This window comes from Streptomyces luteoverticillatus, assembly GCF_003970715.1.
Lineage (GTDB): Bacteria > Actinomycetota > Actinomycetes > Streptomycetales > Streptomycetaceae > Streptomyces > Streptomyces abikoensis.
In genome coordinates, this window is the sequence record NZ_CP034587.1 from 4,306,774 (window position 1) to 4,363,182 (window position 56,409).

The 56,409-nt window shown below is 73.0% G+C and carries 49 protein-coding genes, 1 tRNA gene and 1 pseudogene (2 of these 51 cut by a window edge); 28 read left to right on the forward strand and 23 right to left on the reverse strand.

Annotated features, from left to right (window positions below; all coding sequences use genetic code 11):
* Positions 1-259: the end of a phosphoserine transaminase gene (gene serC, locus EKH77_RS19145; protein ID WP_126915565.1), read on the forward strand. Its footprint begins 863 nt before the window's first position; only the last 259 of its 1,122 coding nucleotides appear in the window; its start codon lies beyond the left edge, outside the window; its stop codon occupies positions 257-259.
* 90 nt (positions 260-349) lie between these two features.
* On the opposite strand, the gene EKH77_RS19150 is transcribed toward serC, so the two are convergent.
* Positions 350-1,402, reverse strand: a complete 1,053-nt coding sequence (locus EKH77_RS19150; RefSeq protein ID WP_126915566.1) for a hypothetical protein — start codon at positions 1,400-1,402, stop codon at positions 350-352.
* Positions 1,403-1,457: 55 nt separating this feature from the next.
* Complete coding sequence (locus EKH77_RS19155) at positions 1,458-2,168, reverse strand: TetR/AcrR family transcriptional regulator C-terminal domain-containing protein (protein WP_126915567.1); 711 nt, start codon at positions 2,166-2,168, stop codon at positions 1,458-1,460.
* Between the two features lie 92 nt (positions 2,169-2,260).
* Here EKH77_RS19155 and EKH77_RS19160 point away from each other — a divergent pair, with 92 nt between their 5' ends.
* Positions 2,261-2,710, forward strand: a complete 450-nt coding sequence (locus EKH77_RS19160; RefSeq protein ID WP_126915568.1) for an ester cyclase — start codon at positions 2,261-2,263, stop codon at positions 2,708-2,710.
* A 106-nt stretch (positions 2,711-2,816) separates the two neighbouring features.
* Positions 2,817-3,620 carry a VOC family protein gene (locus EKH77_RS19165; protein WP_126915569.1) on the forward strand — a complete coding sequence of 268 codons (804 nt, stop codon included), beginning with the start codon at positions 2,817-2,819 and terminating at the stop codon, positions 3,618-3,620.
* Positions 3,621-3,683: 63 nt separating this feature from the next.
* Here EKH77_RS19165 and EKH77_RS19170 read toward each other — a convergent pair whose 3' ends face one another.
* The 3 genes from EKH77_RS19170 to EKH77_RS19180 form a co-directional block, all read right to left on the reverse strand.
* Positions 3,684-5,105 carry an FAD-dependent monooxygenase gene (locus EKH77_RS19170; RefSeq protein ID WP_126915570.1) on the reverse strand — a complete coding sequence of 474 codons (1,422 nt, stop codon included), beginning with the start codon at positions 5,103-5,105 and terminating at the stop codon, positions 3,684-3,686.
* Positions 5,106-5,221: 116 nt separating this feature from the next.
* Complete coding sequence (locus tag EKH77_RS19175) at positions 5,222-6,118, reverse strand: alpha/beta fold hydrolase (RefSeq protein ID WP_126918155.1); 897 nt, start codon at positions 6,116-6,118, stop codon at positions 5,222-5,224.
* Between the two features lie 528 nt (positions 6,119-6,646).
* Complete coding sequence (locus EKH77_RS19180) at positions 6,647-7,339, reverse strand: metal-dependent transcriptional regulator (RefSeq protein ID WP_126915571.1); 693 nt, start codon at positions 7,337-7,339, stop codon at positions 6,647-6,649.
* 269 nt (positions 7,340-7,608) lie between these two features.
* Between EKH77_RS19180 and EKH77_RS19185 the strand changes: the two genes are divergently transcribed.
* Positions 7,609-8,367, forward strand: coding sequence for an SIS domain-containing protein (locus EKH77_RS19185; RefSeq protein ID WP_126915572.1), 759 nt, complete (start codon positions 7,609-7,611; stop codon positions 8,365-8,367).
* Between the two features lie 177 nt (positions 8,368-8,544).
* On the opposite strand, the gene EKH77_RS19190 is transcribed toward EKH77_RS19185, so the two are convergent.
* Positions 8,545-9,912, reverse strand: a complete 1,368-nt coding sequence (locus tag EKH77_RS19190) for a PAS domain-containing protein (protein WP_397612947.1) — start codon at positions 9,910-9,912, stop codon at positions 8,545-8,547.
* A gap of 390 nt (positions 9,913-10,302) precedes the next feature.
* A complete protein-coding gene (gene pdxH, locus EKH77_RS19195) occupies positions 10,303-11,058 on the reverse strand; it encodes a pyridoxamine 5'-phosphate oxidase (protein ID WP_276319229.1) in 756 nt (251 codons plus the stop codon).
* A 504-nt stretch (positions 11,059-11,562) separates the two neighbouring features.
* On the opposite strand from pdxH, the gene EKH77_RS19200 reads away from it, so the two are divergent.
* Positions 11,563-12,663, forward strand: coding sequence for a citrate synthase 2 (locus EKH77_RS19200; RefSeq protein WP_126915573.1), 1,101 nt, complete (start codon positions 11,563-11,565; stop codon positions 12,661-12,663).
* Between the two features lie 72 nt (positions 12,664-12,735).
* Here the strand turns inward: EKH77_RS19200 and EKH77_RS19205 are convergent, their stop codons facing one another.
* The 3 genes from EKH77_RS19205 to EKH77_RS19215 form a co-directional block, all read right to left on the reverse strand.
* A complete protein-coding gene (locus tag EKH77_RS19205; RefSeq protein WP_126915574.1) occupies positions 12,736-14,364 on the reverse strand; it encodes a transporter in 1,629 nt (542 codons plus the stop codon).
* Positions 14,361-15,167: an ABC transporter ATP-binding protein gene (locus EKH77_RS19210; protein WP_240667420.1), complete on the reverse strand. Its 807-nt coding sequence runs from the start codon at positions 15,165-15,167 to the stop codon at positions 14,361-14,363. The genes EKH77_RS19205 and EKH77_RS19210 overlap by 4 nt, the downstream gene beginning before the upstream one ends.
* 203 nt (positions 15,168-15,370) lie before the next feature.
* Positions 15,371-16,039, reverse strand: coding sequence for a bifunctional DNA primase/polymerase (locus EKH77_RS19215; RefSeq protein ID WP_126915575.1), 669 nt, complete (start codon positions 16,037-16,039; stop codon positions 15,371-15,373).
* Positions 16,040-16,407: 368 nt separating this feature from the next.
* Here EKH77_RS19215 and EKH77_RS19220 point away from each other — a divergent pair, with 368 nt between their 5' ends.
* From EKH77_RS19220 to purU, 4 genes are all read left to right on the forward strand, one after another.
* Positions 16,408-17,796, forward strand: a complete 1,389-nt coding sequence (locus EKH77_RS19220; protein ID WP_126915576.1) for a transcriptional regulator — start codon at positions 16,408-16,410, stop codon at positions 17,794-17,796.
* A gap of 472 nt (positions 17,797-18,268) precedes the next feature.
* Positions 18,269-19,765 carry a hypothetical protein gene (locus EKH77_RS19225; protein WP_126915577.1) on the forward strand — a complete coding sequence of 499 codons (1,497 nt, stop codon included), beginning with the start codon at positions 18,269-18,271 and terminating at the stop codon, positions 19,763-19,765.
* A gap of 166 nt (positions 19,766-19,931) precedes the next feature.
* A complete protein-coding gene (locus EKH77_RS19230) occupies positions 19,932-20,375 on the forward strand; it encodes an SCO4402 family protein (protein WP_126918159.1) in 444 nt (147 codons plus the stop codon).
* Positions 20,376-20,456: 81 nt separating this feature from the next.
* Positions 20,457-21,320 carry a formyltetrahydrofolate deformylase gene (gene purU / locus EKH77_RS19235; protein WP_126915578.1) on the forward strand — a complete coding sequence of 288 codons (864 nt, stop codon included), beginning with the start codon at positions 20,457-20,459 and terminating at the stop codon, positions 21,318-21,320.
* An 86-nt stretch (positions 21,321-21,406) separates the two neighbouring features.
* On the opposite strand, the gene EKH77_RS19240 is transcribed toward purU, so the two are convergent.
* Both EKH77_RS19240 and EKH77_RS19245 read right to left on the reverse strand, forming a co-directional pair.
* Positions 21,407-22,612, reverse strand: coding sequence for a maleylpyruvate isomerase N-terminal domain-containing protein (locus EKH77_RS19240; RefSeq protein ID WP_126915579.1), 1,206 nt, complete (start codon positions 22,610-22,612; stop codon positions 21,407-21,409).
* Complete coding sequence (locus EKH77_RS19245) at positions 22,609-23,175, reverse strand: sigma-70 family RNA polymerase sigma factor (protein WP_126915580.1); 567 nt, start codon at positions 23,173-23,175, stop codon at positions 22,609-22,611. The genes EKH77_RS19240 and EKH77_RS19245 overlap by 4 nt, the downstream gene beginning before the upstream one ends.
* Positions 23,176-23,572: 397 nt before the next feature.
* On the opposite strand from EKH77_RS19245, the gene EKH77_RS19250 reads away from it, so the two are divergent.
* Positions 23,573-23,947 (forward strand): STAS domain-containing protein, encoded by a 375-nt coding sequence (locus EKH77_RS19250; RefSeq protein ID WP_126915581.1) that lies wholly within the window; start codon positions 23,573-23,575, stop codon positions 23,945-23,947.
* Positions 23,948-24,119: 172 nt separating this feature from the next.
* On the opposite strand, the gene EKH77_RS19255 is transcribed toward EKH77_RS19250, so the two are convergent.
* From EKH77_RS19255 to EKH77_RS19265, 3 genes are all read right to left on the reverse strand, one after another.
* Complete coding sequence (locus tag EKH77_RS19255) at positions 24,120-25,271, reverse strand: sensor histidine kinase (RefSeq protein WP_417922832.1); 1,152 nt, start codon at positions 25,269-25,271, stop codon at positions 24,120-24,122.
* On the reverse strand, positions 25,268-25,978 hold the full coding sequence (locus tag EKH77_RS19260; RefSeq protein ID WP_126915582.1) for a response regulator: 711 nt from the start codon (positions 25,976-25,978) through the stop codon (positions 25,268-25,270). Before EKH77_RS19260 ends, EKH77_RS19255 begins: the two co-directional genes overlap by 4 nt.
* A gap of 271 nt (positions 25,979-26,249) precedes the next feature.
* A complete protein-coding gene (locus EKH77_RS19265; protein WP_240667421.1) occupies positions 26,250-27,638 on the reverse strand; it encodes a helix-turn-helix domain-containing protein in 1,389 nt (462 codons plus the stop codon).
* Between the two features lie 186 nt (positions 27,639-27,824).
* Here EKH77_RS19265 and EKH77_RS19270 point away from each other — a divergent pair, with 186 nt between their 5' ends.
* Both EKH77_RS19270 and EKH77_RS19275 read left to right on the forward strand, forming a co-directional pair.
* Entirely contained in the window at positions 27,825-29,087 is a 1,263-nt protein-coding gene (locus EKH77_RS19270) for an alpha/beta fold hydrolase (RefSeq protein WP_126918162.1), read from the forward strand.
* A gap of 138 nt (positions 29,088-29,225) precedes the next feature.
* Complete coding sequence (locus EKH77_RS19275; RefSeq protein ID WP_126915583.1) at positions 29,226-30,548, forward strand: M64 family metallopeptidase; 1,323 nt, start codon at positions 29,226-29,228, stop codon at positions 30,546-30,548.
* Between the two features lie 11 nt (positions 30,549-30,559).
* On the opposite strand, the gene EKH77_RS33385 is transcribed toward EKH77_RS19275, so the two are convergent.
* On the reverse strand, positions 30,560-31,240 hold the full coding sequence (locus tag EKH77_RS33385) for a TetR/AcrR family transcriptional regulator (RefSeq protein ID WP_206279885.1): 681 nt from the start codon (positions 31,238-31,240) through the stop codon (positions 30,560-30,562).
* Positions 31,241-31,360: 120 nt separating this feature from the next.
* On the opposite strand from EKH77_RS33385, the gene EKH77_RS19290 reads away from it, so the two are divergent.
* Entirely contained in the window at positions 31,361-32,836 is a 1,476-nt protein-coding gene (locus tag EKH77_RS19290; protein ID WP_126915584.1) for an MFS transporter, read from the forward strand.
* 39 nt (positions 32,837-32,875) lie between these two features.
* Positions 32,876-33,307, forward strand: coding sequence for a VOC family protein (locus EKH77_RS19295; RefSeq protein ID WP_126915585.1), 432 nt, complete (start codon positions 32,876-32,878; stop codon positions 33,305-33,307).
* 57 nt (positions 33,308-33,364) lie between these two features.
* On the opposite strand, the gene EKH77_RS19300 is transcribed toward EKH77_RS19295, so the two are convergent.
* The gene (locus tag EKH77_RS19300) at positions 33,365-34,531 is read right to left on the reverse strand and encodes a winged helix DNA-binding domain-containing protein (protein ID WP_126915586.1); all 1,167 of its coding nucleotides are present in this window, start codon (positions 34,529-34,531) and stop codon (positions 33,365-33,367) included.
* A gap of 105 nt (positions 34,532-34,636) precedes the next feature.
* Between EKH77_RS19300 and EKH77_RS19305 the strand changes: the two genes are divergently transcribed.
* Positions 34,637-35,140: a GNAT family N-acetyltransferase gene (locus EKH77_RS19305; protein WP_126915587.1), complete on the forward strand. Its 504-nt coding sequence runs from the start codon at positions 34,637-34,639 to the stop codon at positions 35,138-35,140.
* On the opposite strand, the gene EKH77_RS19310 is transcribed toward EKH77_RS19305, so the two are convergent.
* Positions 35,106-35,178: transfer RNA gene (locus EKH77_RS19310), tRNA-Arg, on the reverse strand. The genes EKH77_RS19305 and EKH77_RS19310 overlap by 35 nt on opposite strands.
* A 121-nt stretch (positions 35,179-35,299) precedes the next feature.
* Positions 35,300-36,424 (reverse strand): hypothetical protein, encoded by a 1,125-nt coding sequence (locus EKH77_RS19315; RefSeq protein WP_126915588.1) that lies wholly within the window; start codon positions 36,422-36,424, stop codon positions 35,300-35,302.
* A 298-nt stretch (positions 36,425-36,722) separates the two neighbouring features.
* Between EKH77_RS19315 and EKH77_RS19320 the strand changes: the two genes are divergently transcribed.
* The 3 genes from EKH77_RS19320 (at position 36,723) to EKH77_RS19330 (ending at position 41,846) form a co-directional block, all read left to right on the forward strand.
* The gene (locus tag EKH77_RS19320; protein WP_126915589.1) at positions 36,723-38,315 is read left to right on the forward strand and encodes a serine/threonine-protein kinase; all 1,593 of its coding nucleotides are present in this window, start codon (positions 36,723-36,725) and stop codon (positions 38,313-38,315) included.
* Between the two features lie 81 nt (positions 38,316-38,396).
* Positions 38,397-40,052: a succinic semialdehyde dehydrogenase gene (locus EKH77_RS19325; RefSeq protein ID WP_126915590.1), complete on the forward strand. Its 1,656-nt coding sequence runs from the start codon at positions 38,397-38,399 to the stop codon at positions 40,050-40,052.
* Between the two features lie 9 nt (positions 40,053-40,061).
* Positions 40,062-41,846: a GMC oxidoreductase gene (locus EKH77_RS19330; protein ID WP_397612959.1), complete on the forward strand. Its 1,785-nt coding sequence runs from the start codon at positions 40,062-40,064 to the stop codon at positions 41,844-41,846.
* 586 nt (positions 41,847-42,432) lie between these two features.
* Here the strand turns inward: EKH77_RS19330 and EKH77_RS19335 are convergent.
* Positions 42,433-42,762 (reverse strand): chorismate mutase, encoded by a 330-nt coding sequence (locus tag EKH77_RS19335; protein WP_126918164.1) that lies wholly within the window; start codon positions 42,760-42,762, stop codon positions 42,433-42,435.
* A 331-nt stretch (positions 42,763-43,093) separates the two neighbouring features.
* On the opposite strand from EKH77_RS19335, the gene guaA reads away from it, so the two are divergent.
* The 6 genes and pseudogenes from guaA to EKH77_RS19365 all read left to right on the forward strand — a co-directional run bounded on the left by guaA (position 43,094) and on the right by EKH77_RS19365 (position 48,967).
* The gene (gene guaA / locus EKH77_RS19340; RefSeq protein WP_126915591.1) at positions 43,094-44,698 is read left to right on the forward strand and encodes a glutamine-hydrolyzing GMP synthase; all 1,605 of its coding nucleotides are present in this window, start codon (positions 43,094-43,096) and stop codon (positions 44,696-44,698) included.
* A gap of 133 nt (positions 44,699-44,831) precedes the next feature.
* Positions 44,832-45,386, forward strand: a complete 555-nt coding sequence (locus EKH77_RS19345; RefSeq protein WP_126915592.1) for a carboxymuconolactone decarboxylase family protein — start codon at positions 44,832-44,834, stop codon at positions 45,384-45,386.
* 109 nt (positions 45,387-45,495) lie between these two features.
* A complete protein-coding gene (locus EKH77_RS19350; protein WP_240667422.1) occupies positions 45,496-46,113 on the forward strand; it encodes a Uma2 family endonuclease in 618 nt (205 codons plus the stop codon).
* Between the two features lie 166 nt (positions 46,114-46,279).
* A pseudogene (locus EKH77_RS19355) lies at positions 46,280-47,011 on the forward strand (class II aldolase/adducin family protein); the annotation flags it as partial.
* A 176-nt stretch (positions 47,012-47,187) separates the two neighbouring features.
* Positions 47,188-48,216, forward strand: a complete 1,029-nt coding sequence (locus EKH77_RS19360) for a L,D-transpeptidase (RefSeq protein WP_126915594.1) — start codon at positions 47,188-47,190, stop codon at positions 48,214-48,216.
* A gap of 214 nt (positions 48,217-48,430) precedes the next feature.
* The gene (locus tag EKH77_RS19365) at positions 48,431-48,967 is read left to right on the forward strand and encodes a DoxX family protein (RefSeq protein ID WP_126915595.1); all 537 of its coding nucleotides are present in this window, start codon (positions 48,431-48,433) and stop codon (positions 48,965-48,967) included.
* Here EKH77_RS19365 and EKH77_RS19370 read toward each other — a convergent pair.
* Positions 48,930-49,166, reverse strand: coding sequence for a hypothetical protein (locus EKH77_RS19370; RefSeq protein WP_126915596.1), 237 nt, complete (start codon positions 49,164-49,166; stop codon positions 48,930-48,932). The two genes, EKH77_RS19365 and EKH77_RS19370, sit on opposite strands and share 38 nt — an antisense overlap.
* Positions 49,153-50,655 carry a PspC domain-containing protein gene (locus EKH77_RS19375; RefSeq protein ID WP_126915597.1) on the reverse strand — a complete coding sequence of 501 codons (1,503 nt, stop codon included), beginning with the start codon at positions 50,653-50,655 and terminating at the stop codon, positions 49,153-49,155. The genes EKH77_RS19370 and EKH77_RS19375 overlap by 14 nt, the downstream gene beginning before the upstream one ends.
* 132 nt (positions 50,656-50,787) lie before the next feature.
* Between EKH77_RS19375 and EKH77_RS19380 the strand changes: the two genes are divergently transcribed.
* The 4 genes from EKH77_RS19380 to EKH77_RS19395 all read left to right on the forward strand — a co-directional run bounded on the left by EKH77_RS19380 (position 50,788) and on the right by EKH77_RS19395 (position 55,816).
* Positions 50,788-52,512 (forward strand): serine/threonine-protein kinase, encoded by a 1,725-nt coding sequence (locus tag EKH77_RS19380; RefSeq protein ID WP_276319230.1) that lies wholly within the window; start codon positions 50,788-50,790, stop codon positions 52,510-52,512.
* 107 nt (positions 52,513-52,619) lie between these two features.
* Positions 52,620-53,894 (forward strand): ATP-binding protein, encoded by a 1,275-nt coding sequence (locus EKH77_RS19385; protein WP_240667424.1) that lies wholly within the window; start codon positions 52,620-52,622, stop codon positions 53,892-53,894.
* Complete coding sequence (locus EKH77_RS19390) at positions 53,891-54,586, forward strand: LuxR C-terminal-related transcriptional regulator (RefSeq protein ID WP_126915600.1); 696 nt, start codon at positions 53,891-53,893, stop codon at positions 54,584-54,586. Before EKH77_RS19385 ends, EKH77_RS19390 begins: the two co-directional genes overlap by 4 nt.
* Positions 54,587-54,700: 114 nt before the next feature.
* Entirely contained in the window at positions 54,701-55,816 is a 1,116-nt protein-coding gene (locus EKH77_RS19395; RefSeq protein ID WP_126915601.1) for an alpha/beta hydrolase, read from the forward strand.
* Positions 55,817-55,882: 66 nt separating this feature from the next.
* Here EKH77_RS19395 and EKH77_RS19400 read toward each other — a convergent pair whose 3' ends face one another.
* On the reverse strand, positions 55,883-56,409 hold the final stretch of the coding sequence (locus tag EKH77_RS19400) for a C40 family peptidase (RefSeq protein WP_126915602.1). It continues 550 nt past the right edge of the window; the window shows 527 of its 1,077 coding nt (coding positions 551-1,077); its start codon lies beyond the right edge, outside the window; it ends in the stop codon at positions 55,883-55,885.

Genomic DNA, 56,409 nt, shown 5'->3' on the forward strand with positions numbered 1-56,409 from the left:
GGAGGCGTCCAAGTACGCGTCCCCGTTCGTCGCGGACCCGGCGAAGCGGTCGGCGGTCATCGGCACGATCGACTTCTCGGACGACGTGGACGCGGCGGCCGTCGCCAAGGCCCTGCGGGCCAACGGCGTCGTGGACACCGAGCCGTACCGCAAGCTGGGCCGCAACCAGCTGCGGGTGGCGATGTTCCCGGCGATCGCCCCGGCGGACGTCGAGGCGCTGACGGCGTGCGTGGACTATGTGATCGAGCGGCTGGGCTGAGACGGGGGCCGCGCCCCGAAGGGGCGCGGGGAACTGCGCGACCAGCCACGACGCACCCGCGGATGACTCGCCGGGCTTCCAGCGGAGCGCTTAGGCGGTACGGCGCCGGAACAGCCACCGGAGGCCGAGGGCCAGGGCGGCCACGACGGCGAGGGCACCGGCTCCGAGGGTCAGAGTGTGGCCGCTGCCGTCCGAGCCCACGTCGGCGGCCTGCCCGGCGCCGGCCTTGTCCTCCCCTTTTCGCCTCGGGGCGCTGTCCGGCAGGAGATCGTCGCCGAGCTCGATCGGGACGACCTTGCTGTGGGCGCCCTCCGAGCCGTACATCAGCGTGCGGCCGTCGGGGGCGAACGTCACCGACTCGCCCTGGCGTTGCAGGGGCACGACGGGGCGGCCGAGCTCCTTCACCGGGCGGCCGTTCTCCCAGCGGTAGACGCGGGCGTCGAAGTAGCCGCGGACGACGAGCCGGGTGCCGTCGGGGGAGAACGCCGCGTCCGTGGCCCACACGTCGATGTCGGCGACGCGGCGGAACGTGTTCACGCCGGACGCGGAGAGCGGCTCCGGGGCCTCGTAGAGGGCCCCCTTCCCCGACTGCTTCTTGCTGACGATGTAGACCCGGCCGGTGCGGGGGTGGACCATCAGTGACTCGGCGTCGCGCGGCCCGTCCTCGTAGCGGACGGTGTAGGTGGTGGGGGTGACGGTGATGTCGCCCGTGAGCTCCTTCGGCTCGGGGAAGCGGTGGACGCGGACGTCGGGCCAGGTGCCGCCGAGGTTGTCGCCGATGTCGCCGAGGTAGATGCTCCCGTCGGGGCCGATGGAGATCGCCTCGGCGTCCCGGGCGTCGACGCCGTCGAGCGTCACGCGGGCGACCGTGCGCCCGGTCCGGCTGTCCACGGCGTAGACGTACGGGCCGTCGCCGCTGTCGTTGTGCGTCCAGTAGACGCCGGGGTGGGCGCGGCTGGCGGCCAGGCCGCTGGACTCCTTGATGCGCGAATCCTCGATGGTGAAGCCGGAGGGCGCCTCGCGGCCGCTCCCGTCGGCGCGCGCGGGCGTGCTGCCCGGGGGGAGGACGCCCGACGGGAGGAGCAGGGCCGATGCGGTGATTCCCAGGACGGCGGCGGCGAGGGCTGGACGGAAGGGACGCATGCGCCAAGCCTGCCATTGCCGCGTGGCGCGTCCCGGACCGGCGCGGCCGCCGCGCCTACGCGAGCCCGGCGGCCGCGCCGAAGCCGGTGAGCATGGCGTCGACGGCGAAGCCGAACCGCTCGGCGTCGTCCGTGCCCGCTCCGGTGCCGGCCGCTTCGACGACCAGGGGGTAGCGCTCGCAGTCGAGTTCGGCGAGCCAGGCGGTGGTGCCGGGGGCGGCGACGGATGGTGCGGTACGGGCGGGGTGGGCGTGGCGGGCATCGGCTTCGGCGGCGGTGTGACCCACGACGAAGAGGGAGAGGGCGTTGAGGGTGTCGACGGCCGGGCCCAGGGCGAAGCCCGCCGAGGTGAGGGTGCGCAGCCCGCGCTCGACGGCGTCGAGGGTCGCGGGGGTGACGGCGGGGCGGCCGGTGACCAGGGGGAGGACGCCGGGGTGGCGGAGCAGGGCCGTGCGCAGGGAGCCGGCGTAGGCGCGCAGGAACGCACGCCAGTCCGTGGCCTCGCCGTCATCGCTGTCGCTGTCGCTGTCGCCGGCCGCGGGAAGGGGTAGGGCCTCGGCGAAGACCCGTTCCACGAGGCCGTCGAGCAGGGCGTCCTTGTTGGGCACGTGGTGGTAGAGGGTCATGGCCTCGACGCCGAGCTCGGCGCCGAGCCGGCGCATCGTCAGGGCTGCGCGCCCCTCGCGGTCGATGAGCCCCAGGGCGGCGTCGAGGACGATTTCCCTGGTCAGGCCCGCGCGTTCGCCTCGGGTGCGCTTGGTCGTCATGAATCGGCCTTCGCTCGGCGTTGACTTTCTTACATCGTAAGGGCAGAGTGGTCGGCGACGAACTCTTACGACGTAAGAATGGGTGGGGCAGGATGAGTGCGGAGCGGGCCAACTGTGCGGAGCGGACCAACAAGGAAGTCGTCATGGACTTCTTCCAGGCGGTGAACGAGCGGCGGATCGCCGACTTCCCGCGCTACATGGCGGCCGATGTCATCGACCACAACAAGATCATTTACGGTGAGCCGGACGAGCCGGGCGCGGCCTTCGACGGCTTCCGGCAGCAGCTGGAGGCGTTCGGTGCGGGCAGGATGGCTCCTCGGCAGCTCGTCGCCGAAGGCGACACGGTGGTGGCCCGGCTGCTCGTCAGCGGCACGCACACGGGCCGGCATCCCCGGATGCCGGAGCCGACGCACCGCTCGTTCGAGGTGGAGCAGATCTGGATGTTCACGCTGAGGGACGGCCTGATCTCCGAGATACGTGCGGTGAGCGACCGCCTGGGCATGTTCCTGCAACTGGGCTGGGACTGGCCGACGGCGGACTGACCCGGGCGAGTCGATCCGGACGAGCCGACCCGGGCGAGTCGGGGCCTCCGGGTGGGCATGCTCAGGGGGTTGGCGTGAGGGAGTTGCCGAGGACGAGGAGTTCGTCATGCTCACAGCGACGCAGGTACCAGGCGGGCCCAACTGGCTCGGCCTCACGACCCCGGACGCCGCCGCGTCCGCCGCCTTCTACGGCGACGTCTTCGGCTGGCGGTACGAGCCCGTGCAGCCGGAGGAACGGGAGTTCGGGCTCTTCCGCCTGGCCGGGAGGACCGTGGCGAGCTGCGGCCCAGTGGCGGAGCCCGGCACGGCCGCCGAGTGGCAGATCTACTTCCGCACCGTGGACGCCGACGCCACGGCCAAGGCCGTGGAGCAGGCGGGCGGCACGGTCCGCTTCCCGGCCCACGACGTCCTGATGGCCGGCCGCGCGGCCGGCTTCACCGACCCGACCGGCGCCCGCTTCGCCGTCTGGCAGCCGCGCGAGGTCGACTCCCTGGACGCGATCAACACCGCCGGCGCGCTCTGCTGGACCGAGCTCTACACCACGGACGCGGCCGCCTCCAAGGCCTTCTACGGCGCGGTCCTCCCCTGGGACACCGGCTGGGAGATCGAGGTCGGCACCCACGTCCTCGCCATCATCTCCCCCTCCGGCTCCGGCCGGGAGGCCCAGCACGGCGCCATCATGCAACTGCTCCCCGAAAACCTGGCAGCGGGCTCACGCTCCGAATGGCACCCCTACTTCGCGACCCGCGACTGCGACGGCGTGGCGACGGCAGCCACGGAACGTGGCGCCGAGACGCTCATCCCCCCGATCGACGTACCGGGCGTGGCCCGCGTGGCCATGCTCCGCGACCCGTTCGGGGCGACGTTCGGGGTATTGCAGGCGACCACTGCGCCGACGACCACCGAGTGACCCACCGGCCGGGGTGCCGTGCGGGCGCCCCGACCGGCAGCCACCCGAGGGCGGGCCCCGGTCTCAGCCCTCCGACGCGGACTCCACGTAGCCGTCCGGGCGGACGAGGAGGGTTGTGCGCTGGGCGTCCGCGCGGATCACCGTCAGGATTCCGGGCTCGGCCTTCGCGTTGGCCTTCCGTGGCACCACCCGTACGTACGTGCCCGCCCGGAGTGCCTCGTACAGCCGTGAGGGGTGGCCGTCCAGCTCCGCCAGGGGCAGGTCCGGGGCTCGGCGGCCCGTCAGGGGGTGGGAGCCGGGCGGGGCCGGGTAGTGGATGCCGATGCCGGAGACGTAGAGGGCCGCCCGTCGTACCGCGAACGGCGCGAGGCGGGCCACGGTGCCCACCGCGTTGCGCACCCCCCGCGTGAGGGGTGTGGACGCCAGGGCGGCGCGGACGAGGGCGCCGCTGATGCGCAGGACCATCGCGCCGACCGGGTGCCGTTCGTCGTGGTAGCTGTCGAGGAGGGCCTCGCCGCCCCGGCCCGCGAGGGCGGCGGCGAGCTTCCAGCCGAGGTTGGCGGCGTCCTGGACGCCCGCGTTGAGGCCCAGGCCGCCGGCCGGCGAGTGGACGTGCGCGGCGTCGCCCGCGAGGAAGGCCCGGCCGTCCCGGTAGCGCGGCACCTGGCGTTCGTCGCTGTGGAAGCGCGAGGTCCAGCGGGGGTCGCGCATGCCGAAGTCCTTGCCGAAGGCGGCGCGGGTGACGGCCTTGAGGTTCTCGAAGTCGACGGGGGCGCTGGAGGACAGATCCGCGTTCCGGTCCCAGGCGATGACGCGGTACCAGCCGTCGCCGAAGGGCACGACGAACGCGAAGCCCTCGGGCGTGCCCTTGAAGGCGGGCACCTCGTCCGGCGCGGCGTCCAGCCGGACGTCGGCGAGCATGACCGAGCGCAGGACGGCCTGCCCCGGGAAGGGCATGCCGATCGCCTCGCGGACCGCGCTGCGCACCCCGTCCGTGCCGACGACATAGCGGCCCCGGTAGGTGACGGGCTCCCCGCCCTCCTCCGTGGGCGCGACGTCCACGTCGACGCCCTCCGCGTCCTGCCGCAGCCCGGTCACCCGCGCGCCGCGCCGGATCTCGGCGCCGGCCGCGAGCGCGCGCTTCTCCAGCAGCCCTTCCAGTTCGTACTGGGGGGTGATCAGGACGCCGGCGAAGCGGCTGTCCAGGGCGGTCATCTCGACGCGGGCGCCGCCGGGGAGCCGCACGCCGGGAATGAACGTGCCGGTCGCGATCAGCGGCTCGGCGAGCGCGCGGGCGTCGAGCACCTCCAGGGTGCGCGCGTGGATGGCGAAGGCGCGGGTGAGATTGGAGTCCTCGGCGCGCTTCTCCAGCACCACGACCCGCACGCCCGCGGCGGCGAGATCGCCGGCGAGGAGGAGGCCGGTCGGGCCGGCTCCTACGACCAGGACGTCCGCGGTGAACCCGGACGTGGCGGACTCGGACATGACGGCTCCCGGTGAATCGCTCCGGCCCGGCCGGGGCTCGGCTCGTACTACCAGTGCACACCCGCCCGGCCGGGTATGTCAACGCCTGTTGAATTAATCAGCGGGTCCCTCGACTCCTACGCCGGAACCGCCGCGTCCAGGAAGGGCTCGGTGACGCGCCGCCAGCCGTCCGGCTGGTCGTAATGGATCAGATGGCCGGCATCCGGCACCTCGGCGTAGCGGCCGCGCGGCAGGACGCGGACCATCTCCTGGGCCTCCGCCCGCCCCAGCGCCCCGTCCAGGCCGCGGACGACCAGCGTCGGGCACTCGACCAGGGCCAGCTCCTCCCAGTGCGCGTCATGGGCGTAGCCCTCGCGGGCCTGCAGCATCTGGCGGCGGAAGAACAGTGGCCGCCAGCCGTCGGCGCGCTCCGCCATCACCTCCGCGTAGAAATCCCCCCGGCTGGGGGCGGGCCGCTCCAGCGTCGGATCGTCCTCGCCGAACCACTTCCGCACGTCCGCGAGCGTGGCGAACGGCACCGGCCAGGAGCCCAGCCACTGGCTCCACTCGCGCTGGGTGGCCGCGCCGAGGGCCGAGGCGCGCATGTCGCAGATGACCAGGGCGCGGACGAGATCGGGGCGGCGGGCGGCGAGCTGCCAGGCCGTGAGGGCGCCCATGGCGTGGCCGATCAGGGTGACGGGCGCGAGGCCGAGCTGCTCGACCGCCGCCTCCGCGTCGGCGACATATGCCTCGCGGGCGTAGGGGCCGCTGACGGGCTTGTCGCTCCGGCCGTGGCCTCGCTGGTCGAGGGCGATCGTGCGATAGCGCGTGGAGAGCCAGCGGGCCGTCTGCGCCCAGTGCGCGGCGCGGCCCAAGAGGCCGTGGAGGAGGAGCACCCCGCCCGCCCGGGAACCAGGGTCCGGCACCGGCCCGCCGCCGTACCGCCCGCGGCCGCCGGCTTTCGGCGGTTCGGCGAACTCCCAGGCGGCGAGCCGCACTCCGCCGCTTCCCGTCACCTCGATGCGCCGCACCATGAGCCCTGGCACCCCCTCGTCTCCCCCGAGCAGCTCCACCCTATGGAACTTCCATTCGAATGAACCGTTGTCGCGCGCAACACCCCTCGTTCGAGTGACCGGGCGGAAGGATTGACCGTCTGCGACCAGGGGAGGAATCGATCTGGGCGCGGACCGTTCGGGGAAGAAGGTCCGCGCGGCGCACCCTGAGAGCTCGGGGCTCCGGGTCGCCGTGGGGGAGAACGGGGAGGTGGGGCCCCGGCCGCTCGCAAGGGCGCCGGGGCCCTTTTCCCTGTCGCAGGGGCGCCGTTCCGTGTCGCCGGGCCCCCGTCGCGTCTCGCCGGGTCCCCGTTCCGTCTCGACGCCGGTCCGCCGGCCTCATCCCAGCCCCTCCCCCCGGTCGGCTGCGCGCGCATATGCGTTTCGGCACTCAGCGCCAGCGTGGCACGGCTCGGCCCCGGGCGCGCCGATTCCGCCGCGGCTCGGCAGCTTTACGTAAGGCGGTATACGTACCCGGCGCGGCCGGTCCGTCTCCGGCGTCGAGGCAGGTCAGCGCTTGGCGACGAAGACATGCGCGGCGATGTCCGCCGCCAGCTCGGCGGCCTCGCCACTGCTTCCCACCATCACTCCACCGGGCGACTCCGTCACACTGACCACCGCACCCGGCTGCACCCCGGCGCGACGCAGCGTGTACATCAGCTGGGCGTCGGTCTGGATCGGCTCGCCGATGCGGCGCACGACGACGGTCTTGCCGTCGGTGCCCGGCTCCAGATCCATCAGGCTGACCATGCCGTCATTGAGGAACGGGTCGGCCTCGGCCTTCTCGCCCAGCTCCTCCAGGCCCGGGATCGGGTTGCCGTACGGCGACTCCGTGGGGTGGCGCAGCAGCTCCAGCACCCGCCGCTCGACGGCCTCGCTCATCACGTGCTCCCAGCGGCAGGCCTCGGCGTGCACCTGCTCCCACTCCAGGCCGATCACGTCGACCAGCAGGCACTCGGCCAGCCGGTGCTTGCGCATCACGCGGGTGGCCAGCTGCCGGCCCTCCTCCGTGAGCTCCAGGTGCCGGTCGCCCGCGACCGTGACCAGTCCGTCGCGCTCCATACGGGCCACGGTCTGGCTGACCGTCGGGCCGCTCTGATCGAGCCGCTCGGCGATGCGGGCGCGCATGGGGACCACACCTTCCTCTTCCAGCTCGAGAATGGTGCGGAGGTACATCTCCGTGGTGTCGATCAGTCCGGACATGCCGTGCCCCTCGATAAGTCGTGCGCTGGCCCTGGACTCAATTCTGACGCATGGCACCGACAACGGGGCCGCCCACGCCTCCGCCCGCCCCGTCCGTATTGACAGCGCCCTGGTCCAGCACGCAACGTGATCCGCGCCACGGCGGTCGCCCGGGGGCGAACCGGGCGGATATGTCCCGCCACCGCGGTCGGTCACCGTATCCGGCCGACCGCCACCGTCGAGCCACGTCGAGCCGCGTCGAGCAACGTCGAGCCAAGGAGTCCGCAGCGATGAGCGACAGTAAGCCGGCCGGGCAGTTCTTCGACGCCGCGATCGGCCTGCTGCGGCGGGTGCGCGACGAGGAGGCGGGCGCCGTCGCGGACGCCGGGGCCTTGATCGCCGACACCGTGGCGGACGGCGGCCGGATCTTCGTCTTCGGCGCCGGGCACTCCTCGCTCCCCGCCCAGGACGTCGTCTACCGCGCGGGCGGGCTCGCCCTGGTGAACCTGCTCGCCGTGCCGGGCGTCGTCGGCATCGACGTCATGCCCGCCACGCTGGGCAGCGCGCTGGAGCGGGTGGACGGGCTGGCCGGGGCGGTTCTGGACACCAGCCCCGCGCGGCCCGGCGACGTCCTCGTCGTCATCTCCCTCTCCGGGCGCAATTCGCTGCCCGTCGAGATGGCCATGAACGCCCGCGCCCTCGGTCTCAAGGTCATCGGCGTCACGTCCGTGGCCTATGCCGAGGAGACCCGATCCCGCCATGTGTCCGGAACGTTTTTGAAGGACCACTGCGACGTCGTCGTCGACACCAAGATCACTGTGGGGGACGCGGAGCTGACGTCCGAGGGCATCGCGGCGCCCTTCGGGCCGGCGTCGACGGTCGTGGCCAGCGCCGTGATGCAGGCCGTCATGGCCGCGGCGGCCGGGGAGCTCGCCGCGCGCGGCATCGACCCGCCGATGCTGCGCTCGGGCAACGTGGACGGCGGCCACGAGTGGAACGGGCGGGTGCTGTCGGAGTACGGCGACCGGATCTTCTTCCGGCACCACTGAGGCTTCTGTCGTCTGTAGGCCGGTTGGTGGTCGGGGGCGGGGCGGGGTGGACGGGCCCTTACGGGGCTGAGCTCTTCGCGGGGCCTGCCACTTTGGTGCTGGGTGCCCCGTACTCAGCTCTAGCGGCGAAGAGCTCTTTACGCCCCTACCAGGGCCCGTCCACCCCACCCCGCCCCCTCACATCGTGGCCACCGCCAGGTCGATCGACGCCGCCACGCGGGAGGCGATGTCCTCCGCGTAGATCGCGTCCGCGCGGTCGAAGGCCCGGCGCGAGCCGCCTCGGAGGAAGGTGACGACGCCCACCGTCCGGCCCCGGCTGCGCAGGGCCGTGGACAGGGCGTGGCGGGTGCCGTCGGGCCACTTGCGGGTGGCGGCCCAGTTCTCCGAGCGGTCCGCCGCCGCCCGTACCGAGCCGCAGCGTTCGACCGCCTGGAGCGCCGGGTGTCCGTCGAGGTAGGGGACCGGGAGGCCGCCCGGTGAGGTCAGGGGGCTCTGGCCCGGGGCCCAGGCGGGCGTCGCCGCGACGCGGATCAGCCGGATCGGGCCCTCCGGGACGGGCCGGGGCTCGGGCAGCAGGTCGATCAGGGCGTGGTCGGCGAAGCCCGCGAGGGCGAAGTCCATGTAGAGGGCCGCGGCCTCCATGGGGTCCTCGCACTCCGCGACCGCCCGCCCCGCCCGGTGCAGCTGGCTGCCCCGGAAGCGCAGCCGGGCGCTCTCCTGCTCCGCCAGCCGGGTCTTGGTGACATCGAGGAACAGCCAGGCCACGCCCAGGGGGACGGGTTCCTCGACCAGCGGGGTGGCCAGCCGCAGGAAACCGCTGCGCCAGCAGCGCCGCTCCGGTACGGGCGAGGGGCCGCCGCCGTGGTCGCGGACGGTCACCCACAGCTCGGTGGGCGCGGGCGGCGCGCCGGCGGCCAGGACGTGCTGGAGGGCGCCCTCCACTTCCTCGACGCCCTGGTCGAGGAGTTCGCCCAGGGGGCGGCCCAGCAGGGCGGTGCGGCTCGTGCGCAGGGCGCGGGCGGCGTGGGCGTTGGCCAGGGCGGGGCGGAGGTCGGCGTCGACCAGCACCACGCCCCAGGACGCGTCGCCGAACAGCGCCTCGCTCAGGGCGACGGACCGTTCCAGGTCGATCTGGGTGTGCACCTCGCTGAACGCGCAGTACACCCCCGCCGGTCTGCCGTCCGTGCCGGGCACGGTGGAGGACTGGACGCGGACGAGCACCCGTCGGCCGTCCTTGGTGAGCAGCGCGAACTCGTCCACCTGGCGGCCCGGCGACTTCATCACGCCCAGCAGCCGCCCGGTGACCTCCTCGGCGTCCGCCTCGCGGGCGGCCCAGCCGCCCAGGCCCCGCCGGCCCACGGCCTCGTCGGGCGTCCAGCCGAGTATCCGCTCGGCCTCGCGGTTCCAGTGGGTGACGTGACCGTCGGCGTCGAACGCGCACAGTGCCGCGTCCATGCCGTCGAGAAGCGCCGCCAGGAGGTCGTGGTCCTCGCTCTCCGGGGCCGCCCGGTGGCCGGTGGGGCCGGGCTGGTGTGGAGCCGTCACGAGATACCCCCCGCTGGACGTGTCCGCGTGCCCTGCAAGTCCTGCACGTCCGGCATTCAACTCGACCCCGGCGCACCCCACACCGACTTCGCCGAAATCGATGCACGGGGAAATTCGCTTGCCGGGGGCGAGCGGCCGTTCCTAGGCTGTGGGGCACACGAGAAGGGAGGTGGTTCGGGACATGATTTCTTTCCGGACGCGTGAGGTGACTGCGGGCTAGCGCCCGTCGTCGCGTTCCTACGCAGCGCCGGCCGCGCCGGCCAATCCCAAGCAGTCACCCGGTCCGTGGGCTGCCGAGTCGTCCGCTCGGCACCGTCGCTCCGCCGTCAGGCGGGGAGGCGGTAGCAGCCCACGGGCCGTCTGCGTTTCCGGCCCGTGGCCCGGGTGGCCTTACGGGCAGAGGCGTTCCACTTGCCAGCCGGATTTCGTGGTCTCGTCGCGGACGTACCGGAGTCTGTCGTGGAGGCGGTTCTCCCGGCCCTGCCAGAACTCCACCGTCTCCGCCGTCACCCGGAAGCCGCCCCAGTGCGGCGGCACCGGAACGGGCTCGCCCTCCGGATGGCGGGCGGCCATTCGCTCGTACGCCGCGTCGAGTTCGGCGCGGGAGGCGACCACCGTCGACTGCTCGCTCGCCCAGGCGCCGATCCGGGAGCCGTAGGGACGGGCCCGGAAGTACGCGGCGGTCTCCTCGGCCGGCACCCGTTCGGCCGTACCGGTGACGACGACCTGACGGGCCAGCGGGTACCAGGGGAACAGCAGGGACACCCGCGGGTTCTGCGCGATCTCCCTGGCCTTGCGGGAGTTGTAGTTGGTGTAGAAGACGAAGCCCCGCCGGTCGTACCCCTTGAGCAGCACGGTCCTCGAGCTGGGCCGTCCGGAGGCGTCGGCCGTGGAGACGACCATGGCGTTGGGCTCGTGGAGTTCGCTCGCGGCGGCCTCGGTGAACCAGTGCGCGAACTGCTCGTACGGACCGGCCGTGAGCTCCGCCTCGGACAGGCCCGCGGAGCGGTAGTGCGCCCGCATGGCGGTGAGGTCGTGCTGGAGATCGAACGCGAGTCCGTACTCGAGCCCGTCGTCGCTGTCGTAGGCGTCGTCGGTCTCGTCGGATGTGTAGTCGTCGGAGGTGTAGTCGTCGGCGTGGGACACGTGGACATCTTGCAGCACGGGGTGGCCGACGTAGGGGCCGGACGAGTGTTCGGGTGGCTCTCCTGCCCCGGAATCCCGCGCCGTAACCCTTTCACCAGCGGAAAGTTGGGTGTGCCGGACATCACCTTCCCCGCAAGCCCCGAACCCCCCAAAATCACCGGTGGACAGCTGTGGCTTCCCGTCAGCTCCGGCTATCGTGTCCGGCCCCGGACCCGGCACCGTTACTTCTGCGGAGGCCGGGTGATGTCCGGGGTGAAGTACATCCGCACGGGGCATGACCGGGTAGACCGGAACGGACCGCGAGCCGCGCACGCTGCCGCGTAACCGCGCCGGCCACTCCTACCGGAGCGCAGTACCCCCACCGGAAGCACCACCCCCACCGGAAAGCAACAGCCGCAAGCCCGACCCCATTGACCTCTTCCGATCCATGGCCGGACCTCCGGAGATCCCGGACGGTCCGCCGGTCGGCAGCCGCTTGTCGCACACATCATGAGGAGCCGCCTGATGTCCGACTTCGTCCCCGGACTCGAAGGAGTCGTCGCGTTCGAAACGGAGATCGCCGAACCCGACAAGGAAGGCGGTTCCCTCCGCTACCGAGGCGTCGACATCGAGGACTTGGTGGGCCACGTCTCCTTCGGCAACGTCTGGGGGCTGCTGGTCGACGGCGCCTTCAACCCCGGGCTCCCGCCGGCCGAGCCGTTCCCCATCCCCGTCCACTCGGGTGACATCCGCGTCGACGTGCAGTCCGCGCTGGCGATGCTCGCGCCCGTCTGGGGCCTGAAGCCCCTTCTCGACATCGACGAGGCCACCGCCCGCGACAACCTCGCCCGGGCCGCCGTGATGGCCCTGTCGTACGTCGCCCAGTCGGCCCGCGGCCAGGGACTGCCGATGGTGCCGCAGCGGGAGATCGACACGGCGGAGACGGTCGTCGAGCGCTTCATGAAGCGCTGGCGGGGCGAGCCCGACCCCAAGCACGTCAAGGCCGTAGACGCCTACTGGACCTCCGCCGCCGAGCACGGCATGAACGCCTCCACGTTCACCGCCCGCGTCATCGCCTCCACGGGCGCGGACGTCGCGGCGGCCCTGTCGGGCGCGGTCGGCGCCATGTCCGGCCCGCTGCACGGCGGCGCGCCCTCCCGCGTCCTCGGCATGATCGAGGAGATCGAGCGCACCGGCGACGCCGTCGCCTACGTCAAGAACGCCCTCGACAAGGGCGAGCGCCTCATGGGCTTCGGCCACCGCGTCTACCGCGCCGAGGACCCCCGCGCCCGCGTCCTGCGCCGCACGGCCAAGGAGCTGGCGGCCCCGCGCTTCGAGGTCGCCGAGGCCCTGGAGAAGGCGGCCCTGGAGGAGCTCCACAACCGCCGCCCCGACCGGGTGCTGGCCACGAACGTCGAGTTCTGGGCGGCGATCGTCCTGGACTTCGCCGAGGTTCCCGCGCACATGTTCACCTCGATGTTCACCTGCGCCCGCACGGCGGGCTGGAGCGCGCACATCCTGGAGCAGAAGCGCACGGGCCGTCTTGTGCGGCCGTCGGCCCACTACGTGGGCCCCGGCCCCCGCGACCCCCGCGAGATCCAGGGCTACGCGGACATCCAGGGCTGAGGCCCCCGCCGTCCGGACGCCGAAACGCCGGAGGGGCTGGATCCGTCCAGCCCCTCCGGCGTCCCGAAGCAACTACCCCTTGCTCACCGCCGTGAGGATCTCCGGCAGGCGGTCCAGCATGCGCGGGGCCGCCAGGCGCAGGCCCGCCCAGGTCACCAGGACGCCGTAGCCCGCGCCCAGCGGCAGCACCGTCCACAGCCAGCCGTGGGCGCCCCCGAGGTGGAGGCCGATCGTGAGGGCGCCCAGGGGGGCGCACAGGACGGCGCCGATGAGGGCGCCCAGCATGCCGAACCAGGCGAGGGCGCCCTGGCCGGGGGCGACGTTCTTGAAGCCGCTGTCCTGGGGGATCGAGTACGGGGCCAGGACCGAGGCCAGGGCGCCGGTGGCGAAGAGGGCGCCCAGGAGGGCGAAGCCCAGGCCCAGGACCTCGGCCCAGTCCTGCCACCTGCCGGTGAAGTAGGCCGTGCCGGTGACCACGAGGGCCACGTACGGGACGGCGATCAGGGAGAAGGTCAGGGCGCGGGCGCGCAGTTCGGCGTAGGCGTCGCGGCGGGAGCCGATCGTCTGGAGGACCATCCAGAAGGCCGGGCCGTCCTGGCCGAACTGGTTGTACATCTGCAGGCCGAGCATGGTCGGCGCGAACATGGCGAACCAGATGTTGGACATGCCCTGTGCCGCGTTGACGATCGGCACCAGCGCGCCCACCGCGAGCCCGGAGACCCAGGAGGCCTTGGTCTTGGGGTCGCGCCAGATGTACCGCAGCGAGCGGTGCATGACGGTTCCCGTGCGGCCGGCGGGCAGCAGCCGGGCGAGGCCGGAGCCGCCGGCGCGGGCCTTCTCGGGCTTGGTGACGGAGGCCGCGCCGAGGGTGGAGGCGTCGCCGGCGGTCATCACCTTCGCCAGGCCGCGCTGCCACCACCACAGCACCGCGGCGAGCGCGACGACGGTCAGGGCCAGATCGGTGGCGGCCCGCCCGTACGCGCCGTCGCTCGCGGCCCGGACGGCGTCCAGCGTGGAGCCCGGCGGGATCCAGCGCAGGACGTCGGCCACGGACTCCAGCTTCGCCATGCCGGCGCCGTTGAGCTTCTGCATGGCGAGGCTGAACAGCTGTCCGCCCACCGCGATGATCAGGCCGCTCAGCAGGGCCAGGTCACGGCCCTTGCGGCTGGTCAGCAGCCGGACGTTGGCCGTGGCCACGGCCCGGGCCAGGGCCAGGCAGACCAGCAGGGCCAGGGGCACGGCCAGGACGCCGACGGCGAACGCGGCGGCGCCGTGGGCGCCGGCGATCACGGCACCGATCAGCACCGCCACCGTGAACCCGGGGCCGATGCCCACCAGGGCGGCGGCCAGCAGGCCCGCCAGCATCGGGGTGGGGCGCAGCGGCAGCATCACCAGCCGGGTGGGGTCCATGGTCTCGTCGCCGCCGGGGAAGAACAGCGGCATCACCGCCCAGCCGAACGCCAGCAGGGCCGCCGTGCAGACGGTCAGGGCGCCGACGTGGGCGTGGCCGCGCAGCGCGACGAAGCCGAGGAGCTGGAGCGCGGCGTAGAGGGAGACGAGGACGAGGGAGGTGATCCAGACGGCCTTGCGGCCGGAGGACTGCCGCAGTCCGTTGCGCAGCAGCGACAGCTTCAGGCGGACGAAGACGGCGGTGGTGGCGGGAATCGTGGAGGACCTTGAGGAGGTGGCCGCTGTGCTCATCGGGTGCCGCCGCCGAGCCAGTCGAGGTTGTCGTCGGCCGTGTTTCCGCGCATGCCGACGAGTTCCAGAAACGCGTCCTGGAGGGTCGGCGCGTCGCCGCGGACGTCCGCGAGGGGGCCGTGAGCGCGGATGCGGCCGCCGGCCAGCACCGCGACCCAGGAGCACAGCGACTCCACGAGCTCCATGACGTGGCTGGAGAAGACGACGGTGGCGCCGGAGGCGGTGTAGCGCTCCAGGACCTTGCGGATCGTCTGGGCGGAGACCGGGTCGACGCCCTCGAACGGCTCGTCGAGGAAGAGGACTTCGGGGTTGTGCAGCAGCGCGGCGGCCAGGCCGATCTTCTTGCGCATGCCGGTGGAGTAGTCGACGACGAGCTTGTTCTGCGCGCCCGCGAGGTCGAGGACGTCCAGGAGCTGGGTGGCGCGCTTGTCGACCTCGTCGCCGGGCAGGCCGCGCAGCCGACCGGTGTAGGCGAGGAGTTCACGCCCCGAGAGGCGCTCGAACATCCTCAGCCCCTCGGGCAGCACTCCGATGCGGGCCTTGACGGCGGCCGGGTCCTGCCAGACGTCGGCGCCGCCGATCTCCACCCGGCCCGAGTCCGGGCGCAGCAGCCCGGTGACCATGGAGAGGGTGGTGGTCTTCCCGGCGCCGTTGGGGCCGACCAGGCCCACGAACCTGCCCGCGGGTATCTCCAGATCGATCCCGGCGACCGCCACCTGCTCGCCGAACCGCTTCCACAGTCCCTCGACGCGGACCGCCGGTATGCCGGTCGTCCCGGTCCCGTTCGTCGCTTCCCGTCCCACGTGCTGTTCCTCAAATCCCCGAGTGCTGTTCCGGGGGACGGACTCCGCCCTGCCCCCCGGATCCACCCTAGAGGCGTGTCGAGGGGCGGGGACATGAGGTTTGTCAGGACTTCGCGGGCTGGACTTCGTGGGCAGGACTTCGCGGGGCGGGGCTTTCCGATGTCCGCCCGGTGCGCCGGTCGGCGCACCGGGCGGCGCACCGGTCAGCGGCAGCTCGCCGGGGCGGTGCCCCGTCCGCACGCGTACGCCAGGGCGCTGACGAGCTCCTCCGCGTCCGGCAGCCAGCGGTTGGCGGGCGTGGGCTGCCGGGCCCACTGGACCCGGCCCCGGTTGCCGATCCGGGTGGGGGGCGCGACCACATAGCTGCCCTCGCCGTGGGGGACCAGGTCCAGCGTGGCGGGGGACCAGCCGAGCCTGCGGGCGTGGTCGGCGACCTTCAGGGAGCCGCCGGGCAGGACGAAGAAGAGCATCCGGCGGAAGGGCGTGCAGGTGACCGGGCCGAGCTGGATCTCCATCCGCTCCATGCGGGCCAGCGCCAGGAAGCCCGCCGACTCGGAGACCTCGAGGGCGTCGAAGGTGCGGCCCGTGGGCAGCAGGATCGAGGCGCGGGGCTGCTTGCTCCACATCCGCCGGGCCGTGGACGCGCTCCCCGTGGCCTGGGAGGCCCAGTCGGGCCGGGCCGGGTGGGCGCCGGGCGCGGGGCACTCGTACTCCCCGCACGAGCAGCGCTCCCGTCCCTCGACGGCCTCCAGCCAGGTGCCCGGAAATACGTCCCAGTGCCGGTCCTCCGCGTATCTCCCGGCGGCGTCGAGCACGCGCTCGCCGCGTTGTTGGGGAATGTGCGGGGCTCCTACTCCGATGGTCTCTTCCACGTTCAACACAACTCCCCTTGACATCAGGGGTTACGGCGGGGACACGGGCCAGTTGCGGCTGCCGGCGACAGCACACGGGGCGCACGGATGCATGTACGGGGGCGCAGGCGAGGGTTCGCCGCCGCGAAGGGGTAGCCACCTGGGCGGCGGTTGACGGCACGGGCCATCGAGGTGGTGGTTCCGTTCGTGGACCGCCGCGATTGGCGCGAATACCGGCAAGTCCTGCATTCTCCGGATATCCAGGGGGCAAAGATCACGGGAGAGAGCGTTCACGGCCGAACCGGCTGTCCCGGCCGAACCGGTTGTTCCGCATCCGGCGGGACTCATCGCGAACGCATAGCGGTATCAGCAGTCTCAGGGGGTAAAGCATGGCCGCGAGGCCACTTGTGGCGCGGCAGCCTAACGAACGGCTGCAGGCGCTGATCCAGGAAGCCGGCTGCTCCAACGCCGGGTTGGCGCGCCGTGTGAACATGTGCGGCGCCGAGCACGGACTGGACCTGCGGTACGACAAGACGTCCGTGGCCCGCTGGCTGCGCGGCCAGCAGCCGCGCGGCCGGGCCCCCGCCGTCATCGCCGAGGCCCTCGGCCGCAAGCTGGGCCGCACGGTGACGATCGACGAGATCGGCATGGCCAACGGCAAGAACCTGGCCTCCGGCGTCGGGCTCCAGTTCTCCCCGACCGTGCTCGGCGCGATCGAGCAGGTCTGCGAGCTGTGGCGCAGCGACGTCGGCCGGCGCGACTTCCTCAGCGGCACCTCGGTGGCGTCCTCCGCGCTCGTCGAGCCCAGCCGCGACTGGCTGATCACCGCCGCCGACGCGCAGGTCGCCCGGAGCGCGGGGGCACGGGTCGGCATCGCCGACGTCGAGGCCGTCCGCGCCACCACGGAGGCCCTCGTCGAGCTCGACCACCGCTACGGCAGCGGGCACGTCCGCCCGGTGGTCGTCCACTACCTCAACAGCGTCGTCTCCGGCCTGCTCGCCGGCTCCTACCGGGAGGCGGTCGGGCGCGAGCTCTTCGCGGCCGTGGCCCGGCTGACGGAGCTCGCCGGCTACATGGCCGTCGACACGGGCCAGCCCGGGCTCGCCCAGCGCTACTACATCCAGGCGCTGCGGCTCGCCCAGGCGGCCGGCGACCGGGGCTACGGGGGGTATGTGCTGGCCGCCAGCATGAGCCACCTCGCCGCGTCGCTCGGCAACCCACGGGAGATCGCGCAGCTCGCGAAGGCCGCGCAGGAGGGGGCGCGGGGGCATGTGCCGCCCCGCGCGGAGGCGATGTTCTACGCCGCCGAGGCGCGCGGGCACGCGCTGCTCGGCGACGCGCGCTCCTGCCAGGTCGTCGCGAGCCGGGCCGTCTCGCGGCTCGAAGCCGCCGACAGCGGCCGGGAGTCGGGGGACGAACCGCCGTGGATCCGCCACTTCGACCAGGCGTACCTCTCGGACGAGCTGGCCCACTGCCACCGTGACCTGGGCCAGGCCGAACCGGCGCGGCGCCACGCCGAGGAAGCGCTCGCCGCGCACCCGCCGGGCCGGGTCCGCCGCCGGGCGATCGACCTGCTGCTCCTGGCCACGGCGCATGTGCAGCAGAGGGAGGTGGAGGAGGCGGTCGCCACCGGCAGCCGGGCCCTGGAACTGCTGGGCACGCTGCGGTCCAACCGGGGTGCGGAGTACCTGGACGACTTCCAGCAGCGGCTGGAGCCGTACCGGGACGAGCCGGTGGTACGGGAGTTCGGGGCGCGGATGGAGATGCAGGCGGCGTAGTCGGATGCCGGGCGGGTGGTTCGCGGGTGAGCCGGCCCGTCCGGCGTTTGAGGACACGGCGCAGCAGCCCGTCCGGCGTTTGAGGACGGCTCCCACAGGGGGGCGTTTCGGGGCGAACGGGCGGCGCATGGCCGACCGCCCGCAGGACCCGGTAGCGTGAGCCGCCGGTCCCGTAAGTCCCGTTACAGCCTGAGGAGTCCCGGTGACGCAGAGCGGACAGGGAAACGAGCCGCAGCGCCCTGCGGCCCCGCCCGCGCCGCCAGTTCGGCCTGCCCCCGATTGGGGCACGCCCTGGCCCACGGCCGGTGCCCCTCTCCCGCCGGAGAACCCGCCCTCGGGCGGTGGGGCCGGCGCGCCCGCGATACCGGAGATTCACGGGATACGCGAGATACGTGAGGAGCCGGAGATATCCGGTATACCCGGCGCGGGTCCTGGACACTCCGGTCCCGAATCCGCTGCCGAGGCCACGCAGTTGCTGCCCTCGCACCCGGGCAACCCGCCGGCCGTCGGTGGCCACAGCTCCTATGGGGACGCGGAGGCCACGGCCTTCCTGCCGCCCATGACCGGGGCCGGTGCCGGTACCGATGCCGCCACCCAGTACCTCCCGCCCGTCATGGGCAACGGGGGCCCCACGGTCCCCATGGCAGCCGAAGCGGCCACCCAGTACCTGTCGCCCGTGCCGCCCGTCCCCGGCGCGGACTCCGCCGCCGCCACGCAGTACCTCCCGCCCGTCGTCAACGAGCGGGACGAGCCGTCCCCCGCGCACACGGCGAACGCCGAGGCGGCGACCACCCTCATGCCGCCCGTGCCCCCGGCCGGGTCCGCGCAGTCACCCGCCACGGACTCCGCCGCCGTTCCGCCGCCCGCCGCGCCCACCACTTCCACGCCCACGCCCGCCACGCCCTTCTCGGTGATGGCCCGGCCCGGGGAGCGCCCGCCGCCCGCCGAGTTCGACACGCTGTTCCGCTCCGCGACGCCCACGCAGCAGCTGCCGCCCGTACCGCCGGGCGGGTCCGTCCCCTCGTCCTTCCCCGGGCAGCCGCAGGCGTCCCACGGCGCGGCCGGCGGTTCGTACGGCTATCCCCCGAGCGCCCCGAACTCCACCGGTTTCCCGAACTCACCGGGCTTCCCGAACTCCACTGGCTTCCCGAACTCCACCGGCTTCCCGGGCGCCCCGAACTCACCCGGCCCGCAGGGCCACCGGGGCGGTCTCGGCATGCCGGGAATGCCGGGTGCGCCCGGTGCCCCGGCGGCGCCGGGCGGCGGCCACGGCGGGCCGCGTCCGGCGGGCCGCAAGAAGTCCCCGGCCGTGGTGATCGCGGCCGTCGTCGCGGGCTGTGCCGTCGCCGGGCTCGGCGCGGGCGCGCTGCTCAGCGGCGGGGACGACAACGGCGGCGACCAGCAGAACGCCGCGGCCGCGAGCCCGGCGACGACCGCCCCCTCCGCCGCCGCGTCGGCCAAGCCCGCGGACACCCCCAGCGCCACGCCCTCGCCGTCGGCCAAGACCGACGACCCGGCGGCGGCGCAGGCCAAGGCGCTGGACGCGTTGCTGAAGGACAGCAACAACAGCCGGGACGCGGTCATCAGAGCCGTGGACGCCACCCGGAACTGCAAGGACCTCGACAAGTCCGCCGCCGACCTGACCGGCGCCGCGGGCGAGCGCAACGCCCTGGTCACCCGGCTCGGGCAGACGCCCACGGACAAGCTGTCCAACAGCGCGGCCCTCACCGCCCAGCTGACGAAGGCGTGGCAGTCGTCCGCCTCGGCGGACAGCCACTACGCGGCCTGGGCCCGCCAGGCCAAGGGCAAGAAGGGCTGTGTGAAGGACCACGCCCTGCCGACGCGTGACAGCGCGGACGGCGACCGTGCCAGCGCCGACGCCACGGCCGCGAAGAAGAAGGCGGCCGACCTGTGGAACCCGATCGCGCGGCAGTACGGCCTGACGCCGCACGACTGGACCCAGCTGTGAGCCGACGGCGCGATAGGGCGGGGCGCGGCCGGTGATCGCCCGGGAACGGGATCTCGCGGAGCGGTGAACGTCGGGGCCGGGCCACGGCACGGCGCACGGGAACGTACGATCGATTGTTGTGCAGGGTTCAGAGAAGTCTTCCCGTCGCGGCCGCCGCTCGACCACCATGGGCGGTATGCCGCTCAATGACATGCCGTGGTGGCGCTGGCGTGCGAACGTGCGCTCGGCGCTGCACATGCTCTCGGACCCGGTCTTCCAGCAGGAGTGCTGGGTGGCCGGCCGGGAGGGGTACGGGGATGTGACCGACGCCGTCTACCGCCTGGTCGAGGACACCTGGCTGGACAACTGGTCGGCCGAGAAATACGTCGGCACGGTCTTCCGGGACTCGGGAGAGGCCGCGCTCGTCGACGTCGCCGTGCTGCGTGTGCTGCGGATCATGCACCAGGTCGGGGCGGACGCGCCGGCGTCCGCGTATCTGGGGCACCACGGCTGGCCGGAGGCCGTCCGGGCCGCCCGCGAGGCCCATGTGCGGCTGGCCGTGGGCGACGGCCACGACCCGGACGCGCCGCCGCCCCCGCTGGCGGTGCTGGAGCTCGCGACGCGGTACTGACAGGGTTCCGGCGAGGTACCGAACGGGCGCCGACGGGCACCGGGCTCCGGCAGGGTCCCGGGTGTGCGACGCTATTGGGCTATGACCACCGAACAGCCCCAGCAGTACGTCCTCACCCTCTCCTGCCCGGACAAGCAGGGCATCGTCCACGCGGTGTCCAGCTATCTCTTCATGACCGGCTGCAACATCGAGGACAGCCAGCAGTTCGGTGACCGCGACACGGGCCTGTTCTTCATGCGCGTCCACTTCGGCGCCGACGCGCCGGTGACGCTGGAGAAGCTGCGGGCGAGCTTCGCGGCGGTCGGGGACTCCTTCCAGATGGACTGGCAGATCCACCGGGCCGACGAGAAGATGCGCATCGTCCTGATGGTGTCCAAGTTCGGGCACTGCCTCAACGACCTGCTCTTCCGCTCCCGGATCGGTGCCCTCCCGGTGGAGATCGCCGCGGTGGTCTCCAACCACACGGACTTCGCCGAGCTCGTCGGCTCCTACGGCGTCCCCTTCCATCACATCCCGGTGACGAGGGAGAACAAGGCGGAGGCCGAGGCGCGGCTGCTGGAGCTCGTCCAGGCGGAGAACGTCGAGCTGGTCGTCCTCGCCCGCTATATGCAGGTGCTCTCCGACGACCTCTGCAAGGCGCTGTCCGGCCGGATCATCAACATCCACCACTCCTTCCTGCCGAGCTTCAAGGGCGCGAAGCCGTACCACCAGGCGCACGCGCGCGGTGTGAAGCTGATCGGTGCCACCGCGCACTATGTGACGGCCGACCTCGACGAGGGCCCGATCATCGAGCAGGAGGTCGAGCGGGTGGGCCACGAGGTCACCCCGGAGCAGCTCGTCGCCGTCGGCCGCGACGTCGAGTGCCAGGCGCTGGCCCGTGCCGTGAAGTGGCACAGCGAGCACCGCGTCCTGCTGAACGGCACCCGCACGGTCGTCTTCGCGTGATTCCGCTCCCTCCCTCGGCCCGGGCGGGCCGAGGGAGGGAACAGGAGCGGGTTCAGGGGCGGGTTCAGGAACGGGTCAGCGGCGTGTCACAGCCGTGACAGTGATGCCGCCGCGTACAGGACGTCGCGCACGGCTTCCTCGTCGCCGAGCGAGCCCGCCGCCGCTTCCTCCGGCGGGACATGGCCCGCGGCCAGCCGGCAGAACTCGACCCCGTCCAGCGCCACATGTGCCACCTCCCCCTCGGGGGTCCCGGTCGCCCCGGGGGAGTCCAGGGCGATGTACCAGTGTCCGCCACCCCGCCCCTCGATCTCCAGATGGAGTGCGCGCCCCGGGGCGCCCGCCACCACCAGGCCGCGCGCCGGTGGTGCGAGGCCGGCGCGGCGCCGGGCGGCTATCGCGCCGGGCAGCATCCGGGCCGCCAGGTCGATCATGCCGTTGAGGTGGGCCGGCGACGGCGGTGCGTAGGGGTAGTCGACGGCCTCCGCGATGTCCCCCGCGTGCGTCCAGCACTCGAAGGCCCGGTCCAGGAAGGCGTCGCGCAGGGGCAGCGCGAACGGCCCGTAGTCCACGGGGAGCTCCGCGGCGGCTTCGCCCGCGAAGGAGACCGTCCGTATCAGCGTCTGCTCCTGGTCGCGCCACGCGGACCGGACGGAGGCGGGCGTCCGGCCGCCCGGCTCCGCCGCCCACAGGGCTTCCGTCCGCTCCTCGGGCGACGCCCCGCGCAGCGGGTCCGCCATGCCGAGCGCGCCCGCAACGATCGTGTCCACCGCGGTGAGATGGCCGATGACATCCGCCACCGTCGCCTCGCGCGTGGCCGGGGAGCGCCCGTCGAACCACCCGAGCCGTACCGGGGCGCGCCATTCCGTCTCGCCGATGTCGCGCAGCAGCGCGTCGAGCCGGGAGGCCTCCGCCTCGTAGGGGGCGGCCCACTCGGGGACCGGGATCCGCGCGGGCCTGCGGTTGAGCGCCCCGGCCAGCACCCGGGCACGCAGCCCGGGGTCGAGGTCGAGGCTGTCCTCGGGGTGGAGCAGCGCGACGGCGTCGCGCAGCCGGACGGCCTCGTCGGCGCAGGGCGCGCAGTCGGTCAGATGGGCCTCGACGGCGGCGGTCTCCTCGGCCGAGCAGGCGGCCAGCGCCCAGGCGCCGAGCAGTGACTTGAGCAGCGGGTGGGAGCGGACGATCGGTGTCGCGGACCGGCCCGCGCCGCCCTCCACGGCGGCGCGCTGCGCGGGACTGTGCGACCCGGGCACGTCGTGCCCGCCGTCCTCGCCCGGTCGGGGTGCGGTGCTCATCGCAGCGCCGCCCCACCGCCGGGCGGCGAGACCGCGCGCGGTCCCTCATGGGCCGTGGACAGCAGTTGTAAACCCAGCCGGAGTCTGCGCCGCGCCTCGTCCTCGGTGACGCCGAGCCGTACGGCGGTCTGGCGGTAGTCGAGGCGGCGGAAGTAGGCGAGATCCAGCGCGGCCCGCAGGGGAGCGGGCATGGACGTGACGATGTAGTCCGCGCGGGCGGCGGCGCTCGCGGCGCGCACCTTCTCCTCGATCTCGGCCGCCGGGCGTTCCTCGTCGGCCTCCGCGCGCCGCAGGCTGCTGACGGCCTGCCGGTGGGCCAGGCCGGCGATCCAGGAGCGCAGGGGGCCCTCCCGGGGGTCGAACTCCTCGGGGTGCTCCCAGATATGGCCGAAGACCTCGCGCGTGACGCGGTCGGCCCCGGCCTCGTCGCCCAGGACGCGGTGGGCGAGGCCGTGCACGAGGGAGGCGAAACGGTCGTAGAGCTCGCCGAGGGCCGCCGCCTCGCCGTGCGTGAGGCGCTGCTGCATCCTGCGGTCCCAGCGCGGTGGCGCGTCGTTCGTCATTGGCCCGGCCCCCTTACGTACGCACTGCTGTACGCCCTCACGCCGAATGTAACGGGAGGGTCCGACAGCGCACGAGCGGTTGGGATGAATCCCGGAAAGACGCCGCCTGATCCATATCGCGTGTGGTATTGGCGCGGTCACCATGTGTGCATGATCCACCCAACTGGCGATCGGGGTCGATCGTACGTGCACGAATGTGCCGATGTGTTATGCGGGTGTGACCGGATCTATGGGGATGAAGGGTTCGAGCTGGGCATAGGCTCATCAGTGGTCGGCTTGTACCGCGTACGAGACCGCGGTGTTTCACTCGGCGCCGCACGGGGGAAGCGCCAGGCAGCCATACCGCGGAAGGGTCCATTCCATAGGAACGACAGACCGAGTGAAGGGGCTCGAGCGCGTGACGTTGAAGGTGGTGGAGCACGAGCGGGGGGAGTGGGCCGTGCTCCGGGTCTGCGGCGAGATGGATCTGGTGACCTCCCCGTCGGTGCGGCAGCACGTGCACGAGGCTGTCGCGGACGGGCGGCGGAGTCTGGTGCTCGACCTCGCGGAAGTGCGGTTCTGCGACTCCAGCGGCGTGGGCGTGCTGATCGCCGCCCGCCGGCTGATGCGCTCCTGCCAGGGGCGGCTGCGGCTGATCCTGCCCGCCCAGGGCGCGGTGGACGGCTCGCACGTCAACAGGGTGCTCGCCGCGCTGGGGGTGCGCAGGCTCTTCGAGGTCTACCCCGATCTGGACAGCGCGACCGAGGAGAGCACGGACCCGCTGTCTGCCTGACCCGTCGTCCGTCTGCCTGACCCGTCGTCATCGGCACGTCCTGCTGCCCCTCGGACGGGTGAATCGTCGAATCGTCAACAAACCAGCTGACGGTGGCACCGGCCCGGGTGATTCACCGGGTGATTCACCGAGTGGTTCACCGGGTGATTCGTCGAGTGGTTCAGCGAGTGGTTCAGCGGTCCGTCGACGGGAAGCGGGCTCGTACGGCGAATCCGCCCTCGCCCGTCGCACCCGCCTCCAGCGTCCCGCCGAGGCTCTGCGCCCGCTCGCGCAACCCCACCAGGCCGTGCCCCCCGCCGGGCAGCTCCGGAGCCGGGACCGCCGCGTCCGCCGGGCCGTTGCGGACCTCGACCACCAGCTCCCCCGGCTCCTCCGTCACCCGCACCAGCACCTTCGCCCCGGGCGCGTGCTTGCGCACATTGGTCAGCGCCTCCTGGACCGTGCGGAACGCCGCCCGCTCCACGGCCTCCGGGCGCTCGGCGCCGGGGTCGGAGCCGTCCTCGAAGGCGACGTCGAGGGCGCTCAGCTCGATCAGCCGGGGCAGGTCGGACAGCCGGGGCTGCGGTGTGAGCTCCTCGGTGTCGGCCCCGGCGGCGCGCAGGATGCCCACCATGTGCCGCAGTTCGTCCAGGGTCCGCACCGACAGCTCACGGATCGTCCGGGCGCCCTCGCGGGCCGCGGCGTCCCCCGTGCTGATCTGCACGGCCCCCGCCTGGAGGCTGATCAGGCTGACCTGGTGGGCGACGACGTCGTGCATCTCCCGGGCGAGCCGCGCGCGTTCCGTGGCCAGCACCCGGTCGGCCAGCAGCCGGTCCTCCCGGGCGCGGCTGCGCGTCAGCTCGTCGAGCCGGGCGACCAGCTCCCGGCGGGCCCGGGTGAGCAGGCCGAAGGCGATGGGCGTGGTGGCCACCACGATCGAGTCGAGCAGATTGACGCCCGCCTCGCGGCGGTCGGCCAGCGCCAGCTCGGACACCGGGTACGGCAGGAACTGCGCGGCGGCCATCAGCAGCCCGGCGCCGCCCAGCAGCCACTTGTCGGCGCGCGGCCTGGCCGTGCGCCGCACCGCCAGCGTGTAGAGCGCGAACATGGGCGCGATCCAGATGTACGCGTAGTACATCCCCGGCAGCGTCGCCAGGAAGACCGGCGCGGGGAACCGGCGGCGCCACAGCAGCGCCACCGCCGCCAGCAGCGACATCCACAGCGAGAACCGCGGGGTGACGCCGTTGACCAGCAGCGCGTCCCCGGCCGCGAACAGCGCGGGCCCGGCCACCGCCGCCCAGTCGGGCACGCGGGACGGCAGGGCGGCGCGCCACGGCGTCGTCACGGCCGCCCGTCCCCGTCTCTCCCGCCCGCCCCGGCCCCCGGGGACCCGCCGCGCGCGCCCGGGCCCGTGGTCACCAGCCCCGCCCGGTCGGCGACGATCGCGGCCTGGACGCGGTTGATCCCGCCCAGCTTGCCGAGGACCGCGCGCACATGGTCCTTGACCGTGCTGGGCGCCAGCCCCATCCGCTCGGCGATCTGCGGATTGGCCAGCCCCGCGCCGAGCAGCCCCAGCACCTCGCGCTCGCGCGGGGTCAGCCCCCGCACGGCCTCGGCGGCCGTGCTCTCGGCCTCGGCGGCGAGATAGCCGCCGATGACGGCGTGGGTCACGCCCGGGTCCAGGACGCTCCCGCCGCCGGCGAGCGTGCGCACGGCCCGCACCAGCTGCTCGGGGTCGGTGTCCTTGAGCAGGAAGCCGGCCGCGCCCGCGCGCAGCGCGGCGGCGAGGTACTCCTCGGTGTCGAAGGTGGTGAGCATGGCGACGCGCGGCGGGTCGGGGGCGGCCCGCAGCGCGCGCAGCACCGTCAGGCCGTCGACGTCCGGCATCCGGATGTCGAGGAGCACGACGTCGGGGGCGTGCGCGGCGACGGTGGCCACGGCCTCGCCGCCGCCGCAGTCCGCGACCACCTCGATGTCCGGGGCCGTGCCCAGGATCATCCGCAGCCCGGACCGGACGAGCTGTTCGTCGTCCACCACCGCCACACGGATCACGGTCCGCTACCTCTTCCCTCGTCCACCGGGGCCGTCGGCGGCCCCGCCCCTCCAGCCTGCCGCACCGGCGGCGGCCGCCGGAGCCCGGGGCTCCGCCCGCGGGCCGGACGACCCCCGCCGACCGGCGGGGGGTGAACCGGGACCCGGGACGGATGGACGTTCCGGCACCCGGGCGGCAGAGTGCAGTCCATGCTGCACCATGCGGCTCACGGTCGCAGGCCGCCGCACCCCCCGGCGGCGGCCTGTCCGGGCCGGTCGGGCCGTACCGTTCTCAGATCCGCCCCACAGGCCACTGCGGCGGAGCCTTCGGCGCCGGTCCCAGCGTGGTGGTGCCCGGCGCCGCCCGGTGCCCCAGCCCCGTCCGGTACGCGTCCAGCGCCGCCTCCGTCCGCCCCGTGCGCCGCAGCAGGTCGCCCAGCAGCCGGCACAGGTCGGCGAGGTCGCCCGCCGCGCCGGTGCGCTCCAGCAGGGACAGCGCGGCGCAGTAGTGCTCCTCGGCGGCGTCCGTGTCGCCCCTGTCCTCGGCGATGAGTCCCAGCAGCCGGTGCGCCCCGCCCGCGTGGACGGCGCCCCGCTCGGCGCCGAGCGCCGTGGGCGCGAGCAGGGGGCGCAGCAGCTCCTCCGCCTCCGGCGCCTTGCCCCGGCGCCGCAGCACGTCCGCGAGCTCCACCTCCACCTGCACGGTGAACAGCGGGGCGCGCTTGGACGCCAGCATGTCGCGGGCGGTGCGCAGTTCGCTCTCGGCCTTGCGCAGGTTGCCGTCCTGCGCGTGCACATAGCCGCGCATCCAGTGGCAGTGGGCGAGTTCGGTCCGTATGCGCAGCTGCTGGTAGAGCTCCTGGGCCTTGGCGAGGGAGGCGTCGGCGTCGGCGATGCGGCCCTCGGCGATGAGGCTGCGGGCCACGCCCCGGTGCATGGCGGCGACGAGCGCCGGGTCGTCCACCTGGGGTGCGAGCGCCAGCGCGAGCTCTGCGGCGTGCGCGGCGCGGGCGTGCGCTCCCATGTCCATGTAGGGCGCGATGGAGGCGGTGTAGAGGAGGAGCAGGGCGTCGGGGTCGTGCATCCCGGAGGCGTTGAGCTCGTCGAGGGCGGTCTCCAGGAGGTAGCAGGAGTAGCGCAGTTCGCCGGCGAGGAGGTGGGCGGTGGCGCGGCCGCGCAGGGCGGGCACGCGGCGCGGCAGCGGCTGGTCGGCGAGGAGGGCCTCGGCGTCGGCGAAGAGGTCGCGGGCGGCGGTGAGGTCGCCGCTCTCCAGCGCGCAGTCGCCGAGCCCGAGGACGGCGGCGGACTCCTCGTTCACGAGTGAGAGCGCCGCCGCCTCGGCGCGCAGGGCGCGGAAGAGCGCGGCGGCGTCCTCGGCGTCGCCGGTGGCCAGGGTGCGCCGGGCGTCGGTCAGCCGCATCCGCAGTTCGGTGGCCAGGTGGGGCGGGCGGCCGGTGGTCAGCTCCTCGACGGTGGTGCCGAGCCGCCCGGCGAGATGGCGCAGGGCGGTCTCGGAGGGCCGGACCCGGCCGGCCTCCAGGGTGGAGATGTAGGCCGCCGTGTAGGCGGGCTCGGCCAGTTGTTTCTGGGTGAGCCCTTTCTCGGTCCGCAGCCGCAGGACGCGGCGGCCGATGTCGGAGGGCTCGTCCGCCCGTATGCCGTGGGTGCTGTTCTCGGCCACTTCCGCCCCTCGGTACATTGCGCCGTGATTCAAGCCGTACGTTAAATCTGCTTACGTGAGGATGTAATCGTGCCGCCTGTGCCGTCCGTGCCGCCCATACCGAAGACCACCGGAAACGGTGACACCACGAACACCGGGCCCATCCGGGCCTCCGCGGCGGGCACGGTCCGCCAGCCCGGTCTCGCCATGACCGATCACTTCTTCGACGTACCGCTCGACCACGCCCGTCCCGGCGGGGAGCGTATCCGGCTCTACGCCCGCGAGGTCGTCGCCGCGGGCCGGGCCCGGGAGGACCTGCCCTGGCTGGTCTTCCTCCAGGGCGGGCCGGGCTTCCCCGCCGGCCGGCCCGTGGGCCGGGAGAACTGGCTGGACCGCGCGCTGGAGGAGTACCGCGTCCTCCTGCTCGACCAGCGCGGAACCGGCCGCTCCACTCCCGCCAACCGGCAGACGCTGCCCCTGCGCGGCACCCCCGAGCAGCAGGCGGCGTATCTCGCCCACTTCCGGGCCGACTCCATCGTCCGCGACTGCGAGTACATCCGGCCGCGGCTGACCGGCGGCCGGCCCTGGAGCGTCCTCGGGCAGAGCTTCGGCGGCTTCTGCGCGGTCAGCTACCTGTCGTACGCGCCGGAGGGCCTGGCCGAGGTGATGATCACCGGCGGGCTGCCCTCGCTGGACGGCGACGCGGACGCCGTCTACCGCGCCGCCTACCCGCGCATGGAGCGCAAGACGCTGGCCCACTACGCCCGTTACCCGGACGACGAGACGGTGGCCCGGCGCATAGCGGAGCACCTGGCGGAGACGGAGGAGACGCTCCCGGACGGCTCCGTGCTGACCGTGGCGGCGTTCCAGCAGCTCGGCATCCTCCTGGGCACCGGCGACGGCTCCCACCGGCTGCACTACCTCCTGGAGGACGCCTTCGTGCCGACGGCCGCCGGACCGCGGCTGTCGGACGCCTTCGGCGAGCAGGTCGCGGCGGTGCTCTCGCGCACCGCCAGCCCGCTCTACACCCTCCTCCATGAGGCCATTTATGCCCAGGACGGGCGCGCGACGCACTGGTCCGCCGAGCGCGTCCGCGCGGAATTCCCGCAGTTCGAACGCCACTTCGAGCCCGGGGGGCGTTTCCTGTTCACCGGCGAGACCGTCCACCCCTGGATGCTGGAGACCCAGCCCGCCCTCCGCCCCCTGCGGCGCACCGCCGAACTCCTCGCGGAGCGCGAGGGCTGGACCCCGCTCTACGACGCGGACAGGCTCGCCCGCAACACCGTGCCGGTCGCGGCGGCCGTCTACCACGACGACCTCTACGTGGACACCGAGCACTCCCTGCTCACGGCCCGGTCGATCGCGGGGCTGCGGACCTGGGTCACCGACGAGTACGAGCACGACGGCGTGCGCGCGGGCGGCCGCGTGGTGCTGGACCGGCTGCTGGGGCTCGTCCGGGACGAGGTGTGATCACCCCTGGGTAGCGGTCCCCTTCGTTTCCCGTCACATCCATTGTCATGAACCTCCCGAGCCTCTACGTTGAGCGGCGCCTTAACGCGACTTAACCCGCCACTTAATCGGCGGGTTTCGGTTCGGGAGGAACCCCCCATGCACTCGTACAGACGCATATCCCTGGCGACGGGCGCGGCCTTACTGACCGCGCTCGCCGCCGCTCCGCAGGCCACCGCCATTGGTGCCGCTCCGGCGCCCAAACCCACCCAGCGGGTGGAGTACTTCACCGAGCCCGGCGGCCACCCCCACCACAGGACCGTCCCGGCGTCCCCCACCCCGCCCCGCTCCCTCGCCCCGTCCGCCCCCGCCGCCCCGTCCGTCAAGGGCGACGGCGTCGTGACCTCGGTCGTCAACAACGGCCCCATCGGCACCAAGCTCGACGTCGTCTTCATCGGTGACGGCTACACCGCCTCCCAGCAGGAGGTCTTCCACGCGGCCGTGCGCGCCAAGTGGGCGAAGATGTCGGCGGTCGAGCCCTACGCCTCGTACCGGAACCTCTTCAACGTCTGGGCCGTGGACGCCGTTTCGCGCGACTCGGGCGTCTCCGGCGACCCGGCGCAGGGTGTGAAGCGGGACACCGCCCTCGGCTCGGGCTTCTTCTGCGACGGGGTCGAGCGGCTGCTGTGCGTCGACACCGGCAAGGTCGAGTCGTACGCCGCCAAGGCGCCCGCCGCCGATCTGGTCGTGGTGCTCGCCAACTCCACCAAGTACGGCGGGGCGGGCTACAACGACGTCGTCTCCAAGGTCGGTTACGACGGCATCGCCACCGCCTCCTCCGACAACGACCGCTCCGACCAGATCGCCGTCCACGAGACCGGTCACTCGCTGGGCAAGCTCGCCGACGAGTACCAGTACGACGAGTACGGCACCTACACCGGCGCCGAGCCCCGCGACGTCAACATCAGCACGCTCGACGCGGACCGGATGGGCGCGCAGCGGACCAAGTGGTACCGCTGGCTCGGGCAGCAGTCACCGGACGGTGGCACGGTCGGGTCCTTCGAGGGTGGCGGCTACTACCCCAAGGGCCTCTTCCGCCCCACCGAGAACTCGATCATGCGGTCGCTGGGGCGGGAGTTCAACCTCGTCGGCCGTGAGGCCATGATCGCGGGCTTCTACCGCCACGCGAGCGTGCTGACCGCCGCCGACGGAACGGCGGCCACCGGTACGACGGTCGGGCGCGGCGCGCGCGTCGGCGTCCGGCTGCCCGTCGCGACGAGCACCGTCCACTGGTACGTCGACGGCCATGAGGTCGTCTGGTTCCGGGGGAAGACCACGGTCGTGCCGGCCGCCGTGGGCGTGCCCCGCGACGGCCGTACGCACACGCTGACGGCCCGTGCGGTCGACCGCACGGACGCGGTGCGCGACCCGGAGCTGGCCAAGCGGCTGCGCGGCGAGCTGTCGTGGAAGGTCGCGGGCTGAGCCTTTAGCGCTTACGAGGGCTCGGCGTCGAGGACGTGCGAGCCCTCGTAGGCGTGGGCGAGCCGGGAGAAGCCCAGGTCGAGGGCCTCGGTGGCGACGGCACGCACCCGCTCGACGGGCTCGTCCGCCACCAGGGCGGTGTGCAGCACCTCGTAGGCCCGTTCCCCGGCGGCGACGGCCAGCGCGGCGAACAGCTCCAGCTCGGCCCGGCTGGCCCCTGGAGCCCGTTCCGTCAGCAGCTCGGTGAGCAGCCGCTGCCGTTCCCTGCCCATCGGCAGATAGCCGCTCATCAGCGTGGGGCTGCCGCGCAGCACCCGGGCGAAGACCCGCCCGGTGTCGATCCGGTCCGGGTCGAGGACCAGCTCGACGCCGTGGGCGTAGAAGTCCCGTACGGCCGCGAGGAGCTCGGCGCCGGTCCGGGCCGGGGCGACGGCGTCCGGCAGGCCCTCCCTGAACTCCTCGCGGCGGCTGAAGAAGATGTCCTCCTTCGACGCGAAGTGCGTGAAGACCGTCGCCGGCGCCACATCGGCCTCCGCCGCGATCCGCGTGAGCGTCACCGCCTCGAAGCCCTGCTCGGCGAAGAGCCGGAAGGCCGCGTCGGAGATGGCGCGGCGGGTCCGCTCCCTTTTGCGACCGCGCATCCCCGTGGTGGCGGTCGTCCCCGTGGTGGCAGTCGGCGTGGCCTTGGTCATGACGCCAAGAATAACCACCTGACCGGCAGAAGTAGAGGTGCTATATTTTTATAGCGTCTCTAGTTTCGGGCTTCCCGCTCGCTTCCGATGTCTCGCTTCCGATGTGGTGAGGACACACCCATGCACACCGCCGCCGCTCCCCGGCGGACGGAGGACGGCCCGGCGGCCGCCCCCGGCCCGCGCTCCACCGCCGCGATCCTGGCCATCGCCTGCGTCGCCCAGTTCATGGTCATCCTCGATGTGTCGATCGTTAATGTGGCGCTGCCGTCCATGGGGTCCGAGCTCCACCTCGACGGCGCGGGCCAGCAGTGGATCGTCAACGCCTACACCCTCGGCTTCGCCGGGCTGCTGCTGCTCGGCGGCCGGCTGGCCGACCTCGTCGGCACCAAGAAGGCCTTCCTGACCGGCGTGGCCGCCTTCACCGCCGCCTCCCTCGCGGGCGGCTTCGCCACCGACGGCGGCCTGCTGATCGCCGCCCGCGCGGTGCAGGGCGTCGGCGGCGCCGTCCTCGCGCCCGCCACCCTCACCCTGATCATGACGACCTTCACCGAGCCCGCCGCCCGCACCCGGGCCATGGGCGCCTGGAGCGCCGTCATGGCCGCCGGCGGCGCCGTGGGCGCCGTGATCGGCGGCGTCCTCACCGAGTACGCGGGCTGGCGCTGGGTACTGTTCGTCAACGTGCCCATAGGCGTCGCCCTGCTGGCCGCCGCGCTCCTCTACGTCCCGGCCGCCGCCTCCGGCGGGGGCGGGCTGCGCCGTCTCGACCTGCCCGGCGCGGTCACCGTGACGGCCGGGCTGACCGCCCTCGTCTACGGCATCGTCGCCAGCGAGACCCACGCCTGGGGCTCGCCCCAGGTGTGGGGGCCGCTCGTGGCGGCCGCCGCGCTGCTGGCCGCCTTCGTCGCCGTCGAGGCCCGCGTCGCCCACCCGCTCGTACCGCTGCGCGTGCTGCGCCGCCGGGCCGTCGCGACCGCGAACCCGGTCGTGGTCGTCATCGGCGCGGCCATGTTCTCGATGTGGTTCGTGCTCTCCCTGTACTTCCAGCGCGGCCTCCACTACAGCCCGATCCGCGCCGGCCTGTCCTTCGTGCCGGGCTCCCTCGCGATCATCCTGGGCGCCCGCATAGCCACCCGCTTCATCGGCCGCACCGGGCCGCGCCCGCTGCTCGTCGGCGGCATGGCGATGAGCACGGTCGGCTTCCTCTGGCTCTCGCGCGTCAACGCGACCGGCGGCTACACCACCGACGTCCTGGTGCCGTTCGTGCTGGCCACCCTCGGCACGGGCCTCGCCACCATGCCCGCCACGGTGGCCGCGACCGCCGGTGCCGACCGCGCCGAGGCCGGGCTCGCCTCGGGCCTCGTCAACACCTCCCGGCAGGTCGGCGGAGCCGTCGGCCTCGCCGTCGTCGGCACCGTCGCCGCGCACGTCACCGCGGACCGCCTCGCCTCCGGCACGCACGACGTCGCCGCCGCGCTGACCGCCGGCTACGGCAGGGGACTGCTGGTCGCCGCCCTGTTCGCCGCGTGCGCGGCGCTCGGCGGCCTCGCCCTGCCGGGCAGGCCGGCGCGACAGACCTCCTCGCGACAGACCTCCTGACCATCTCGTTCCACCAGCCCTCGAACGGAAGGATCCGTCATGGCAAACGAGTTGAACCACATCATCGTCCACGTCAAGGACCGTCGGCAGAGCGCGGCCTTCGTCTCGGAGCTCATGGCCGCCGAGGCCCCCCTCGACTGGGGCCACTTCACCCAGATCACCAGCTCCAACGGCGTCGGCATCGACTTCTGCGACGACCTCGTGGCGCCGGCCGAGCTCAACCCCAGCCACCTCGCCTTCCTCGTCACCGACGGGGAGTTCGACGCGATCCTCGGCCGGATCACCGAGCGCGGGCTGCCCTACTACCCCGACCCGCTGATGAGGGCCGAATCCGTGGGCACGATCAACCACGAGTACGGCGGCCGGGGCCTCTACCTCCGCGACCCGGGCGGCACGGTCGCGCTGGAGTTCATGACCACGCCGTACGGGGACGAGCCGACCAAGCGCCCGACGCGCCGCTCGGACGTCTGAGCGCCGGACGTCTGAGTATCGGACGTCCGAGCGCCGGACGTCCGGCGCCCGGCCGAGTCACCGCACCAGCTCCCGCTCCAGCGGCGTACGGAACCGGGGTGTGACGCGCACGTCCCCCAGCCACGCGGCCAGCCGCCCGGCCTCGGCCTCGACGGCGGCGGCCGCGTCACGTCCCGGGTCCGCCAGGGCCCGCCAGACGATCTCGCCGTTCGCCCGCTGGGCCCAGCCGCCGACGATCCGGCCGTTCCACCACACCGTGGGCCCGATGTTCCCCGCGCGGTCGAAGAGGAAGGGGACGTGCTCCGGGTCCAGATACCAGTCGCGCTCCCGCCAGCCCATGGCCGTCGGGTCCAGACCGGGCAGCAGCGCCGCCCAGTCGCCGGCGGGTTCGACGGGCTCGAGATCGTCCGGTAGCGCTACCCCCGGCCCCCGGTCGAGCCGCACGCCCACGGCGCCCGTGTCGGCCAGGGCGGCCCGGGTGTCCCGCAGCGACCAGCCCGTCCACCACTTCAGATCCGCCTCGGTCGACGGCCCGTACGACGCGAGCCAGCGCCGCACCAGCTCCGCCCGCGCCTCCTGCTCGGGCAGCTCGGGGATACGGGGCGCGGGCGCCCACGAGTAGAGGCTGCTCGTCCAGGACCCGCGCGGCCGGGACCGCCGTACGTGCCCGTCCGACGCCAGCAGCCGCAGCACCCGGCTGCCCACGCTCTGCCGCGACTCGTACGGCTTGCCCGGCGACGTCGTGATCTTCTCCTGGAGCGCGGGCACGTCCTTGGCCAGCTCGGCCGTCGTCGCCTCCCCGCGCGCGGCGAGCGCCGCCAGCGCCGCCTCCTCGGCCTCGGCGAGCCGCCGCTCGTCCCACGCCTCCCCGAGGGCCTTCAGCAGCCCGGCCCGCTCGCGCCTGGCGATGCCGCGCGCGGTGGAGAACTCCACACAGGGGGCCACCTCGGTGCTCACGGCGAAGATCGTGCGCCGCATCGACAGCAGCTTGATCAGTGTCACGTCGTCGTACAGCCCCCGCTCCACCTCGGCCGGGTCCGGCTCGACGAGCCGCGCGCAGGCGGACAGATAGACGGTCGCCGCGTCGGTGGCGTGCAGCCCGACGAGCGCGTCGGCCACGTCCTCGACGGCGGCGGCCCGGTGCGCGGACGCGAGAAGGTGCCGGCTGCCGAGCCGGGCACGCCGCGCGTCGTCACTGATACGGGGGAGGGCGCTGCTGCTCATGGGGGTGAAGGTAGACGGGATTTAGGACAGATGCTGTCCTAGCGTGTCCCAGGGCGTGGGAAATGCGGGTGCGTGAACGCGTGCGGGGCTGAGACCGTGCGCCGTATGGCCGACGCGAACACTGTGATCATCCGCCGCGCCGAGCCGGCCGACGCGGCCGGAGCCGCCGAGGTGTGGCTGCGCTCGTACGCCGCCGCCCTCCCGGCCGTCCGCCGGGCGCACTCGGACGACGAGGTGCGGGCATGGTTCCGCTACGTCGTCGTGCCCGAGCGCGAGACATGGGTGGCGGAAGGGGAGGACGGGACGATCGTGGGGGTGATGGTCCTCCAGGGCGGCCATCTCGACCAGCTCTACCTGGCCCCCGAGCGCCGGGGTGAGGGTCTGGGCGACCGCTTCGTCGCCCTGGCCAAGGAGCGCCGCCCCGAGGGCCTGGAGCTGTGGACCTTCCAGGTCAACACCCCGGCCCACCGCTTCTACGAACGGCACGGCTTCACGGCGGCGGAGCGCACGGACGGCGGCGGAAACGAAGAACGGGAGCCGGACGTTCGATACGTCTGGCTCCCGTCGAAGAGAGTGCGCTCGGCAGGATTCGAACCTGCAACCTCTTGATCCGTAGTCAAGTGCTCTATCCGTTAAGCTACGAGCGCTCGGCGTCCCGGTCGGCGTTTCCGCTGGCCGGTCGGCGTTGCGGGAACAACTGTACATGAATTTTTCCCCTGCTCTTGACGCCTGCCCTTGACGCCCGCGCCCGCGCTCCTGCGGTCCGCCTCACTCCTGGGCGTCGAAGGTCCCGGCGTCCCGGCCGACGAGCCAGCGCCCGGCCGGGACGTAGGAGGCCAGGTAGTAGGTGGCCTCCGCGGTGAAGGTCGTGGGGAAGAGCCGCGGGCCGTTGAGCCGGAGCCGGTCCACCGCCCACCGCTCGTTCTTGATCTTCTCCGCCAGTTCGTCGCGCTCGGCGGGGTCCGTGAGACCGGCGAGCTCCGCCTCCGCTTCGGTGATCTTGACCTCCGCCTCGGCGATGTTCCGGTCGATGTAGGCGGGCAGCCTGTCGGGCTTGTAATCCGGTACGACGCTGTAGTCGACGATCCGCGGGAATTCGGTGGGTGCCGCGGCGAGCCGGGCCGTGTCGACGTAGTGCGTGATCCGCGCCAGCGGCGCGGGATCCCAGCGGGCGGTGCCGGAGACCTCGGTGGCGCCGGGGATGTCCGCGCCCGGGGTGTCCCATGCGAGGACAGTCGGATCGGCCGCGAGCGCCACGGGCGGGTGGGCGGTCAGGGCGGCCTCGTAGCGGGCGGCGCGGCCGGAGGCGGTACGGCCTTGCATGGCCTGGCGGAGCGGGGCCTCCACCTCGTTGAGGTGGGTCTTGTTGGCCTTCGCGGTGCCCATGAAGATGTTCTGATCGGTGTTGTTGGCACCGGCCACGAAGTCGCCGTTGATCGCGTGCATGGCCGTGGCCACCTGCGGCCGGTTCTCGTGCAGGAGGTACTGGTCGATGAGCCGTATCTCCTCGAAACCCTTCGGGTAGCCCGGCTCGGACCCGCCGCCGGTCTGCCGGAACAACTGCTCGATCCGTACGTCGTTGCCCGTGGTGCATCCCTCGGGGTAGGTGAGCCCCCGGAAGCCGAGCGTGTCCAACGGGCCGAGGGAGGCGACGGAGAGGTCCTGAGGCGTCGCTGCACGGCGGAACGGCGCGAACCGCCGCCCCACAGTTGCTCCCGAGGCGCCCGAACGTGCGACCAGCGCCGCGACCGCCGTTCCGCCCGCCGTCCGGTGCAGGGCCGTCACCGTGGCGACGAGCCCACCGGGTGCGGGCGAGGCGGCGGCGACGGTCGCGGCTGTCCCGCCGGTCCTCCGTGACGCGGTGGCCGTTCGCCGGGCAGGGGTCCTGGGCACGGTGCGCTCCTCGCTCGGGCTGACGCCCGGTCGGTGGGACGGTCCGGGTCGGTGGGACGGGGGCCACGGGGTGCGGGACGTAGGGGCGTTCAGGATGTCGGCAGGACGTCGCCACGGACAAGGCCGCGGAATCCCCCACCCCCAGCGCCCTCGCATGGCGAGAACCGCTGCCGGAACGCCAGGAACGCCAGGAACGCCCGGCGCTCCGGTCACTCGACGAGCGCGGGCGTGCGAGCCGGAGGGTGAAGCGTCCGGTACGGGCCCGGTCGGGCGGGTGGGTGTGGGGCAATATGGGCTCATGGGCACCTTCGCTGCACACGGCGGTCTCATCGCCGGGCGGTACCGGCTGGGCCGGAAGATCGGGCGCGGCGGTATGGGCACCGTATGGCGTGCCACGGACGAGCTGTTGGCCCGCGAGGTCGCGGTCAAGGAACTGCACGTGGACGAGCAGCCGTCCGAGCGGGAGACCCGGGCGCAGTACGGGCGGATGCTGCGCGAGGCGCGCGCGGTCGCGCTGATCAGGCATCCGAACGTGATCGTGATGCACGACATCGTCGAGCAGGACGGCCGGCCCTGGATCGTCATGGAGCTGATCGACGGCCGTTCCCTGTCGGGCCTGTTGTCGGCGGAGGGGCCGGTCGGCGTCCAGGAGGCGGCGCGGATCGGGGTCGCGTTGCTGGGCGCGTTGCGCGCGGCGCACGCGCGGGGCGTGCTGCACCGGGACATCAAGCCCCCCAACGTCCTGCTGGAGGAGGGCACCGGTCGCGTCGTCCTGACCGATTTCGGCATCGCGCAGGTCTCGGGCGTCACGACGATCACGGAGACGGGTGCGTTCGTCGGCTCGCCCGAGTACACCGCGCCGGAGCGGATGTCCGGCGGGCGCGCGGGCCCGGAGTCCGATCTGTGGTCGCTGGGCGTCCTGTTGTGCACCGCGCTCAGCGGAGAGTCGCCCTTCCACCGCGACTCGCTGGGCGGCATCCTGCACGCCGTCGTCTACGACGAGATCCGGCCGCCCACGGCGGCCGGTCCGCTGCTCCCGGTCGTCCGCGGTCTGCTGGAACGGGACCCGGCGCGGCGGATGGGCGCGGACGAGGCGGAGGCGCTGCTGAGGGCGTTCGTCGACGCCGGCCGGCTGCCCCCGGACCGGCTGCCCACCCGGCCCGCCCTCCCGCTCCTGCCCTGCCCGGCGTCGCAGGCCGGTGGCCGCTCCCGTACGGCCCTGCTGGTGGCGCTCACCGTCGTCGCGCTGGCCGGCATGGGCGCCGGTGCGGCGGCGCTGCTGATGAACGAGGACAGTGCGAAGAACGGGCTCGCCGACGGGCGGCCGCCCTTCTCCGCGCCCTTGACCCCCGGCGCCACGGCGGTGTCCGTGTCGCCGTCCGCACCGCCACCGCCGCCACCCGCCACCGCCTCCGTGACCGCGCCCGCCGGCTATCGCTCCGTCCAGGACCCGGCGGGCTTCGCTTTCGCCGTGCCCGACGGATTCACCCGTTCCCTGGAGCCGCCGCGCGTCTTCTACTACTCGCCCGGCAAGGACTTCCGCATCGGCGTCCTCATCCAGGACATGCAGGAGGGCGGCCCGATCACGGTCATGCGCGCCTCCGCCGCCCTCGCCCCCGACCGCTACCCCGGCTACCGGGACGGCAAGGTCGAGCGGACCGAGCTGCGCGGCCACCGGGCGGCGACCTGGGAGTTCACCTGGGACGGCTTCGACGAGAAGGAGAAGGCCCCGGCGGGCCCCCGGCACACCTACGACCTCGCGTGGGACGAGGGGGACAAGATGTACGACGTGTGGGTGTCCTCCCCGGCCGGGAGGGAGGACGAGGGCAAGCGGTACTTCGACACGGCGCTGTCCACCTTCGTCCGGACCAGGCCCGTCTCCTCGCCCTGACAGCGCCGTCTCCTCGCCCTGACAAGAGAGTTGATTACCGCCGGGTATTCAAAGCGTCCCGCCCCGCATACGCTCACCCGCATGACGGACACGCAGGACACTGGAACAGTCGCCGATGGCAACCCCGTCGCTCCGGCGGGCAATCCCGTCGCCCTGGCGGGCAACCCTGTCGCCCCGGCGGGCGCCCGCGCCGCCGCCGATGTCGTCACGCCGGAGCTCGTCGCCCGGCTCACGCGCGCGGTGGTGAGCTCCGGCGGTCGCACGGCGAGCCACGCCCCCTTCACCGGCCGGAAGCTGGCCGACCTGCCGGAGTCCTCGCCCGAGGACGTGGCGGAGGCCTTCGCCCGGGCCCGCGAGGCGCGGCGCGCCTGGGCGGAGACGCCCGTGCGGAGCCGGGCGGCGGTACTGCTGCGCTTCCACGACCTTGTGCTCGCCCGCCAGTCCGAGATCCTTGACCTCGTCCAGCTGGAGACGGGCAAGGCCCGGCTGCACGCCCACGAGGAGGTGCAGGCCGTCGCCGTCGCCGCCCGGCACTACGGCCGGTGGGCTCCCGCCTATCTGCGGCCCAAGGCGCACCTGGGCGTTCTGCCCACCCTCACGCGCGTCACCGAACTGCGCATGCCACGCGGTGTGGTGGGGCAGATCGCGCCCTGGAACTACCCGTTCGAGCTGTCCGTCGGGGACGCGTTGCCCGCCTTCGCCGCGGGCAACGCCGTGGTGATGAAGCCCGACACCCAGACCGCGCTGACCGCCCTGTGGGCCCGCGAACTGCTGATAGAGGCCGGGCTTCCGGAAGGCGTGTGGCAGGTGGTGCTCGGCGAGGGCCCGGTCGTCGGCCCCGCCGTGGTCGACCACGCCGACTTCGTCTCCTTCACCGGTTCCACCCGCACCGGCCGCGAGGTCGCCCGGGGCGCGGCGGGCCGGCTCGTCGGCTGCTCGCTCGAACTGGGCGGCAAGAACGCCATGCTGGTGCTGCGCGACGCGGACGTCGAGAAGGCGGCGGCGGGCGCGGTCCGGGGCTGCTTCTCCTCCGCCGGACAGCTGTGCGTCTCCATCGAGCGACTGTATGTCCACTCCTCCGTGGCAAACATCTTCCTGGAGCGCTTCGCCGCGCGCACGAAGGCCCTGCGCCTGGGCACGGGCCTCGGCTACGGCGCCGACATGGGGTCGCTGGTGTCGGAGCGGCAGCTGGAGAACGTCACCCGGCACGTGGACGAGGCCGTGGCCAAGGGCGCCACGGTCCTCGCGGGCGGCCGCCCCCGGCCGGACGTCGGACCGCTGTTCTACGAGCCGACCATCCTGGACGGGGTGGAGCCGCCCATGGCCGTATGCGCCGAGGAAACGTTCGGCCCGGTGGTCTCCGTCTACCGCTTCGACGACGAGGACGAGGCGGTGCGGCTCGCCAACGACACCCCGTACGGCCTCAACGCGAGCGTGTGGACGGCCGACGGGCGCCGGGGCCGGGCGGTCGCGGCCCGGCTGCGGGCCGGCACGGTCAACGTCAACGAGGCGTACGCGGCGGCCTACGGCAGCGCCCGCGCGCCGATGGGCGGCATGGGCGACTCCGGCCTGGGCCGGCGGCACGGCGCCGAGGGCATCCTCAAGTACACGGAGGCACAGACGATCGCCCAGCAGCGGCTGGTGCCGATGGGACCCGCGTTCGGCCTGGACGACGAGGCGTACGCACGGCTGATGACGGGCGGGCTGCGCGCCCTGAAGGCGCTCCGCCTGCGCTGAGGAGGGTCAGTGGTGAAGGGAACGTACGACTACGACGTGATCGTCGTGGGGTCGGGATTCGGCGGTTCCGTCTCCGCCCTGCGCCTGACGGAGAAGGGCTACCGGGTGGGCGTGCTGGAGGCCGGCCGCCGCTTCACCCGCGACACCCTGCCCAGGAACTCCTGGGACCTGCGGAACTACCTCTGGGCCCCGGCCCTCGGCCTCTACGGCCTCCAGCGCGTCCACCTGCTCGGCAACGTCATGGTGCTGGCGGGCGCCGGTGTCGGCGGCGGCTCGCTCAACTACGCCAACACCCTCTACGTACCGCCGAAGGCGTTCTTCGACGACCCGCAGTGGGCCGGGATCACCGACTGGGAGGGCGAGCTGCGGCCGTACTACGAGCAGGCGCGGCGGATGCTCGGGGTGCGGATCAACCCGACCACCACCCCGTCCGACGTCCATCTCAAGGCGGCCGCCGAGAAGATGGGCGTGGGGGACACCTTCCACATGGCGCCGGTCGGGGTGTTCTTCGGGGACGGGCGGGACGGCGACGGCGAGCGCCGCGCCCGGCCCGGCGAGGAGGCGCCCGACCCCTACTTCGGGGGCGCCGGGCCGGACCGGCGGGCCTGCGTCGAGTGCGGCGAGTGCATGACGGGCTGCCGTCACGGCGCGAAGAACACCCTCTGCGAGAACTACCTCCACCTCGCCGAGCGCGCCGGAGCGGTGATCCATCCGATGACGACGGTGCTGGCCGTCGCCGAGCACCGCGACGGCGGCCACCGCGTCGTCACCGTCCCCACGGACCGGCGGCGCGGACGCCACCGGGCGCGCCCGAGGACGCTGCGCGCCCGGTACGTCGTGCTCGCCGCCGGCACGTACGGCACGCAGACGCTGCTGCACACGATGCGGGACAAGGGACTGCTGCCCGGGATCTCCCCCCGGCTCGGCATGCTGACCAGGACGAACTCCGAGGCGGTGGTCGGCTCCCAGACCACGGACCGCCGCTACCGCGAACGCCACGGCGAGCGGCCGGACTTCACCCGGGGCGTCGCGATCACCTCGTCGATCCACCCGGACGCCGACACACACGTCGAGCCCGTCCGCTACGGCAAGGGCTCCAACGCGATGGGCTTCCTGTCCGTCCTCCAGGTGCCGGTGGGGACGCGCGCGCCCCGGGCGGTGGCCTTCGCGGGGAGATGCGTCCGCCACCCCGTCCTGCTGCTGCGGTCGCTGTCCAACCGCCGCTGGTCCGAGCGCACGATCATCGGCCTGGTGATGCAGTCGCTGGACAACTCCCTCACCACCTACCGGCGGCCGAGTGGCCCCGGCAAGGGCCTGCTCACCGCCCGGCAGGGCCACGGCGAGCCCAACCCCGTACAGCTCCCGCAGGCGGCGCGGGCGGCGTCCCTCGTCGCGGAGGAGATCAACGGCTTCCCGGGCAGCAACGTCGGCGAGCTCATCGGCACGCCGCTCACCGCGCACTTCATCGGCGGCTGCCCGATCGGCGCCGACGCCTCCCGGGGCGTGATCGACCCGTACCACCGGCTCCACGGCCACCCGGGCATCTCCGTCGTCGACGGCGCGGCCGTCTCCGCGAACCTCGGCGTCAACCCCGCCTTGACGATCACGGCGCAGGCCGAGCGCGCGATGTCCTTCTGGCCGAACAAGGGCGAGACCGACCCCCGCCCCGAGCAGGGCCGGGCGTACGAGCGCACGACCGCCGTCGAGCCCCGGCACCCGGCCGTGCCCAAGGACGCCTTCGCGGCGCTGCGCCTGCCGCTGCTTCCGGTGCCGAGGGTGCCGCGGGACTCCTGACCGCACCGGGGCACGGCGAAGGGCCCCGGGCCGCCGACGCGGGGGCTGCGGGCGGCCACGGGGCCCTTGACTGCCGGCACCGAGATCAGGGCAGGGTCGGTGCCGCGGAGCGGCGCCGGGGGGAGCGCCGCGGGCTGGGGGATGAGCTGAATCCGTTGGTCGAACCTGTCGATTGAAACCGGATGGTTGAACCAATGGCGGTGGGACGCGAGGGGATTGGTGCGGACTTTCGGTTCCCCTTGGCATCGTGGGGGATGCGCCTCCCGGGCGCAACCGTTTCGACCGGATACGGTCGGTTCCAGGCGTCCCCGGAACCGACCGTCCTTTGGGTGGCGGCCGGGCTGCTGTCCCCTGCTGACCGGTCGCCGTGCCACCGGAGGGGGGTCCCACGACACGCGTGCTCGCGCGTCTCCCACTCCGGTGGATCCGCCCTGTCGATGCCGGGCGCCCAGTTGAACAGGGACGGAAGCCACGCGTGGATTTCGAGAGGACCACTCCTGGCTGGTGCGGTCACCGGTATTAACGAAGATGATCAGCCGCCGGTCACGGCGCCGTACGGGTGACGGCCCCGGCGGGCATTCGCCCGTCAGACGCGGCCCCGGCACAGCTCCAGCAGGGTCATGGCCAGCGCGGTGCCCGGCCGGCCGAGCTGCTCGCGGTAGTGACCGAGGATCTCCATCTCGCGCGAGAGGTTGACGCGCCGGCCCCCGGAGGAGATGCGCTCGCGCTGGATCACCGCCGAGACGGCCATCCGCTCCTGCACGAGGCCGATGATGCGGCCGTCGAGATCGTCGATCCGCTCCCGGGCGCCGGTGATCACTCCGGCGGCCTCGGGGGTGCGGGCGCCGGTGTCGGCGGCGGGGGCGGGGGAGGGGGTGGTCTCCACGGTGGTGGCGATGGCGCCGTGCGCGTTCATGGTCATGTCTGTTTCTCCAAAAGGGCCGGGGCCCCCGGAGGCGGACAGGTCCGGGAAAACGACAGGCGCCCCGGGCCTTGTCGGCCCGGGGCGCCTGGGAAGTCGCTTGTCAGTTGCTCAAGCAGCACGACCATGGCAGCCGGACGGGCCGGGTGCCATAGGTAAAGACGAAGGTCAGGTGCTTGCGCATGGCGCCCAGTATGGCCCGGGAACGGCCCCGTGGACAACGCGGGCCGGTCCGGTATTCGGATGGTGAGACAAAAGGAACCCCCCGCTCCCCGGTAGAATCGACAAATACAGACCCCCTCCCGACCGCCGGAAGGCCGCTCCCGTGTCAGCAGCACCCCCCGCCGCCGTCCACGACAACACCGCGGAACCGGTGCTCGTTGTCGACTTCGGCGCACAGTACGCCCAGCTCATCGCCCGCCGCGTGCGTGAGGCCCGGGTCTACAGCGAGATCGTCCCCAGCACGATGCCCGTCGCGGAGATGCTCGCCAAGAACCCCAAGGCGATCATCCTCTCCGGCGGCCCCTCCTCCGTGTACGAGGAAGGCGCTCCGCGCCTCGACGACGCCCTCGCCCTCTTCCAGGCCGGTGTCCCCGTCTTCGGCATGTGCTACGGCTTCCAGCTGATGGCCACGACGCTCGGCGGCACGGTCGACAACAACGGTGCCCGTGAGTACGGCCGCACCGCGCTGCACGTCGGCAAGGCCGGTTCCACGCTCTTCGAGGGCACCCCCGTCGAGCAGTCCGTGTGGATGTCGCACGGCGACGCCTGCTCGGCCGCGCCCGAGGGCTTCGCCGTCACCGCCTCCACGGAGCTGGTGCCGGTCGCCGCCTTCGAGAACGACGAGAAGAAGCTCTACGGCGTGCAGTACCACCCCGAGGTGATGCACTCCACGCACGGCCAGCTGGTCCTGGAGCACTTCCTCTACCGTGGCGCGGGCATCGAGCCGTCGTGGACCACGGGCAACGTGATCGAGGAGCAGGTCGAGGCCATCCGCGCGCAGGTCGGCACCAAGCGCGCGATCTGCGGCCTGTCCGGCGGCGTGGACTCCGCCGTGGCCGCCGCCCTGGTGCAGAAGGCCATCGGCTCCCAGCTGACCTGCGTCTACGTCGACCACGGCCTGATGCGCAAGGGCGAGACCGAGCAGGTCGAGAAGGACTTCGTGGCCGCCACGGGCGTCCAGCTGAAGGTCGTCGACGCGCAGGAGCGATTCCTCAGCGCGCTCGCGGGTGTCTCCGACCCGGAGACCAAGCGGAAGATCATCGGCCGGGAGTTCATCCGCGTCTTCGAGCAGGCGCAGGCCGAGATCGTCGCCGAGGGCGCGGCCGGCGGCGAGGACGTCGCGTTCCTCGTCCAGGGCACGCTCTACCCGGACATCGTCGAGTCCGGCGGCGGCACCGGCACCGCCAACATCAAGTCCCACCACAACGTGGGCGGCCTCCCCGAGGACCTGGAGTTCGAGCTCGTCGAGCCGCTCCGCCAGCTCTTCAAGGACGAGGTCCGCATGGTCGGCCAGGAGCTCGGCCTGCCCGCGGAGATCGTCCAGCGCCAGCCCTTCCCGGGCCCGGGCCTCGGCATCCGCATCGTCGGCGAGGTCACCCAGGAGCGCCTGGACCTGCTGCGCGAGGCCGACGCCATCGCCCGCGAGGAGCTCACCGCCGCCGGCCTGGACGCCGAGATCTGGCAGTGCCCGGTCGTGCTGCTCGCCGACGTCCGCAGCGTGGGCGTGCAGGGCGACGGCCGCACGTACGGCCACCCGATCGTGCTGCGCCCGGTCTCGTCCGAGGACGCCATGACGGCGGACTGGACGCGCATGCCGTACGACGTGCTGGCGCGGATCTCCACCCGCATCACGAACGAGGTGCGCGACGTCAACCGCGTGGTGCTGGACGTGACCAGCAAGCCGCCGGGCACGATCGAGTGGGAGTAATTCCCCAGCGATGACAAACGGCCGTGCCGCCCCTCCACCGCGTGTGGAGCGGGCGGCACGGCCGTTTGTCATCTATGCGGGTCGGGGGTGGTGCGGAATGCTGGTGGATCCACCTCCCGTGAGAGGAGACGTTGTGCCGCATATAGACGTGGGGAACGACGCGCCTGGAATCATCGGCCTGATGCGGTTCCGCCCGGAGACCGCCGACCCGCTGAACGACCTGGCCGACGCCCTGCTCCGCGCCCCCGGCCCGCTCTCCCGGGGCGAGCGCGAACTGATCGCCTCCTATGTCTCGCACGGCAACGGCTGTGCCTTCTGCACGGGCGGCCACTCCGAGGTCGCCGCCCGCGAACTGGAGGGCGGCATGCCGGCCGTCCGCCGCGTCCTGGACGACCACGACTTCTCCGGTTTCCCGGAGAAGATCGGCGCGCTGCTCACCATCGCCGGCCTCGTCCGCAGGGGCGGCAAGGAGGTCACCGAGGAGTCCGTGGCGGCCGCGCGCAAGGCGGGGGCCACGGACGTGGAGATCCACGACACGGTGCTGATCGCCGCCGCGTTCTGCATGTACAACCGCTACGTGGACGGCCTGGCGGCCCCCCTGTCGACGGACCCGTCGTCCTTCGGGCAGATGGCGGACCACGTCGTCGCCCACGGCTACGCGAAGGGACCGGGGGCGCGGCGCGCTTGATCCCGAGCCGGGCGGGCTGGTCAAACACGAGTGCCGTCGCTCATTCGTTTGGGCGGCGGCAGCGGTGTTTGGGGTGGGTACGCTGGCCGGAGAGGCGAGACTCCGTCGCATGGGAGCAATTGTGAGTGCTGCACCCGAGTTCGAGCTGGACGAGCAGTACAACTACCCGGTCCCTCCGCCAGGGGGATGGACAACGGATGACGTCGACCGGCTTCCGAACTTGCCGAGGCACACTGAGCTGATCGACGGGAGTCTCGTCTTCGTGAGCCCGCAGACCAAGTTCCACTTCCGGACCATGCGGTTGCTGGAAACGGCCCTTCTGGATCAGGCTCCGGACGAGCTCGACGTCTTTCGGGAGTTCGCCGTCAGGCTGAACAAGCGAAACCGGCCGGAGCCGGATGTCCTGGTGGTCCCGACGGGGGTGGACACGGGACCGAAGGAGAGCTGGCTCGATCCCAAGGACGTCATCCTCGCCGTCGAGGTGGTCTCCGAAGACTCCGTCGAGCGTGACCATGAGGTCAAGCCCCGTAAGTACGCGGCTGCGGGCATCCCGCACTTCTGGCTGGTCGAGAAGAATGACGGGTTGCCCGTCGTGTACGTCTATGAACTCGACCCCGTCGCCAAGTCCTATGCCCTCACCGGCATCTATCACGACAAGCTCACGCTGAGTGTTCCATTCCACATCGACATCGACCTCACCACGATCAACCGGCGACGCCCCGTGTAGGACGGCTGGTGTCCAGACCCTGGCCTCCTCCCATACCCGGCGGTAGCTTCCCTGCCACAGCCATGGATCACGGAGGAGGCCGCACCATGACCGAGGCCAGCGCCGGCGTCGGCGCACAACCCCCCGACCCCATACCCACCGACCAACTCCACTTCGCCATGCCCCCGAGCACGCCTCCGTCGAGGACGAGCGGCGGTACCGCAAGGAACGGCTGGCCGCCGCGCTCCGCCTCTTCGGGCGGTTCGGGTTCGAGGAGGGCGTCGCGGGGCACATCACCGCGCGGGACCCGGAGTTCACCGATCACTTCTGGGTCAATCCGTTCGGCATGTCGTTCAAGCACATCACCGTCGGCGATCTGATCCTGGTGAACCACAAGGGCCAGGTCGTCCAGGGCCGCCACCACGTCAACCAGGCGGCCTTCGCGATCCACTCGCAGATCCACCGCGCCCGGCCCGAGGTCGTCGCGGCGGCGCACAGCCACTCCACCTACGGGCGCGCGTTGTCCACGCTGGGGGAGCTGCTGGAGCCGATCACCCAGGACGTCTGCGCGTTCTACCAGGACCACGCGCTCTTCGACGACTACACCGGCGTCGTGGTGGACGAGGAGGAGGGGCGGCGCATCGCCTCCGCCCTCGGGCCGCACAAGGCGGTGATCCTCCGCAATCACGGGCTGCTGACCGTCGGCGACTCGGTGGACGCGGCCGCGTGGTGGTTCATCACGATGGAACGGTCCTGCCAGGTGCAGCTGGCGGCGAAGGCCGCCGGGAAGCCCGTGCTCATCGACCCGAAGAGCGCCGAGCACACCCGTGACCAGCTCGGCAACGACCTGGTGGCGTGGATCAACTACCAGCCGCTGTACCGGCAGATCACCCGCAGTGAGCCGGAGCTGCTGGACTGACCCCCACGAGGGCCCGGCCGGTCGGCCACCCCCGCCGCTCGGCGGGGGTGGCTCGTTCTTTGGGGCGTTTTTGCGGTCCTTTTACCTTGTTTACGATGGCCGGAAGCCGAGGCGCCCTCGCCTCGGCTCCGTCATGCCATTGATCCGATCGAACTGATCGAACCGGTAGGAGAACCATGCGCCGCCTCACCCGTGCCGTCGGGCTGTCCGCCGCCGTCGCCCTGACCGGGCTGGCCGCCACGGCGTGCGGCGGTGGCGCCGAGGCCGAGGAGCGGCCCGCGAAGTCCTCCGCGCCGGCCTCGTCCGCCGCCACCCCGCCCGGCCCCGCGCCCGTCACGGAGAAGCCCGCCCCGGAAGCCGCGCTGCTCAAGGGCGCCGCCAAGGTCGTAAGGCCCGAGATCGCGCCCGCCAACGGCGAGAAGGTCGGCGTGGGCCAGCCCGTCGCGATCGTCTTCAAGCAGCAGAAGGTCGCCAAGGAACTGCGCGCCGGCATCGAGGGACGGCTGAAGGTCTCCACCTCCCCGCAGGTCCCCGGCGCCTGGCACTGGAACGAGTCCAAGGGCGACACGCGCGTCCACTTCCGTCCCGAGAAGTACTGGCCCGCCGGCACCAAGGTCACCCTCGACGCGCGGCTCGCGGGCGTGAAGCTCGCCGAGGGCACCGCGGCCGACCGTGACCGGACGATCTCCTTCACCATCGGCGACTCGATGGTCAACACCGTGGACCTCAAGGCCCACAAGATGACCGTCGTCCGCAACGGCGAGACCCTGCGCACCATCTCCGTCAGCGGTGGCGACGAGTCGAAGGGCTTCGGCACCCGCGAGGGCGTCAAGACCATCCTCGCCAAGGAGGGCCGCGTCGTCATGGACTCGCTCTCCATCGGCATCCCGCGCAACCACCCCGACGGCTTCTACGGCTCGTACGACTACAGCATGCGCGAGACGATCAGCGGCGAATACGTCCACGCGGCGCCCGACAACGCCGAGTCCTTCGGCAAGGAGAACGTCAGCCACGGCTGTATCGGCATGTCCACCGCCGACGCCAAGTGGCTGTACGAGCTGACCCTCAAGGGCGACGTCGTCCAGGTCACCGGCAGCACCAAGCCCAAGCCCATGGACCTCTTCGGCAACGGCTACGGCGACTGGAACCTGACCTGGGAGCAGTGGCTGGAGGGCAGCGCGCTGGGCGTCCGCTCCGGAGCCTGACGCACCTCCCCCGCACATCTCCACTACATCGTCCCCATAGTGCGCAAGCCCTGTGGACAACCCCGGCCGGGTGTCGGCGGGGGTTGTCCACAGGGCTGAACGCGTCGCGCGTTCCGTACGTATGGTCGGAGTACGACGGCCGGGAGGCGGTCGCAAAGCGGTCGCAGAGCGGTCGTAAGCGGTTGGGGACGGCGAGAGCGAAGGCGAGGCGGCGATGGCCGGCGGCATGTCACACAGGGTGGGAGGGGACATGGGGCGTTACGCGCTGCTCCCGCTGCGCCTCTTCCTCGGGATCACCTTCGTCTACGCGGGCCTCGACAAGCTCACCGACCCCGCCTTCCTGGCGAGCGACGGGCAGGGGTCCATCGGCGCGCTGATGGAGTCGGTGCGCGACACGGCCGCGCTCCCGGGGCTGGTGGATCTCGCGCTGAAGAGCCCTGCCGGCTTCGGCTACGCGATCGCGTTCGGTGAGCTCGCCGTGGGCCTGGGCACGCTCCTCGGGCTCTTCGCGCGGATCGCGGCCGCCGGAGGCGCCCTGATATCGCTCAGCCTCTGGCTGACCGTCAGCTGGGCCGCCACGCCCTACTACTACGGCAACGACCTCGTCTATCTGATGGCCTGGCTGCCGCTGATACTCGCGGGCGCGCCCCTGCTCTCGGCGGACGCGGCGCTGGCCGGCCGGCGGAGGGGGCGCGCCCGGGGCGGGGTGCCGCTCAGCCGAGTGGCTCAGGTCGCCCGTCGCGGTCGGTGAGGCGCGCCCGGCGGCGGCGTACGGCGAAGGTGAGGGAGGAGACCAGGCCCGCCAGGCAGAACCCGCCCGCCAGGACGGGCAGCAGCAGATAGGAGGGGATGTGCCACCGGCCGTCGGCCGCCGCCAGATAGGCCAGGCCGCCGCCCAGCAGCACCAAGCCGATGACCAGCCTGCCCGGTTCGAAGTCATGCCGTGCCACGGACCACCTCCACCTGACCGATGCCGGCCTTGAGCTCGAGACGCAGGGTGCCGTGCGAGGGGTGCCCGGCGGCGGGGGACAGGGTGGTCCGGCGGTGGCCGCCGGGCTGGACGTCGACGTCCCGGGAGCCTTCGCCCGGGAGCTGGATGTCACCGACGCCGACCTGGATGTTCAGCTCCGCCGTGACGTCCTGCGGCAGGACGACCTGGAGCTTGCCCGCCCCGACCTCCGCACGCACAAGGGACGGCGCGGCACCGCCGGACCCGGACCCGGACCCGGACGTGGACGCGGACGTGGACCCGGAGGTGGACCAGGGCACGCCGGTCAGGTCGAGCACGCCGAGGCCGGTGCCGAGTTCGTAGTTCTCGCGGATCTCGGCCTGGCTCGCCGGGCGCCAGGTCGTCCGGGACCAGTCGGCGGTCACCGACTTCGGCAGCGCGGCGGCGCCGGCCAGCAGGGCGCCGGTGAGCACGGCGGCGACGACCGTGCCGCCGCCCGTGCGGCCGTACCGGGAGCTGAGCGCGATGCCCAGGCCGAAGACGACCAGGGCGCCGGCCAGGCCGAACTCCAGGGAGGTGGCGAGGGGACGGTGATGCCACGTCAGGCCGGTGCCGAGGCCGAAGGCGGCCAGGGCCAGCAGGAACGTCCAGCCGCCCAGCCACGGGCCCTGACCGGACCTGGACGCGGGCTCGGGCCCGGCGCCGGGCGTCGGCCCGGCGGGGCGCTCGTAGGCCGCGGCGGGGCGGGTGCCATGGGCCGGGGCGGCCCCCGGGTACGGGCCGGTGCCGGTGACCGTTCCGGCCCAGCCGTGCGCCCACTTGGCGACGCGGTCCCGGAGGGGGAGCGCCGTGTCCTGGACGTCGTCGTCCGGGCCCCAGAGGTAGCCCGTGCCGGGGGCGCCCGAGGCAGGATCCCGGACGGAGTCGCGCCACCAGGAGGGGGCGCCCGGTGCCGGGGGAGCCTGGGTCTCCGGCGGGGCCTCCATGGCCTTGTGCGGCTTGTGTGTCTTGTGTGCCTTGTGGGGGCGCGCCGCTCCGGTGGCCGTGCCCTCCGGCCCCGTCGCGTCCTCCGGCCCGGCCTCGGCCAGCCGGCGGTGCTGCGACCAGTACGTGGCGCCGCTCAGGGCGACGATGAGCATCAGCGCGAAGGACATCACGCCACTGTTGTTGAGCATGGAGAGGAAGAGGCCGGAACCCACCAGCGCGCACAGCACGGCGGTCAGCGCCGGGCCCTCGACACGCCCGGAGAGCATCCGGCGCGCCTCGTTGTCGTCCTCGCCCTCCAGGGGGATCAGCAGCCAGGCGAAGCCGTAGACGATCAGGCCGAGGCCGCCGGTGACGCCCAGGACGCCGAGGGCCACCCGGAAGATGACGGGATCCATGTCGAAGCAGCGCCCCAGACCAGCGCAGACCCCGGCGATCAGCTTGTGCTCACGGCTGCGCCGCAGCGGCGGTGTGGCGGGCTCAGGGGTGGGTGGCGCGTCGGTCATGGGGACATGGTGTCAACCGGAATGTATGTACGGCACCCGTGCCGACCCTGGACGTTCCCTGAGATCACCCCTGAGATCGATCCGGTTAGGGTGGCGCATCGAACATACGACGGGGGAACCGGAGGTCGCGCGGTGCACGGTGCAGCGCCTGAGGCGGGTCGGCTGGTCGCCGGCCGGTACCGCCTGGCCGAGCGGATAGGCCGGGGCGGCATGGGCACGGTCTGGCGCGCCGAGGACGAGTTGCTGGCCCGTCAGGTCGCGGTGAAGCGGTTGCACGTCAATCCCGGCCTGGAGGAGGACGAGCTCGCCACCCTCTATGAGCGCACCCGGCGCGAGGCGCGCAGCGCGGCCCGGATAGCCCACCCCAATGTGGTCGTCGTCCACGACGTGGTCGAGGACGGCGGTCTGCCCTGCATCGTGATGGAGTACGTGCCGTCCACGACGCTCGGCGACGTCCTCAAGCGGGGCCCGATCGGCCCCGAGGAGGCCGCGCGCATCGGGCGCGGCATGACCGCCGCGCTGCGCGCCGCGCACGCGGCCGGGGTGCTGCACCGCGATGTGAAGCCCGGAAACGTCCTTCTCGGACACGACGGGCGGGTCGTCCTCACGGACTTCGGCATCGCCCAGTCCACGGGTACCTCGACCCTCACCAAGACCGGCGAGATGGTCGGCTCGATCGACTACATCGCCCCCGAGCGCGTCAAGGGTGGCAAGCCGGGACCGGCCTCCGATCTGTGGGCGCTCGGCGCCACGCTCTATCAGGCCCTGGAGGGCCGGCCGCCGTTCCGGCGGGACACCGCCGTCGAGACGGCGTACGCCATCGCCATGGACCCGCTGGCGCCGCCGCGGCAGGCAGGGCCGCTGACCAAGCTGATCGAGACGCTGCTGGCCAAGGACCCGGCCCTGCGGCCCCCGGCCGAACTGGTCGAGCAGATCCTCCGGGAGCCGGCGGCCGAGGCCGCCACGGCCGCCCACCGGACGCCCCACGGGCTCGCCACGCCTCCGGCGCCCCGCCCGGCCCCACCCGCCGTCACCCCCACCCCTACTCCCGTCCCCGCACCCGACGCCACGACGACTGCTCCTGCGGCTGCCCCGATGGCCGTCCCCGCGACCGGGCCGACCGTCGCGGCGACCACCGTCGCGCCCTCGCCTACGCCGGTCACCCCGTCCGCCCCACCCGCCCCGGCTGCCGCGCCCGCCAAGCCCCGCCGTCGGGCGGCCCGGTGGTGGTGGGCGGCCGCCGCGACCGTCGTCGCGGGCGCCCTCGCGGCCGGCGCCTACCTCCTCACCCGGGACGGCGACGAGGAGTCCCGCGCCGAGCGGCCGGACACCACCCCGACCCCGGCCCCGGCGCACAGCTCCACCACCCCGGCGCCGAAGCCGCCGCCGACCTATCCGCCCCTTCCCAAGGGCTACCACCTGGTCGAGGAGAAGCAACTCGGCGTCTCCTTCCCCGTCCCCGACGGCTGGACCCGGCAGGAGAAGTCCTCCCGCGAGGTCGACTACATCGACCGGACCGGGCTCGTCGGCCTCAAGATCAACGTCCTGGACTTCGCGGGCCGCGACCACGTCCAGCACTGGAAGGACGTCGAGCAGCAGCTCAAGGCGTCCCCGGAGATCCGGAACTACCACCGGGGCAGGCTCCAGGAGACGACCTTCCGCGACGAGCCGGCGGCGATCTGGGAGTTCACCTGGTCCGGCCGGGCCCGGGACTTCCAGGCCGTCGACCTGGGCTTCGGCCGCGAGGGCGGCGCCGAGTACGCCATCTACCTGTCCGCCCCGAAGGCCGACTGGGAGCGCCACCGCCCCGTGTTCGACGTGGTCCGCGACGGCTTCCGCACGGGCGAACGGCCCTGACCCGGACTGACCTCCCGTCACCCCCTCACACCGTCCCGGGCATTCCCCGGGTCCCGTCAGGGTCGACCCTGATGTCCGCGCGCGGCCGCCCGTGTGACGATCAGTGCATGACCACCGCTCCGCACCCCGACGGCCCGCCCCTGCGCAAGCTCTACCGCAGCGACGAAGGGCGGATGCTCGGCGGCGTGGCGCGCGGGCTCGCGGGGCATCTGGGCGTGCCCGTGTCCTGGGTGCGGCTGGTGTTCGTGGCGCTGATGACGGCCCAGGGCATGGGCGCGCTGCTCTACGCGGTGTTCTGGTTCGTCGTGCCGCTCGGCGTCGGCGGTGTCGAGGGCCCGCGCCGGCCGTTCGCGGAGGTCTCCGTCTCCGCCGACGGGCGCCGCCGCCTGCTCGCCCGCAAGCCCGACCGGGGGCAGGCCGCCGCCCTCGTCGCGCTCGTCGTCAGCGCCTTCATCTTCCTCGACCGCCTCCACCTCGGCCGCGCCAACGCCTATCTCGTGCCGCTCGTGCTGATCTGCGCGGGCGTCGCCCTCGTCTGGCGCCAGGCCGACAACGCCCGTCGTGCCCACTGGGTGGAGGTCGGCCGTCGCAAGCGCGTCCTGCCCCTCGCGCGGGCGGGCGCGGGCGTGGTGCTGGTGGGCGTCGGCGCCACCGGCGTCGTCGTCCTCCAGGGCTCCGTCGAGCACTTGGGGACGGTGCTCCAGGCGTCGCTCGCCATGGTGGTCGGCATCGCGCTGCTGGCAGGGCCCTCGGTCGTCCGGATGGCCCAGGACCTCTCCGCCGAGCGGACCATGCGCATCCGGGCCCAGGAGCGCGCCGAGGTCGCCGCCCACGTCCACGACTCCGTCCTCCACACGCTCACCCTCATCCAGCGCAACGCCGAGGACTCCCGCGAGGTCGCCCGGCTCGCCCGCGCCCAGGAGCGCGAGCTGCGCAACTGGCTCTACGACCCCGAGGGCCGCGGCAAGGAGGAGGCCGAGGAGCCCAGCACCCTCGGCGAAGCCGTCCGGAACACCGCCGCCCGCGTCGAGGACCACCACGGGGTGCCCATCGAGGTCGTCGTGGTCGGCGACTGCCCCCTCGACGACCGGCTCGACGCCCAGCTCCAGGCGGCCCGTGAGGCCATGGTCAACGCGGCCAAGTACGGTGGCGAAGGCGGAGCAGTGCAGGTGTACGCCGAGGTCGAGGGGCGTACGGTCTTCATCTCGGTGCGCGACCGGGGACCCGGGTTCGACCTGGACGCGGTCCCGGAGGACCGGATGGGCGTCCGGGAGTCCATCATCGGCCGGATGCAGCGCAACGGCGGCACCGCACGCGTGCGACCCGCGCCCGGCGGGGGGACGGAATGGGAGCTGGAGATGGAGAGGGCGGAGAACGCATGACGACCGAGCAGACGGCAGGGGAGACGGCCGAGCGCCACGTCCGGGTCGTGCTGGTCGACGACCACCGGATGTTCCGGACGGGCGTGCAGGCCGAGATCGGGGCCACCGACCGTACGGGCGTCGAGGTCGTCGGCGAGGCGGCCGATGTCGACCAGGCGGTCACGGTGATCACCGCGACCCGCCCCGAGGTGGTGCTGCTCGACGTCCATCTGCCCGGCGGCGGCGGGGTCGAGGTGCTGCGCCGCTGCGCCTCGCTGATGGGCGGGCAGGAGTCCCCGGTCCGCTTCCTCGCGCTGTCCGTCTCCGACGCCGCCGAGGACGTCATCGGCGTCATCCGGGGCGGCGCCCGCGGCTACGTCACCAAGACGATCACCGGTGGCGATCTGGTCGACGCCATCTTCCGGATCAAGGACGGCGACGCGGTCTTCTCGCCCCGCCTGGCCGGCTTCGTCCTCGACGCCTTCGCCTCCACGGACGCCCCGCCCGTCGACGAGGACCTCGACCGGCTGACCCAGCGCGAGCGCGAGGTGCTCCGGCTGATCGCGCGCGGCTACGCCTACAAGGAGATCGCCAAGCAGCTCTTCATCTCCGTGAAGACGGTGGAATCGCATGTCTCGGCGGTGCTGCGCAAGCTCCAGCTGTCCAACCGGCACGAGCTGACGCGCTGGGCGACGGCGCGCCGCCTGGTGTGACCTGGCGGTGTGACCCTCGCCCGTCGGGCGGCCATCGGCGGAACCTCCCGGAGTTCCTCGCCATCTAGTCACAGGCGACAGGAACAGCACCGCAAACGAGAGTCCGATGATCCGATGAGCCTGACGGGGACCCCCTTCCTCCTGATCACGATCGCCCTGGTCGTGGTGGCCCTCGGGCTGCCGCTCGGCCTCTGGGGCCGAATAGGCGGGCCCCGGCTCGTCCGGCACGCGACGCGCTTCCTCATGCTGCTGTTCGCGCAGGCCACGGCGATCGTGATGGTCTTCGTGATCGTCAACAATGCCAACGGCCTCTTCGACACCTGGGCCGACCTCCTCGGCACCGGCAACCACGTCAAGGCCGCCGCCGACCTCGGCCCGGACGGCACCGGCGGCAAGACGCCCGACCAGGGGCCGAAGACGGTCGCCAAGTTCAAGCCCACCGCCGACAAGCGCATGGGCCCCGGAGTCCTGGAGACCCAGCTCAAGGGCCACATATCCGGCGTGGAGGGCGAGGTCTACGCCTGGCTGCCCCCGCAGTACGACGACCCCGCGTACAAGGACAAGAAGTTCCCCGTCGTCGAGGTGCTGCCCGGCTTCCCCGGCTCGGCGAAGGCCTGGTTCGGCACCCTCGAGGTGAACACCCAGCTCAAGCCCATGATGCAACGGGGCGAGGTGGCCCCCTTCATCATCGTGGCGCCGCGCACCACCCTCCTCGGCGACACCGACACCGGCTGCGCCAACATCCCCGGCAAGGTCAACGCCGACACCTGGCTGAGCGTCGACGTCCGCAAGATGGTCACCGACACCTTCCGCGCCGACGACCGGGCCGACGGCTGGGCCGTCGCCGGCTACTCGGCGGGCGCCCACTGCGCCGCCAGACTGGCCGTCGCGCACCCCGACCGCTACCGCGCGGGCGTGAGCCTGTCCGGCTACAACGACCCCGCCGGCGAGCCCGGCGCGCTCACCGCGAAGACACCGGAACTGCGCGACGCCAACAACCCGCTGAAGATGCTCGAGCACGCCGCGACCCCGCCCAAGGTGGCGCTCTTCGTCTCCGGCGCCGAGACCGACGGCTACCAGGGCGGCCAGGCGCTCAAGCAGGCGGCCAAGCCGCCGACGACCGTGCAGACCGTCCTGATCCCGGCGGGCGCGGGCGGCCACGGCACGGCCGTCTGGAAGCGGCAGGTCCCGGACGTCTTCAAGTGGCTGACGAAGCAGGTGGCTCACTAACCCCGTACGGCCCGTTCGGCACTGACCCCGTACGGCCCCGTCCGGCCCCGTACGTCCTGGGCGGGCTCACGCCGGGCGGGTCGCCCCCGCGAACGGCATCTCGTCGACCGGCGCGACCCGCACCGGGGCCCCCGGGTGCGGGGCGTGGATCATCTTGCCGTCGCCGACGTAGAGGCCGACGTGGCTGATCCCGGAGTAGAAGAACACCAGGTCCCCCGGGGCGAGCCGGTCCCGGGAGACCCGCCGCCCGGCGTTGATCTGGGTGTAGGTGGTGCGCGGCAGGGACACCCCCGCCGCCTGCCACGCGGCCTGGGTGAGCCCCGAGCAGTCGAAGGACGACGGGCCGGTCGCCCCCCACTCGTACGGCTTGCCGAGCGCGGAGTACGCGAAGGCCACCGCCCGCGCCGCCCGCCCCGACACCGCGCGGGCCACCTCACCGACCGCCTCCGACCCGGACGCGACGGACGCCTTCGCGGTGTCCGATACCCGCGCCACGCCCCCGCCGGTGTCTCCCGTACGGATCGCGGTGGCCTCCTGGGCGGGCAGCTCGCTCAGCAGCTGCCGGGCCCGGTCCAGCTTGGCCTCGATGGTGC

Excerpts from the sequence above, each read along its gene's own strand:
- EKH77_RS19245 (WP_126915580.1), bottom strand. The coding sequence starts at position 23,175 with ATGACGAACGACGCGCCACCGCGCTGGGACCGCAGGATGCAGCAGCGC.
- EKH77_RS19200 (WP_126915573.1), top strand. The coding sequence starts at position 11,563 with ATGTCCGACTTCGTCCCCGGACTCGAAGGAGTCGTCGCGTTCGAAACG.
- EKH77_RS19360 (WP_126915594.1), top strand. The coding sequence starts at position 47,188 with ATGCGCCGCCTCACCCGTGCCGTCGGGCTGTCCGCCGCCGTCGCCCTG.
- EKH77_RS19290 (WP_126915584.1), top strand. The coding sequence starts at position 31,361 with ATGCACACCGCCGCCGCTCCCCGGCGGACGGAGGACGGCCCGGCGGCC.
- EKH77_RS19180 (WP_126915571.1), bottom strand. The coding sequence starts at position 7,339 with ATGTCCGGACTGATCGACACCACGGAGATGTACCTCCGCACCATTCTC.
- EKH77_RS19160 (WP_126915568.1), top strand. The coding sequence starts at position 2,261 with ATGAGTGCGGAGCGGGCCAACTGTGCGGAGCGGACCAACAAGGAAGTC.
- EKH77_RS19175 (WP_126918155.1), bottom strand. The coding sequence starts at position 6,118 with ATGGTGCGGCGCATCGAGGTGACGGGAAGCGGCGGAGTGCGGCTCGCC.
- EKH77_RS33385 (WP_206279885.1), bottom strand. The coding sequence starts at position 31,240 with ATGACCAAGGCCACGCCGACTGCCACCACGGGGACGACCGCCACCACG.
- EKH77_RS19390 (WP_126915600.1), top strand. The coding sequence starts at position 53,891 with ATGACGACCGAGCAGACGGCAGGGGAGACGGCCGAGCGCCACGTCCGG.
- EKH77_RS19350 (WP_240667422.1), top strand. The coding sequence starts at position 45,496 with ATGGGAGCAATTGTGAGTGCTGCACCCGAGTTCGAGCTGGACGAGCAG.
- EKH77_RS19305 (WP_126915587.1), top strand. The coding sequence starts at position 34,637 with ATGGCCGACGCGAACACTGTGATCATCCGCCGCGCCGAGCCGGCCGAC.
- EKH77_RS19240 (WP_126915579.1), bottom strand. The coding sequence starts at position 22,612 with ATGAGCACCGCACCCCGACCGGGCGAGGACGGCGGGCACGACGTGCCC.
- EKH77_RS19375 (WP_126915597.1), bottom strand. The coding sequence starts at position 50,655 with ATGACCGACGCGCCACCCACCCCTGAGCCCGCCACACCGCCGCTGCGG.
- purU (WP_126915578.1), top strand. The coding sequence starts at position 20,457 with ATGACCACCGAACAGCCCCAGCAGTACGTCCTCACCCTCTCCTGCCCG.
- EKH77_RS19270 (WP_126918162.1), top strand. The coding sequence starts at position 27,825 with ATGACCGATCACTTCTTCGACGTACCGCTCGACCACGCCCGTCCCGGC.
- EKH77_RS19295 (WP_126915585.1), top strand. The coding sequence starts at position 32,876 with ATGGCAAACGAGTTGAACCACATCATCGTCCACGTCAAGGACCGTCGG.
- EKH77_RS19385 (WP_240667424.1), top strand. The coding sequence starts at position 52,620 with ATGACCACCGCTCCGCACCCCGACGGCCCGCCCCTGCGCAAGCTCTAC.
- EKH77_RS19275 (WP_126915583.1), top strand. The coding sequence starts at position 29,226 with ATGCACTCGTACAGACGCATATCCCTGGCGACGGGCGCGGCCTTACTG.
- EKH77_RS19300 (WP_126915586.1), bottom strand. The coding sequence starts at position 34,531 with ATGAGCAGCAGCGCCCTCCCCCGTATCAGTGACGACGCGCGGCGTGCC.
- EKH77_RS19205 (WP_126915574.1), bottom strand. The coding sequence starts at position 14,364 with ATGAGCACAGCGGCCACCTCCTCAAGGTCCTCCACGATTCCCGCCACC.
- EKH77_RS19155 (WP_126915567.1), bottom strand. The coding sequence starts at position 2,168 with ATGACGACCAAGCGCACCCGAGGCGAACGCGCGGGCCTGACCAGGGAA.
- EKH77_RS19320 (WP_126915589.1), top strand. The coding sequence starts at position 36,723 with ATGGGCACCTTCGCTGCACACGGCGGTCTCATCGCCGGGCGGTACCGG.
- EKH77_RS19170 (WP_126915570.1), bottom strand. The coding sequence starts at position 5,105 with ATGTCCGAGTCCGCCACGTCCGGGTTCACCGCGGACGTCCTGGTCGTA.
- EKH77_RS19165 (WP_126915569.1), top strand. The coding sequence starts at position 2,817 with ATGCTCACAGCGACGCAGGTACCAGGCGGGCCCAACTGGCTCGGCCTC.
- EKH77_RS19335 (WP_126918164.1), bottom strand. The coding sequence starts at position 42,762 with ATGAACGCGCACGGCGCCATCGCCACCACCGTGGAGACCACCCCCTCC.
- EKH77_RS19365 (WP_126915595.1), top strand. The coding sequence starts at position 48,431 with ATGGCCGGCGGCATGTCACACAGGGTGGGAGGGGACATGGGGCGTTAC.
- EKH77_RS19230 (WP_126918159.1), top strand. The coding sequence starts at position 19,932 with ATGGGCGGTATGCCGCTCAATGACATGCCGTGGTGGCGCTGGCGTGCG.
- EKH77_RS19220 (WP_126915576.1), top strand. The coding sequence starts at position 16,408 with ATGGCCGCGAGGCCACTTGTGGCGCGGCAGCCTAACGAACGGCTGCAG.
- EKH77_RS19150 (WP_126915566.1), bottom strand. The coding sequence starts at position 1,402 with ATGCGTCCCTTCCGTCCAGCCCTCGCCGCCGCCGTCCTGGGAATCACC.
- EKH77_RS19395 (WP_126915601.1), top strand. The coding sequence starts at position 54,701 with ATGAGCCTGACGGGGACCCCCTTCCTCCTGATCACGATCGCCCTGGTC.
- EKH77_RS19185 (WP_126915572.1), top strand. The coding sequence starts at position 7,609 with ATGAGCGACAGTAAGCCGGCCGGGCAGTTCTTCGACGCCGCGATCGGC.
- EKH77_RS19325 (WP_126915590.1), top strand. The coding sequence starts at position 38,397 with ATGACGGACACGCAGGACACTGGAACAGTCGCCGATGGCAACCCCGTC.